The organism is Sphaerisporangium sp. NPDC005289 (assembly GCF_040607455.1).
In the GTDB taxonomy this organism is placed as follows: Bacteria; Actinomycetota; Actinomycetes; order Streptosporangiales; family Streptosporangiaceae; genus Sphaerisporangium; species Sphaerisporangium rhizosphaerae.
On the sequence record NZ_JBEXGS010000017.1, the window covers coordinates 55,527 to 113,197 of the forward strand.

General features: G+C 74.0%; 34 protein-coding genes (2 of these 34 cut by a window edge). 18 read left to right on the top strand and 16 right to left on the bottom strand.

The window, feature by feature from the left end; genetic code table 11:
• Positions 1-1,103 carry the 5' portion of an FAD-dependent monooxygenase gene (locus tag ABZT47_RS26965; RefSeq protein ID WP_354847683.1) on the bottom strand. The gene continues 544 nt to the left of window position 1, outside the view, so the window shows 1,103 of its 1,647 coding nt (coding positions 1-1,103); its start codon is at positions 1,101-1,103; its stop codon lies beyond the left edge, outside the window.
• 319 nt (positions 1,104-1,422) lie between these two features.
• Positions 1,423-2,088, bottom strand: a complete 666-nt coding sequence (locus ABZT47_RS26970) for a helix-turn-helix domain-containing protein (RefSeq protein WP_354847686.1) — start codon at positions 2,086-2,088, stop codon at positions 1,423-1,425.
• 241 nt (positions 2,089-2,329) lie between these two features.
• Here ABZT47_RS26970 and ABZT47_RS26975 point away from each other — a divergent pair, with 241 nt between their 5' ends.
• On the top strand, positions 2,330-3,418 hold the full coding sequence (locus tag ABZT47_RS26975; protein WP_354847689.1) for a siderophore-interacting protein: 1,089 nt from the start codon (positions 2,330-2,332) through the stop codon (positions 3,416-3,418).
• 77 nt (positions 3,419-3,495) lie between these two features.
• A complete protein-coding gene (locus ABZT47_RS26980; RefSeq protein WP_354847692.1) occupies positions 3,496-4,443 on the top strand; it encodes a methionyl-tRNA formyltransferase in 948 nt (315 codons plus the stop codon).
• Between the two features lie 9 nt (positions 4,444-4,452).
• Here the strand turns inward: ABZT47_RS26980 and ABZT47_RS26985 are convergent, their stop codons facing one another.
• The 3 genes from ABZT47_RS26985 to ABZT47_RS26995 are packed head-to-tail and all read right to left on the bottom strand — an operon-like array spanning position 4,453 to position 7,419.
• Positions 4,453-5,277, bottom strand: a complete 825-nt coding sequence (locus tag ABZT47_RS26985) for an ABC transporter ATP-binding protein (RefSeq protein WP_354847694.1) — start codon at positions 5,275-5,277, stop codon at positions 4,453-4,455.
• Between the two features lie 4 nt (positions 5,278-5,281).
• Positions 5,282-6,367: an iron chelate uptake ABC transporter family permease subunit gene (locus tag ABZT47_RS26990; RefSeq protein WP_354847697.1), complete on the bottom strand. Its 1,086-nt coding sequence runs from the start codon at positions 6,365-6,367 to the stop codon at positions 5,282-5,284.
• Between the two features lie 2 nt (positions 6,368-6,369).
• Positions 6,370-7,419 (bottom strand): iron ABC transporter permease, encoded by a 1,050-nt coding sequence (locus ABZT47_RS26995; protein WP_354847700.1) that lies wholly within the window; start codon positions 7,417-7,419, stop codon positions 6,370-6,372.
• A gap of 170 nt (positions 7,420-7,589) precedes the next feature.
• On the opposite strand from ABZT47_RS26995, the gene ABZT47_RS27000 reads away from it, so the two are divergent.
• Both ABZT47_RS27000 and ABZT47_RS27005 read left to right on the top strand, forming a co-directional pair.
• The gene (locus tag ABZT47_RS27000; RefSeq protein ID WP_354847703.1) at positions 7,590-32,054 is read left to right on the top strand and encodes a non-ribosomal peptide synthase/polyketide synthase; all 24,465 of its coding nucleotides are present in this window, start codon (positions 7,590-7,592) and stop codon (positions 32,052-32,054) included.
• Between the two features lie 56 nt (positions 32,055-32,110).
• Complete coding sequence (locus tag ABZT47_RS27005) at positions 32,111-32,317, top strand: MbtH family protein (RefSeq protein WP_354847706.1); 207 nt, start codon at positions 32,111-32,113, stop codon at positions 32,315-32,317.
• A gap of 389 nt (positions 32,318-32,706) precedes the next feature.
• On the opposite strand, the gene ABZT47_RS27010 is transcribed toward ABZT47_RS27005, so the two are convergent.
• The 4 genes from ABZT47_RS27010 to ABZT47_RS27025 are packed head-to-tail and all read right to left on the bottom strand — an operon-like array spanning position 32,707 to position 39,070.
• On the bottom strand, positions 32,707-33,783 hold the full coding sequence (locus ABZT47_RS27010; RefSeq protein ID WP_354847709.1) for an iron-siderophore ABC transporter substrate-binding protein: 1,077 nt from the start codon (positions 33,781-33,783) through the stop codon (positions 32,707-32,709).
• Between the two features lie 21 nt (positions 33,784-33,804).
• Complete coding sequence (locus ABZT47_RS27015; protein ID WP_354847712.1) at positions 33,805-36,045, bottom strand: ABC transporter ATP-binding protein; 2,241 nt, start codon at positions 36,043-36,045, stop codon at positions 33,805-33,807.
• Positions 36,042-37,763 carry an ABC transporter ATP-binding protein gene (locus tag ABZT47_RS27020; protein ID WP_354847714.1) on the bottom strand — a complete coding sequence of 574 codons (1,722 nt, stop codon included), beginning with the start codon at positions 37,761-37,763 and terminating at the stop codon, positions 36,042-36,044. The genes ABZT47_RS27015 and ABZT47_RS27020 overlap by 4 nt, the downstream gene beginning before the upstream one ends.
• Positions 37,760-39,070, bottom strand: a complete 1,311-nt coding sequence (locus ABZT47_RS27025; RefSeq protein WP_354847717.1) for a lysine N(6)-hydroxylase/L-ornithine N(5)-oxygenase family protein — start codon at positions 39,068-39,070, stop codon at positions 37,760-37,762. Before ABZT47_RS27025 ends, ABZT47_RS27020 begins: the two co-directional genes overlap by 4 nt.
• A gap of 427 nt (positions 39,071-39,497) precedes the next feature.
• Between ABZT47_RS27025 and ABZT47_RS27030 the strand changes: the two genes are divergently transcribed.
• The 5 genes from ABZT47_RS27030 (at position 39,498) to ABZT47_RS27050 (ending at position 43,828) form a co-directional block, all read left to right on the top strand.
• On the top strand, positions 39,498-39,923 hold the full coding sequence (locus ABZT47_RS27030; protein ID WP_354847720.1) for an SPW repeat protein: 426 nt from the start codon (positions 39,498-39,500) through the stop codon (positions 39,921-39,923).
• 124 nt (positions 39,924-40,047) lie between these two features.
• On the top strand, positions 40,048-41,046 hold the full coding sequence (locus ABZT47_RS27035; protein ID WP_354847722.1) for a DNA topoisomerase IB: 999 nt from the start codon (positions 40,048-40,050) through the stop codon (positions 41,044-41,046).
• Positions 41,047-41,100: 54 nt separating this feature from the next.
• Positions 41,101-41,556, top strand: coding sequence for a phage holin family protein (locus ABZT47_RS27040; protein WP_354847725.1), 456 nt, complete (start codon positions 41,101-41,103; stop codon positions 41,554-41,556).
• Positions 41,553-42,404 (top strand): DUF3618 domain-containing protein, encoded by an 852-nt coding sequence (locus ABZT47_RS27045; RefSeq protein ID WP_354847728.1) that lies wholly within the window; start codon positions 41,553-41,555, stop codon positions 42,402-42,404. The genes ABZT47_RS27040 and ABZT47_RS27045 overlap by 4 nt, the downstream gene beginning before the upstream one ends.
• Before the next feature lie 449 nt (positions 42,405-42,853).
• Positions 42,854-43,828 (top strand): alpha/beta hydrolase, encoded by a 975-nt coding sequence (locus ABZT47_RS27050; RefSeq protein WP_354847730.1) that lies wholly within the window; start codon positions 42,854-42,856, stop codon positions 43,826-43,828.
• A gap of 43 nt (positions 43,829-43,871) precedes the next feature.
• Here ABZT47_RS27050 and crcB read toward each other — a convergent pair whose 3' ends face one another.
• Genes crcB through ABZT47_RS27065 form a run of 3 tightly spaced genes read right to left on the bottom strand, consistent with a single transcriptional unit; the run spans position 43,872 to position 45,039 of the window.
• Positions 43,872-44,234: a fluoride efflux transporter CrcB gene (gene crcB, locus ABZT47_RS27055; protein ID WP_354847732.1), complete on the bottom strand. Its 363-nt coding sequence runs from the start codon at positions 44,232-44,234 to the stop codon at positions 43,872-43,874.
• A complete protein-coding gene (locus tag ABZT47_RS27060; RefSeq protein WP_354847735.1) occupies positions 44,231-44,623 on the bottom strand; it encodes a DUF190 domain-containing protein in 393 nt (130 codons plus the stop codon). Before ABZT47_RS27060 ends, crcB begins: the two co-directional genes overlap by 4 nt.
• Positions 44,620-45,039, bottom strand: coding sequence for a CrcB family protein (locus ABZT47_RS27065; protein ID WP_354847738.1), 420 nt, complete (start codon positions 45,037-45,039; stop codon positions 44,620-44,622). Before ABZT47_RS27065 ends, ABZT47_RS27060 begins: the two co-directional genes overlap by 4 nt.
• A 149-nt stretch (positions 45,040-45,188) precedes the next feature.
• Here ABZT47_RS27065 and ABZT47_RS27070 point away from each other — a divergent pair, with 149 nt between their 5' ends.
• Positions 45,189-46,499, top strand: a complete 1,311-nt coding sequence (locus ABZT47_RS27070) for an MFS transporter (protein ID WP_354847740.1) — start codon at positions 45,189-45,191, stop codon at positions 46,497-46,499.
• A gap of 15 nt (positions 46,500-46,514) precedes the next feature.
• On the opposite strand, the gene ABZT47_RS27075 is transcribed toward ABZT47_RS27070, so the two are convergent.
• Entirely contained in the window at positions 46,515-47,378 is an 864-nt protein-coding gene (locus ABZT47_RS27075) for an NAD(+)/NADH kinase (RefSeq protein WP_354847743.1), read from the bottom strand.
• Positions 47,379-47,816: 438 nt separating this feature from the next.
• Between ABZT47_RS27075 and ABZT47_RS27080 the strand changes: the two genes are divergently transcribed.
• From ABZT47_RS27080 to ABZT47_RS27105, 6 genes are all read left to right on the top strand, one after another.
• Positions 47,817-48,149: an Lsr2 family protein gene (locus ABZT47_RS27080; RefSeq protein WP_354847746.1), complete on the top strand. Its 333-nt coding sequence runs from the start codon at positions 47,817-47,819 to the stop codon at positions 48,147-48,149.
• Between the two features lie 1,135 nt (positions 48,150-49,284).
• Positions 49,285-49,758, top strand: a complete 474-nt coding sequence (locus ABZT47_RS27085) for a hypothetical protein (RefSeq protein ID WP_354847748.1) — start codon at positions 49,285-49,287, stop codon at positions 49,756-49,758.
• Positions 49,755-50,930, top strand: a complete 1,176-nt coding sequence (locus ABZT47_RS27090) for a zinc-dependent alcohol dehydrogenase (protein WP_354847751.1) — start codon at positions 49,755-49,757, stop codon at positions 50,928-50,930. Before ABZT47_RS27085 ends, ABZT47_RS27090 begins: the two co-directional genes overlap by 4 nt.
• 224 nt (positions 50,931-51,154) lie before the next feature.
• Positions 51,155-51,832, top strand: coding sequence for a CBS domain-containing protein (locus ABZT47_RS27095; protein WP_354847754.1), 678 nt, complete (start codon positions 51,155-51,157; stop codon positions 51,830-51,832).
• An 82-nt stretch (positions 51,833-51,914) separates the two neighbouring features.
• Positions 51,915-52,823 carry a universal stress protein gene (locus ABZT47_RS27100; protein ID WP_354847758.1) on the top strand — a complete coding sequence of 303 codons (909 nt, stop codon included), beginning with the start codon at positions 51,915-51,917 and terminating at the stop codon, positions 52,821-52,823.
• 68 nt (positions 52,824-52,891) lie between these two features.
• The gene (locus ABZT47_RS27105; protein WP_354847761.1) at positions 52,892-54,325 is read left to right on the top strand and encodes a GAF domain-containing protein; all 1,434 of its coding nucleotides are present in this window, start codon (positions 52,892-52,894) and stop codon (positions 54,323-54,325) included.
• Here the strand turns inward: ABZT47_RS27105 and ABZT47_RS27110 are convergent.
• The 3 genes from ABZT47_RS27110 to ABZT47_RS27120 all read right to left on the bottom strand — a co-directional run bounded on the left by ABZT47_RS27110 (position 54,303) and on the right by ABZT47_RS27120 (position 55,907).
• The gene (locus ABZT47_RS27110; RefSeq protein WP_354847764.1) at positions 54,303-54,944 is read right to left on the bottom strand and encodes a response regulator transcription factor; all 642 of its coding nucleotides are present in this window, start codon (positions 54,942-54,944) and stop codon (positions 54,303-54,305) included. The genes ABZT47_RS27105 and ABZT47_RS27110 overlap by 23 nt on opposite strands.
• A gap of 93 nt (positions 54,945-55,037) precedes the next feature.
• The gene (locus ABZT47_RS27115; protein WP_354847767.1) at positions 55,038-55,463 is read right to left on the bottom strand and encodes an Hsp20/alpha crystallin family protein; all 426 of its coding nucleotides are present in this window, start codon (positions 55,461-55,463) and stop codon (positions 55,038-55,040) included.
• 177 nt (positions 55,464-55,640) lie between these two features.
• Positions 55,641-55,907 (bottom strand): DUF1876 domain-containing protein, encoded by a 267-nt coding sequence (locus ABZT47_RS27120; protein WP_354847770.1) that lies wholly within the window; start codon positions 55,905-55,907, stop codon positions 55,641-55,643.
• A gap of 145 nt (positions 55,908-56,052) precedes the next feature.
• On the opposite strand from ABZT47_RS27120, the gene ABZT47_RS27125 reads away from it, so the two are divergent.
• Positions 56,053-56,670: a glycoside hydrolase family 25 protein gene (locus tag ABZT47_RS27125; protein ID WP_354847773.1), complete on the top strand. Its 618-nt coding sequence runs from the start codon at positions 56,053-56,055 to the stop codon at positions 56,668-56,670.
• Between the two features lie 86 nt (positions 56,671-56,756).
• Positions 56,757-57,671, top strand: partial view of a threonine--tRNA ligase gene (gene thrS, locus ABZT47_RS27130; RefSeq protein ID WP_354847775.1) — the 5' end (the start) only. 1,053 nt of this gene lie beyond the right edge of the window; only the first 915 of its 1,968 coding nucleotides appear in the window; the start codon lies at positions 56,757-56,759; its stop codon lies off the right edge, out of view.

Here is a 57,671-nt window from a genome sequence, read left to right on the forward strand (position 1 = left end):
ACCCGCTCGGCCGCCGGTCGCCGCTCGGCCTCGTAGCTGTCCAGCAGCCCAGGCGGTGCCCAGCCGTGGATCTCGGCGGCGAGTTTCCATCCCAGGTTGATCGTGTCCTGCAGGCCGAGGTTGAGGCCGGGGCCGCCGATCGCGCTGTGCACGTGGGCGGCGTCCCCGGCCAGCAGCACGCGGCGGTCGCGGAAGCGGTCGGCCAGGCGGGTGTTCCCGCCGGTCAGCCGGCGCAGCATGTGCGGTCCCTCGCCTCGCGGCGGGCCGAACGGCACATCCACGCCGAGCACGCGCCGCAGGCTCGCGCGCAGCTCCTCCAGGGTGAGCGGGGCGGTGGCGTCCTCCCGCGCCTCCGGCTCCCACTCGGCGGTCGTCATTATCGTCCCGGTCGGGAACGGGGCGTACGCGAACATCCCGCGCTCGGTGCGGTGGTGCATGAACGGCGGGATGACGGCCCCGTAGCCGGGAAGGTCCAGCCCGCCCGTGGCCCGGTCGATGATGGTCTCCGGGACGCTGACGTGCGCGGTGCGGGAGGTGGTGTCGTCCTTGGTGACACCGGGGAAGCCGATGCCCGACAGCTTGCGCACCGCGCTGCGCCCGCCGTCCGCCCCCACCAGGTACCGCGCGGTGAGGCGGTAGGCGCCGTCCGGTCCGGAGATCTCGACGGCGACCCCGTCGTCGTCCTGCGACACCCCGGTCAGCTCGTGGCCCCGGCGGATCTCGACGCCGAGTTCGGTGGCGCGCTCCTCCAGGACGCGCTCGGCCTCGCGTTGCGGCACCTGCAGGATGTACAGCGGGTTGTCGCGCTCGGCCAGCAGGTGCAGGTGCAGTGGCATCGCGCCGAACACGAAGCCCGGCAGCGGCTTCGGCGGGGGAGATCCGCCGAGCCGCTCGTACAGGCCGCGGCGGTCGAGCATGCGCACCACCTGGCCGACCAGGCCGTTGGCCTTGCCCTCCTGTGCGCGTTCGGCCAGCCGCTCCAGCACCAGCGGCCGCACCCCGGCGAGGCTCAGCTCGCAGGCCAGCATGAGCCCGTTGGGCCCGGCCCCGGCGATGACGACGTCGGCGGACACGGCCGCGGACCGGGACTCGGATTCGGACATGGGGGTTCTCCTCGCGTTCGGATGGCATGGCGAACAGGGCCGGCGGCGCCGGCCTGTCGATGGGCGTGCGGGCAGCGGTCGCGGCCCAAGGGGGCGTCGGCGACAGCCGTTGGACGGCCGGCCCGGGGGCGGCCGGCGGTGTGAGGCCGGTGAACCGGCCGGATCACCGGACAGCGGTGTGGAGCTCAGGCGGGTGTGGAGTTCTCGGATCAGGCGGGTGGAGCTCTTGGATCAGGCGAGTGGAGTTCTCGGATCAGGCGAGTGGAGTTCTCGGATCAGGCGAGTGGAGTTCTCGGATCAGGCGGGTGAAGCTGTTGGATCAGGCGGGTGGAGTTCTCGGATCGGGCAGGCCCGCGGAGATCCTGCCCAGAGCGTCGTGCAGCAGCGACATCAGCGGGGCCGAGCCGTTGGTGCGCACCCAGTGGTCCATGACCACGCCGAGCGCGGCACCGACCGCCGCCGCCACCAGGCGCGGGTAGAGATCGCGGACGACGTCGGTGCCGGTGCGCTCGGCGACCGCCGCGGCCAACTCGGCCTCGGCGATCGCGCCGGCCTTGAGGAACTCGCCGTGCATCGCCGGTTCGGCGAGCATGACGCGAAGCCCGGCGGCCCACTGGTCGTGGGACACGTCCGGTAGGGCGCCGGTGTCGTCCTTCGCCCTGTCGCCGTCCTCCCGCATGTCGAAGCGGGCGGTCACCGCGTTGACGACGGCCTCCCAGATGGGCTCGGACGCCGGCCGGGCGCGGAGCTCCTCCGCGATCAGCCGGGCGCGGTCGAGGTGCCGTGAGGCGATCGCCTCGGCCTTGCTGGAGAAGTAGTTGTTGAACGTGCGCGGAGAGACCCCGACTTCGGCGGCGATGTCCTCCACCCGGACGTTGTCCCAGCCGCGCTCGACGGTGAGCCGGATGGCCGCCCAGCTCAGGGCGATGCGGGTCTGCAGTTTCTTGCGTTCTCTCAGCCCCGCGCCGTCCTGTCCGATGTCCACGCCACCGACTCTAGCAATAACTGCGCGATCAGAAAAGATGCGGGATCAGCAATTTTTGCCCGCGTGCCGGGTCGTCGAGCGGCAGGTCGGCCGTCCCGCAATCGCGCGTCCCGGCGCCGGTCGGACGCCGCCACGGCGCCGGCGGAGAACCGTGCGCCGAAGCCGGGGTGGCTCCGGGTTGAGTTCTTAGGTTAGGCAAAGCTAAGTTAAAGCGGGAGTCACGACCTGAAGGAGGCAGCCCATGGCCGTCGGCACCGAGGAGACCGCGGGTCCGGAGGCCGGGGAGGTCTCCGCGTACCGGGTGTTCCGCGTGCGGGTGACCCGCGTGACCGGGCTCGGGCCGAGCTTCACGCGCGTCACCTTCACCGGCGACGACCTGGACCTGTTCGCCGGCCACGGGCTCGACCAGCGGATCAACCTGCTGTTCCCGATCCCGGGTCGCGGCTACCCGCACCTGCCGGAGGGCGGCGACTGGTACCGGCGGTGGCGGATGCTGCCGCCGGAGCACCGCAACCCCATCCGCACCTACACCGCGGGCGCCGTGCGCCCCGGCACCCGCGAGCTCGACATCGACTTCGTGCTGCACGGAGCCGCCGGCCCGGCCTCCCGGTGGGCCTGTTCGGCCCGGCCCGGCGACCCGCTGGTGGTGGTCGGCCCGGACGCGCGCCATCGCGGCCCGGCCACCGGCCGCGAATGGGCTCCGCCGCCGGACGCGACACGCCTGCTGATCGCGGGCGACGAGACCGCCGTCCCGGCCATCGCCGCCATCGCCGAGTCCCTGCCCGGCCACGTGCACGCCGAGGTCATCCTCGAGGTTCCCGACCCGGCGGACACCCGGGTCCTGCTCGTGCCGCCCGGCGTCCGCGTCACCTGGCTGCCCCGCTGCGGCGCGGAGGCGGGCGGGCACGGCCACGCCCACGGCGAGCGGCTGTCCGCCGCCGTCCGCGCGGCCGCGGCCCGCCTCGCGCCCGCCGCACCGCCCCCGGCCGGGGCCGTCGCCGGCGCGGCCGGCGGCCGGGAACAGGGATCCGCGCCGGCGGCGGCGCCGGAGCCGCAAGAGTCCGCGGCGGCGCCGGAGCCCCAAGAGTCCGCGGTGGCGCTGGAACGGCGGGCATCCGCGGCGGCGCCGCAGGAGCAGGAGGAGGACGACGACCTCTGGGAGGTCCCCGACCCCGGAGCCACCGTCCAGGGCGGCTTCTACGCCTGGCTGGCCGGCGAGGCCGGGGTGGTCACGGGACTGCGCCGCCACCTGGTCGGAGAGCTGGGCGTCGACCGCCGGACCGTCGCCTTCATGGGCTACTGGCGCCACGGCCGCCCCGGCGGCGAGTGAACCGCCCGCCCGGACGGCCGCCTCCCCTTGCCGGTGGGGACGGCCGATTCACCAGATCGCTGAGGAGAGGATCGTTCATGCGGGTCGTCATGTTCGGCTACCAGACGTGGGGCCATCGCACCCTGCAAGCCTTGCTGGACGCGGGTCACGAGGTCGCGCTGGTGGTCACCCACCCCAAGAGCGACCACGCCTACGAGAAGATCTGGGACGACTCGGTGGCGGAGCTGGCCGCCAAGCACGACGTCCCCGCGCTTTTGCGCAACCGCCCCGACGATCCCGCTCTGCTCCAGGCGCTGCGCCACGCGGCACCCGACATCATCGTCGCCAACAACTGGCGCACGTGGCTGCCGCCGGAGGTGTTCGACCTTCCCCCGCACGGCACGCTGAACGTCCACGACTCGTTGCTGCCGTCGTACGCGGGCTTCTCCCCGCTGATCTGGGCCCTCATCAACGGCGAGGAGCAGGTCGGCGTCACCGCCCACCGCATGAACGCCGAACTCGACGCGGGCGACATCGTGCTGCAACGGGCCGTGCCGGTGGGACCGCGCGACACCGCCACCGACCTGTTCCACAAGACGGTCGACCTGATCGGCCCCATCGTGCGCGACGCCCTCGAGCTCATCGCCTCGGGCCGGGCCACGTGGGTGCCCCAGGACCGCACCAAGGCCAGCTTCTTCCACAAGCGGTCCATCGAGGACGGCCGCATCGACTGGACCTGGCCGGCGCAGGACCTGGAGCGGCTGGTGCGAGCGCAGTCGGACCCCTATCCCAACGCCTTCACCTACTACCGCGGCGAGCGCGTCCGCGTCGTGTCGGCGGCCGTGTCGCAGGCGCGCTACGGCGGCACCCCCGGCCGCGTCTTCATCCGCGAGGGGGACGGGGTGGTCGTCGTCAGCGGCGCCGACGCGCGCGGTGGGCGGCGGCACGGCCTGGTCCTGCGGCGGGTGCGCACCGAGGACGGCGCCGAACACGCGGCCACCGACTATTTCCGCACCATGGGCGGCTATCTCACCGCCCGGCCCTGACCCGGCGCGCTAGTGGGCCGCCCCCGCGCGCCCGGTGTCGTGGTGGCGGCTCATCGGGATGATCAACGGGGTGCCGCTGACCGGGTCCGTCGTGACCTGGCAGCGCAGGTCGAAGATGTCCCGCACGGTCCGCGCGGTGATGACCTCGGCGGGCGCGCCCTCGGCGACGACACGGCCCGACTTCATGGCGATGACGTGGTCGGCGTACCGGCACGCCTGGTTGAGGTCGTGCAGGACCATCACGATCGTGCGGTTCTCGCGCCGGTTGAGGTCGGTGATCAGGTCGAGGACGTCGATCTGGTGCGCCAGGTCCAGGTAGGTCGTCGGCTCGTCGAGCAGGAGCACCTGGGTGCCCTGCGCGACGGCCATCGCGATCCACGCGCGCTGGCGCTGGCCGCCGGACAGCTCGTCGACCGCGCGCCCGGCCAGGTCGGTCATGCCGGTGGCGGCCAGCGCGCCGTGGACGGCCTGCTCGTCGGCCGCCGACCACTGCCGCCACCAGGTCTGGTGCGGCGAGCGGCCCCGCGTGACCAGGTCGATGACGGTCAGCCCCTCCGGCGCGACCGGTGACTGCGGCAGGATGCCCAGGCGCTGCGCCAGCTCCCTGGTCGGAATCGAGTGCAGCGCGCGGCCGTCCAGCTGGACGGCTCCCCGGCGCGGCGCCAGCAGCCGCGCCAGCGCCCGCAGCAGCGTGGACTTGCCGCAGGCGTTGGCGCCGACGATGGCGGTGACGCGCCCCGGCGGGACGACCAGGTCGAGGCCCTCGACGACCGGCCGGTCGTCGTAGGCCAGGTGCAGGTCGCTCGCCCGCAGGTCCGGGTGGATGGTCGACATGCGTTCAGCCTCCTGAGCCCGCGCGGTTGGCGCGGATGAGCAGCCAGAGCAGGATCGGCGCGCCCAGCACACCGGTGACGATTCCGACCGGCAGCTCCGTGGCGGGGAGCAGCTCGCGCGCGGCGAGGTCGGAGGAGAGCACGACCAGGGCCCCGGCCAGCCCCGAGGCCACCGGCGGCGGCCAGGCGGTGCCGGCGAGCCGCTGCGCGATCTGCGGCGCGGCCAGGGCCACGAAGGCGATCGGCCCGGCCGCCGCGGTGCCGAAGGCGACCAGCCCGACCCCCGTGAGCAGCAGCGTGAACCTGACCCGCTGCACCGGGGTGCCGAGGCCCGCGGCGACGTCGTCCCCGAGCTGGAGCGTCCGGTTCAGGCGGCCCAGCGTCAGCGCGAGCGGCACCAGCACCGCCATGGCCAGGGCGAGCGGGGTCACCTGGTCCCAGCCGCGGCCGTTGAGGTTGCCCACCAGCCAGCCGAGCGCGGCCTGCGCCTGGAACCGGCCGCCCTTGGCCACCAAGTAGTCGGTGGCGCTGGTGAAGATCCACGACAGCCCGATGCCGACCAGGATGATCCGGTAGCCGGTGGTGCCGCGGCTCCACGCCAGCAGGTAGACGAGCAGGCCGGTGACCAGCGCGCCGAGCAGCCCGAGCGCCTGCGGCCCGAGCCCGCCGTCCCACCCCAGCACGATGCCCGCGACGACGGCGGCGCCGGCGCCCTGGGTGAGCCCGATCATGTCCGGGCTGGCCAGCGGGTTGCGGGTCATGGTCTGGAAGATCGAGCCGGAGACGCCGAAGGCGATGCCGGTCAGCAGCCCGACCAGGGCGCGCGGCAGCCGCAGCTCGCGCACGACCAGCAGCGTCCCTGCGTCCCCCTGCCCGGCCAGCGCCCTGACGACCGAGGTGAGGCCGATCGGGTAGTCGCCGACCGAGACGCCCCAGCACAGGACCAGGAAGGTGGCGACGGCGAGCGCCACGCACACGGCGACCAGGCGAGGGCGCAGGAACCCGGAGACGGGCGGCACGGCCAGCCGGAACGGGCGGCGCGAGGTGACCGCGGCGGTGCCGGCCGGGGGAGCGGGGGTAGGGAAGGCCATGCTCAGACCTCCGCGAGCCGGCGCCGGCGGACCAGGGCGATGAAGAACGGGCCGCCGATGAAGGCGATGAGGACGCCGGCCTGGATCTCGGTGGGCCGCGCGGCGACCCGTCCGACGATGTCGGCCGCCAGCACCAGGCAGGACGCGAGCACCGCCGACAGCGGCAGCAGCAGGCGGTGGTCGGGGCCGAACCCCGTGTGCTGGGCGAGGATCCGGGCGGCGTGCGGCACCACGAGCCCGACGAAGACCACCGGGCCGATGACCGCCACCGCCGCGCCCGTGAGCAGCGTGACGGCGACCGCCCCCTGAAGCCGGACCAGCCCGAGCCGCCTGCCCAGTGAGGCCGCCACGTCGTCGCCGAGTGCCAGGCTGTTGAGCGCGGGCGCGCAGGCCAGCGCCAGCGCCGTGCCGAGGGCGATGAACGGCAGGATGCGCAGCACGGTGTCACCGTCCTGGTCGGCGAGCGAGCCGGCCGACCAGAAGCGGTAGCGGTTCAGCGCGTCCGGGTCGGTCAGGACGACGGCGTTGGTGAGCGAGAACAGCAGCGAGCTCACGGCGACTCCGGACAGGGCGAGCTTGACCGGGGTCAGGCCCGAGCGTCCCAGCCCGCCGAGCAGGTACACCACGACGCTCGCGGCGAGCGCGCCCGCGAAGGCGAACCAGATGTATCCGTACAGCGACCCGACGCCGAGCACCGCGACCGACACCACGATCGCGAACGCGGCGCCGGCGCTGACGCCGAGCAGGCCGGGGTCGGCGAGCGGGTTGCGCGTCAGGGCCTGCATGAGTGCGCCGGACAGCCCGAGGGCCGCGCCCGCCGCCAGGCCCAGCGCGGTGCGGGGGACGCGCACCGACCAGACGACGTTGCCGGCCGTCTGGTCGGGCGCGTGCCCGAGCAGCGTCCGGACGACCTGGTCGAGGGGGAGGGCGCGGGCGCCCAGCGCGATCGAGAGCAGGCAGAGCGCGACCAGGACCGCGCCGAGCAGCGCCACAAGGACGGTGGGACGCCACCGGCGCGTCACCGGGCCGCTCTCACGTTCCGTCTTCCCCAACTTAGGTAAGGCATGCCTTAACTGTAGCCCCAGAGTTGGGCGGTTTCCTCTGGCGCTGATCTATCAACTTAGGTAATGCTTACCTTAGTATGACGCTCGCTTGAGGTCGCTTTGGCAGTTTTCGTCCGGTTTTGGAGGCTCGGTCACCTGTGTCGGCTACTGACGAAGTGATGGCGTACTGGCACCGGCGGCTCGCCCTGCTTCCGCAGGAGACGGTCCTCCCGATCGACTTCCCGCACCCGCCGGCACCCGCCGCGGGCCGCGAGACGCGCGTCCGCACGCTGGCCGGTCCCGCCGTCGCGTTGGCGGGCGATCCGCGCGAAGACGCCGGTCCCGAGGACCGCCTGCTCGCCGCCTACGTCGCACTGCTGTACCGCTACGGCGGCACGGGCGATGTCTGCGTCGGGTACGACGGGTTGCCGCTGCGGGTCGGGGTCGACGGCGGCACGGGCTTCGGCGAGCTGGTCCGGCGGGTGGCCGCCGCCCGCGAGGAGGCCCGCGCGCACCGCGTCCCGCTCTCCCGCCTCGTGTCGGACCTGCGGCCCGAGCCGACGCGCGGCGGCGGCCTGTTCTTCACCACGGCCGTGGCGATCGGCGGCGTCCGGGCGGCGCCCGCCGCCGGGCCGCTGGACGCGTCACCGGAGGCCGCGGGACCGCTGGACATGTCACTTGAGGCGGCAGGACCGCTGGATGTGTCACTGGAGATCGTGACGGTGGCGAGCGCGGAACCGCGCGAAGCCGCCGCAACCTACGAGGCGCGCCTGACCTACCGCCCCGACCTGTTCCACGGCGCGACCGCCGACCGGATGCTCGGCCACTACGAGACGCTGCTCGCCGACGGGCTCGCCCGGCCGCAGGTCCCGGTCGCCGAGCTGGAACTGCTCACCGCCGAGGAGCGCCGCCGCGTCCTTGCCGAGTGGAACGACACCGCCCACGAGGTCCCGTCGCTCACCTGGCCCGAGATGTTCGCCGAGCAGGTTCGCCGCCGGCCGGACGCCGTCGCCCTCGTCTTCGAGGACCTCGCCCTCACCTACGCCGAACTGGACGAGCGCGCGAACCGGCTCGCCCACGCGCTGATCGCGCGCGGAGCCGGACCCGAGCGCGTCGTCGGCCTCGCCCTGCCCCGGTCGGCCGAGCTGATCGTCGCCGAGGTGGCCGTCCTGAAGGCCGGCGCCGCCTACCTGCCCCTGGACACCGACTACCCGGCCGGCCGCATCGCCTACATGCTGGCCGACGCCGTGCCCGTCTGCCTGGTCACCACCGCCGACTGCCTGGTCACCACCGGCGGCGCCCTGGACGGGATCCCGCCGTCCGACGGCGTCGGCGTGCTCCTCCTCGACGCGCCGGAGACCGCGCGCGAGCTGGCGGCCCGCCCGGTCCACGACCCCTCCGAGGCCGACAGGGGACGGCTGTCGGTGCTCAACGCGGCCTACGTCATCTACACCTCCGGCTCCACAGGACGTCCCAAAGGCGTGGTGCTGTCGCACGCGGGCGTTGCCAAGCTGGTCGCCACCCAGAGCGAGCGGTTCGGCGTCGGGCCGGACAGCCGGGTCCTGCAGTTCTCCTCGCCCAGCTTCGACGTGGCCTTCTGGGACCTGTGCCTCGGCCTGCTCTCCGGAGGCCGTCTGGTCGTCGTACCGTCCGAGCTGCGGGTGCCCGGCGCGCCGCTCGCCGACTACGCCGACGCCAACGGCATCACGTTCATGATCCTCCCCCCGGCCCTGCTCGCCGCCATGCCACAGGACGTACGGCTGCCGCCCGCCGCCACATTGCTGGCAGGCACCGAGCGGGTGTCGCCCGAGCTGGTCGGCCGCTACGCGCGCGGCCGGATGATGTTCAACGCCTACGGTCCCACCGAGGCGACCACCAACTCCACCCTCGGTCTGTGCGACCCCGACATCCCCTCCGGCGCCATCGTGCCCATCGGCGTCCCCGACCCCGGCGCCCGGGCCTACGTGCTGGACGCCCGCCTGCGCCCGGTGCCCGCCGGGGTCGCCGGCGAGCTGTACCTCGGCGGGGCCGGCCTGGCCCGCGGCTACCTCGGACGCGCGGACCTGACCGCCGAACGGTTCGTCGCCGACCCCTTCGGCCCGCCGGGCGAGCGGCTGTACCGCACGGGCGACCTGGTGCGGTGGAGGTCCGACGGACGGCTTGAGTTCCTCGGCCGTGCCGACTCGCAGGTGAAGATCCGCGGTTTCCGCGTCGAACCCGGTGAGATCGAGTCCGTGCTGCGGGGGCACCCGGCCGTGGACCAGGTCGCGGTGGTGGCCCGCGAGGACCGGCCGGGCGACCGGCGGCTGGCCGCCTACGTCGTCCCCTCCCTCACCGCCGGGCCGGGCCGCGAGGAGACCGAACAGGTCGAGAAGTGGAAGGACCTGCACGAACTGCTCTACTCGGCCGCGGGCTCGGAGGGCTTCGGGGAGAACTTCGCCGGCTGGAACAGCATGTACGACGGCCTGCCCATCCCGCTCGCCGAGATGCGGGAATGGCGGGACACCACGGTCGCCCGCATCAGGAAGCTGCGGCCCCGCCGGGTGCTGGAGATCGGCGTCGGCAGCGGGCTCATCCTCGCGAGCCTCGCCCCCGGCTGCGAGGTCTACTGGGGCACGGACCTCTCGCAGGAGGCCGTGCGGACGCTGCGCGCCCGGGTCGCCGCCGAGCCGGAGCTCACCGGCCGCGTCGAACTGCGCACCCAGCCCGCGCACGACGTCACCGGGCTGCCCGAGGGCCTGTTCGACACCGTGGTCGTCAACTCCGTCGCCCAGTACTTCCCGAGCGCGGAGTACCTGTCCGACGTGCTGCGCCAGGCCGGGACGCTTCTGGCCCCGGGCGGCAGCGTCTTCGTCGGCGACGTGCGCAACCTGCGGCTGCTGCGCTGCCTGCGAGCCGCGGTCGAGACCCGTCGCGGCGCGTACCCGCAGGACAAGAAGGCCCTGCTCTCCGTCGTCGACCGCTCGGCGAACTGGGAGGGTGAACTGCTGCTCGACCCGGACTTCTTCGCGGCCCTCCCCGGCTTCACCGCCGACATCCGCCTCAAGCGCGGCGCCGTTCACAACGAACTGACCCGCTACCGCTACGACGTCGTCCTGCGCAAGCACGAGCCCCAGCCGGCCGCCGCAAGGCCCGAGCAGGCCGAATCCGGATCCGGGACCGGAGAAACCCGGCCCGGCGCGGAGAAGTCCGACCGGGCCGAGCTTCACAAGGGGGAACCTGGGCGGGCCGAGCTTCGCGAGGAGAAGTCCGGACGGACCGAGCTTCGCAAAGGGGAGTCCCAGCGGGCCGAGCTTCGCGAGGAGGAGATCGGGTGGGCCGAGCTCGGAGGGATGCACGGGCTGGAGGCGCGCCTGGCCGCGGGCCCCGCCCGGCTCCGGGTCGGCGCGGTGCCCAATGCGCGGCTCGCCGAGGACCTCGCCGCACTGTCCGCCATCGAGGACGGCGGCCGTCCCGCCCCGCCGGTGGAGGCCGCCGACCCCGAGACCCTGCACGCGCTCGGGGCCCGCCACGGCTACCAGGTGGCCGTGACCTGGAACGGCCACGCCGACGACGGTGGCCTCGACGTGGTCTTCGCCGCCGGGGACGCGCCCCTCGGCGCCCTTTACCGTCCGGCCGCCGCCTTTCCGCACGCCAACCGTCCCGCGCCGTTCCGCGATGTCGCCGCCCTGATGAAGACCCTGCGCTGGTACGCGGCCGAACTGCTGCCCGAGTACATGATCCCGTCGGCCTTCGTCCCCCTGGACCGGCTCCCGGTCACTCCGAGCGGCAAGCTCGACGGCTCCGCGCTCCCTGCGCCCGAATACACCGCGCTCAGCTCCGGACGCGCCCCGCGCGGCGCCCGCGAGGAGCTGCTGTGCGCCCTGTACGCCGACGTGCTGGGCCTGGCGTCCGTCTCCGCCGACGACGACTTCTTCGCCTTCGGCGGCGACAGCATCGTCGCCATCCGGCTGCTCGTCCGCGCGCGCGAGGCGGGGCTGCGGCTCACCTCCCGCGACGTGTTCCGCCACCGCACCGCCGCCGCTCTCGCCGAGGTAGCGGTGGACCGCACGGCCGGCGGACCCACCGGACCGGGCGGCTCGGGCACATGCACGGGCACGGGCACGGGCACCGGCACGGGCTCGGGTTCGGGTTCGGGTTCGGGCACCAGTTCGGGTTCGGGCTCGGGCACGGGCACGGGCTCGGGCACAGCTACGGGCACCGGTACCGGTATGGGAACCGGTACAAGCGCCGGGACCGGGGCAGGCGCGGTAACCGGCACCGGTACGGGCGCCGCCATGGGTCAAGGCGCCGGCACGGGACCTGACATCGGTACGAGCGCCCTCATCCATATGGATGGCGGTGACGGCGGGACCGCCCTTGACGGGGCGGGCGCGGCCGGAGCGGTGCCGGGCGCGGCGGACGGGCCGCTTCTGCGGCTCGCGGAGGGCGAGCTCGCCGAGGTGCAGGGTGACCACCCGGTCGCCGTCGAGGAGGTGCTGCCGCTCAGCCCGCTCCAGGAGGGGTTCTACTTCCACTCCCTGCTGGACGGTACGGACGGCGACGCCTATGTGGTCCAGCAGATCATCGAACTGGCCGGTCCGGTCGACGGCGAGTCCCTGCGCCGAGCCGCCCAGGGGCTGTTGGACCGGCACGCTCCGCTGCGGGCCTGCTTCCGCCGGCGTCCGGACGGACGGCCGGTACAGATCATCGCCGACCGGCTGGAGCTGCCCTGGCGCGAGGTAGGCCCGTCCGGGGACGACGAGCAGCGCCGTGCCGTCGCGGACTCCGTCGCGGCCGAGGAACGCGAGCGCCGCTTCGACCTGGCCCGCCCGCCCCTGGTGCGGTGCGCGCTGGTCCGGCTCGGGCACGACCGGAGCGTCCTGGTACTGACCTTCCACCACATCGTGGCCGACGGGTGGTCGCTGCCGATCCTCCACCGCGAACTGATGGCCCTGTACTCCGCCGTCTCCGAAGAGGCTTCGTCGCAGGTACCGGACGCGGGGGCCGAGGTGGCCGGGTTGCCGCCGGTGGCTCCGTACCGCGAGTACCTGCGCCGCCTGGCCTCTGCGGACCGGGACGCCGCACTCGCCGCCTGGCGGGTCGCGCTCGCGGGGCTCGATGAGCCGACCCGCCTGGTGGCCGCCTCGGCGGGCGACGGGCGGCTGAGGCCAGGGCAGGTGCGCGTCGAGCTGCCCGAAAACGTCACCGCGCGGCTCGCGGCACGGGCGAGAGGGCACGGGGTGACCCTGGGCGCGGTCGTCCAGAGCGCGTGGGGTCTTCTCCTCGGACGCCTGACCGGCAGCCAGGACGTCGTCTTCGGCACCACCGTCTCCGGCCGGGACGCCGAGGTGGACGGCATCGAGTCCATGGTCGGCCTGTTCATCAACACCCTGCCGACCCGTTTCCGGTGGCGGCCCGCCGACAGCCTGGCCGAGCTGGCAGGGCGGCTCCAGGCCGAGCAGACCAGCCTGCTGGACCATCAGCACCTCGGGCTCGCGGAACTCCAGCGCGCCGCCGGGCTCGCCGGCCGTGGCGAGCTGTTCGACACCCTCGTGGTCTTCGAGAACTACCCCGCGGAGACCGGTGCGGCCGACCCCTCGGGAACGCTGAGGATCACCGGCCACGAGTTCCGCGACGCCGTCCACTACCCGCTCGCCCTGATCGTCAAGCCGGGGCGCCGGCTGGACCTGCGGCTGAAGTACCACGCCCAGCGCCTCGACGACGAGGCCGTTCTGCGGATCGTCGACCGGCTCACCCGCATCCTGCGCGCCGTGGCCGACGATCCCGCGCAGAACGCCGCCCGCGTCGGCCTGCTGTCGGACGGCGAGGCGGCGCGGGCCCGGCTCGCGGGCGAGGAACGGCAGGTCGCCGAGACGACTCTGGCCGCCGCCTTCGAGGCCCAGGTCGCCCGGACGCCGCAGGCCACGGCCGTGATCTGCGAGAGCGAGTCCCTCACCTACGCGGAGCTGGACGCGCGCGCCGAGATGCTCGCCCGCCGCCTGCGGGCGCGGGGCGCGGGCTCCGGACGGGTCGTCGCGGTCGCCGTCCCGCGCTCGGCGGAGCTGATGGTGGCCCTGCTCGGCGTGCTGAAGTCGGGCGCGGCCTACCTGCCGCTGGACACCGACTACCCGGCCGACCGCATCGCCCACATGCTGGCCGACTCGGGGACGGACACGGTGGTGACCACCGCCGCCGCCTCCCGCCGGCTCCCCGGAGCGAGTGCCGTCACCCATCTCCTCCTCGACCCCCCGGCAACCCCGGCCGACCCCCCGGCAACCCCGGCCGACCCCCCGGCAACCCCGGCCGACCCCCCGGCAACCCCGGCCGAGCCGCCGCGCTCGGCCGTGGCGCGGCCGGCCGGCGCGACGACCGGGGCGGCTGCGGGCCGGCCGGCCGGTGACGTCCACGGGGTGGGCTCTGTGGTGGGTGACATCCATGGGGTGGGCTCTGTGGTGGGAGAGGTCCATGGGGTGGGCTCTGTGGTGGGCGAGGTTCACGGGGTCGGCTCTGTGATGGGGGACGTTCACGGGGTTGGCTCGCTGGCCGGTGATGTCCAGGGGGCGGATTCCCGGCTCGGGAGCGCCGGGCCGGACGACCCGGCGTATCTGATCTACACGTCGGGATCGACCGGCCGCCCCAAGGGCGTCGCCGTGACCCACAGGGCGATCGTCAACCGGCTCGCCTGGATGCAGGGCGAGTACGGGCTGCACGCCGACGACCGTGTGCTGCAGAAGACGCCGTCCAGCTTCGACGTGAGCGTCTGGGAGTTCTTCTGGGCGCTGTGCGAGGGCGCCGCCGTGGTGCTCGCCAAGCCCGACGGGCACCGCGACCCCGTCTACCTGGCCGCGCTGATCGGCGAGCAGCGGGTCACGACGATGCACTTCGTGCCGTCGATGCTCGAAGCCTTCCTGAGCGCCGGCGAGGTCACCGCCGACCTGTCATGGGCGGCGAGCCTGCGACGGGTGTTCAGCAGCGGCGAGGCCCTGCCGGGCGCCGCCGCCGCGCGCTGGCACGCACTCACCGGAGTGCCGCTGCACAACCTGTACGGCCCGACCGAGGCGGCCGTCGACGTGACCTACCACGCCTACGACGGGTCGGACGGCACCACCGTCCCCATCGGCCGCCCGGTGTGGAACACCAGGCTGCGGGTGCTGGACTCCTGCCTGCGCGCGGTACCGGCCGGCGTGCCCGGCGAGCTGTACCTGACCGGCGTCCAGCTCGCCCGGGGATACCACGCCCGCCCAGGCCAGACCGCCGAGCGGTTCGTGGCCGACCCCTACGGCGCGGTCGGCGGCCGCATGTACCGCACCGGAGATCTGGTGCGCCGCCGCGAGGACGGCGTCGTCGAGTACCTGGGCCGCACCGACCGGCAGGTGAAGCTCCGGGGCAACCGCATCGAACTGGGCGAGGTCGAGGCCGCTCTCACCGCCCTGCCCGCCGTTGCCCGGGCGGCGGTGACCGTTCGCGGATCCACCCTGGTCGCCTACATCGTCCCGGCGAAGCCCCCCGGCCCTGCCGGAGACGGCACCGTTCCGGCAGGGAACGGAAAGCACGGGTCGGAGGCGGTCAGGGGCGGCGCCGCTGTGGAGGCAGGCGGGGAGCGTGGTCGGGATACGGCCGGAGATGGCGCCGCTGTGGTGCTAAGGGGAGAGGGCGGGGTCGACGTGGCCGCGCTGGGCGCCGCCCTGGCCGGGACGTTGCCCGCGTCCATGCTGCCCGGGGCGTACGTCGAGCTGGACGCCCTGCCGCTGACCCCCAGCGGCAAGCTCGACCGCGACGCCCTGCCCGCCCCGCGGGCGGTACGCGCGACGGCGCGTACCCCGCGCGACGAGCGCGAGCGCGTTCTTGCCGAGATCTTCGCGGCCGTGCTGAAGCTCGGCGAGGCCGGCGTCGACGACGACTTCTTCATGCTCGGCGGCGACAGCATCAGCTCGATCGGCGTCTCCAGCCGCGCCCGCCGGGCGGGCTTGACCCTGAGTCCGCGCGACGTCTTCGAACACCGCACCCCCGCCGCCCTGGCCGCCGCCCTCGGCGGCGCGGCCTCCGACGCTGCCGCCTCCGACGGCGCGGCCTCCGACGCTGCCGCCTACGCCATCGCCGTCACTCCTACCCGCGACGCCGCCGCTGATTACGTTGCCGCCGCCTTTGCTGCTGCCAGTGCCGGTGACGCTGCGGATACCGGCACCGGTGCGGGTGACGGTGACGGTAAGGGTGAGCGGGGCGCCGGGTTCGAGCTCACCGCTGACGAGTACGCGCGGGTGCGGCGGCTCGGCGGTGGTGACGTGACCGACGTCTGGCCGCTGGCGCCGCTCCAGGAAGGACTGTTCTTCCACTCGACCTACGACGACGGCGCCCTCGACGTCTACACCGTTCACGAGTCGTTCGACTTCGCCACCCGCCTGGACGCCGGCCGCCTGCGCCAGGCGACCAGGGTGCTGCTGGCCCGCAACCCCGGACTGCGCGCCGGCTTCACCAGCGCCGAGCTGCGCCGGCCTGTGCAGTTCATCGTCGCCGACCCCGGGATACCGCTCGAAGAGGCCGACCTGTCGGACCTGCCCGCCGCCGAGCAGGACGCGCGGCTGCGCGAGCTGATGGACGCCGAGCGCACCCGCCGGTTCGACCTGGCCCGGCCGCCGCTGTTCCGGATGCTGCTGATCCGGCTCGGCGAGGCCCGGGGTGACCGGCTGGTCATCGGCCGGCACCTGCTGCTGTGGGACGGCTGGTCGGCCTGGATCTTCCTCGCCCAGCTGTTCGCCCTCTACGAGACCGGCGGCGACGAGCGCGGGCTGCCGCGCCCTGGCTCCTACCGCGACTACCTGACCTGGCTGGAGTCACAGGACCCGGCGACCGCCGCCCGCGCCTGGCGGGCCGCGCTGGCGGGCCTGGACGAGCCCACGCTGCTCGCGCCCACCGCGGGCGGCGACATGGGGGCGGTCATCCCCGAGAGCCAGGAGATGCTCCTGCCCAAGGATCTCGGCGACCGGATGCGCGACGCCGTCCGCCGCCGGGGACTGACGCTCAACACGCTGCTCACCACCGCCTGGGGCCTGGTGCTGGCCGCCGCGACCGGCCGCTTCGACGTCGTCTTCGGCACGACGGTCGCCGGCCGTCCGAGCGAGGTGCCGGACGTCGAGAACGTCATCGGCATGTTCCTCAACACCGTTCCCGCCCGCATCGCCTTCGACCCGGCCGAGCCCGTGCTGGACCTGCTGCGGCGCGTCCAGGGCGAGCGCCTGGCCCTCATGCCGCACGAGTATCTGGGCCTCGGCGTCCTGCAGGCCGAGACCGGCCATCGGCGGCTGTTCGACACGCTCTTCGTGATGCGTGACAACGACACCGAGGAGCGGCTCGCGGAGCTCGCCGACCGGTACGGCGCCACCGCCGTGGCCAACGTGGACGCCACCCACTATCCCGTCAACCTCGTCGTGACGCCGGGGGAGCGCATCCGGGTCACCCTCGCGCACCGGCCCGACGTCATCGGCCCTCCGCGAGCCCAGGAACTGCTGGACCGCTTCGCCCTGCTGCTGGAGCGGCTGGTGGACGACCTGGACGCGCCCGTCGGCCGCCTGGGCCACACGCTGCCCGCCGAACGCGCCGAACTGGAACGGGAACGGGCCGCCGGCCGGGTGCCCGTCCCGGAGGAGACCATCGCCGACCTGCTCGCAGCCCAGGCCGCCCGCACTCCTGAGGCCACGGCCCTGGTCTTCGGCGGTCTGAGCGTCACCTACGCCGCCCTTGACGCCCGCGTCAACCGCATGGCGCGGCTGCTGCTGGCGCGGGGCGCGGCGCCCGAGAAGATCGTGGCGCTGGCCCTGCCCCGCTCCGTCGACATGGTGGCCGCGCTGTTCGCCGTGCTGCGCACGGGCGCGGCCTACCTGCCGCTCGAGCTGGACCACCCCGACGACCGGCTCACGATGACGCTGGAGGACGCCCGTCCGGCCCTGCTGCTGACCACCGGCGCCGTCGCGCCGCGGCTGGAGGGTGGCGTGCCCGGCGTCCCGCGCGTGCGGCTCGACGACCCGGTGGTGGCCGGGGAGCTGGCGGGGCTGTCCGGCGGCCCGGTCACCGAGGCCGACCGTCCCCGCTTCAGCCTGGAGCACCCGGCGTACGTCATCTACACCTCGGGCTCCACCGGCCGTCCCAAGGGCGTCGTCACCCCGTACCGCGGGCTGACGAACATGCACCTCAACCACCAGAAGGAGATCTTCGACCCGGCCGTCGCCTCCGCCGGAGGCCGACGGCTGCGCGTCGCCCACACGGTGTCCTTCGCCTTCGACATGTCGTGGGAGGAGCTCCTGTGGCTGGTCGAGGGGCACGAGGTGCACGTGTGCGACGAGGAGCTGAGGCGCGACGCCGAGGCCCTGGTCGCCTACTGCGAGCACCACCGCGTGGACGTCGTCAACCTCACCCCGACCTACGCGCACCTGCTGATCGAGCAGGGGCTGCTCGACGGGCACCGCCCGCCGCTGGTGCTGCTCGGCGGGGAGGCGGTGTCCGAGACGGTCTGGAACCGGCTTCGGGACACCGAGGGCACCTACGGTTACAACCTCTACGGGCCCACCGAGTACACGATCAACACCCTCGGCGGCGGCACGGGCGACAGCTCCACCCCCACCGTCGGGCGTCCCATCCGCGGCACCCGCGCCCACATCCTGGACGCCTGGCTGCGCCCGGTTCCCCCCGGCGTCCCCGGCGAGCTGTACATCGCGGGCATCGGCCTGGCCCGCGGCTACCTCGGCCGTCCCGGGCTGAGCGCCGAGCGGTTCGTCGCCGACCCTCACGGCGAGCCGGGGGAGCGCATGTACCGCACGGGCGACCTGGTGCGGCGCCGCGCCGACGGGAACATCGACTTCCTGGGCCGCACCGACGACCAGGTGAAGATCCGCGGTCACCGGGTCGAGCTGGGAGAGATCGAGACCGCCCTCGCCCGGCACCCGGAGGTGGCCCAGGCCGCCGTGGTCGCCGCCGACGACCCCTCCACCCCCGGCGCCAGGCGCCTGGTGGGGTACGTCGTGCCCGCCGAGCCCACCGGCGAACGGCGGGAGTCGGCGGAACGGGAGTGGATCGGCGAATGGCGGGAGATCTACTCCGAGGAGTACGAGCGCATCGGCACCGCCGTGTTCACCGAGGACTTCGCGGGCTGGGACGGCAGCTATGACGGGGAGCCCATCGCGCTGGAGCACATGCGCGAGTGGCGCGAGGAGACCGTCGCCCGCATCCGCGAGCTGCGCCCGCGCCGCGTCCTGGAGATCGGCGTCGGCTCGGGGCTGCTGCTGTCGCGCCTGGCGCCCGAGGCGGAGGCGTACTGGGCGACGGACTTCGCCGCGCCCGTGATCCGCAAGATCGGCGAGGACCTGCGCCGGGACTCCGCGCTGGCGGCCAAGGTCGAGCTGCGCTGCCAGGCCGCGCATGACACCGAAGGGCTACCCGCCGGCTACTTCGACACGATCATCATCAACTCCGTCATCCAGTACCTTCCGGACATCGACCACCTGACGGGGGTCATCCGCGGCGCCATGGGGCTGCTGGCGCCGGGCGGCGCCCTGTTCGTCGGCGACGTGCGCAACCTCCGGCTCGCCCGCGCCTTTCACACCGGCGTCCAGCTGGCCCGCTCGGCCGGCGACACCGGCGACACCGGCGACACCGGCGACACCGGCGGCCCGGACGGCCCGGACGGCCCGGACGGGCGCGAGGCCGCCGAGCGCCTCCACGCGGCCGTCGAACGGGGGATCGCGCTGGAGAAGGAACTGCTCGTCGATCCCGACTACTTCTCCACCCTGGGCTTCGGCGTCGACCTGCGCACCAAACGCGGGCACCACCACAACGAGCTGACCCGCTACCGCTACGACGCCGTCCTCTACAACGGCGAGCCCGACGTCCGCCTCGGCGACGAACCGGTGCTGCCCTGGACCGACGCGCTCACCGGCCGGCAGGACGACGCGCCCGCGACCGCCGGACCCGCCTCCGGCGAGGATCCGCCGAGAGAGGCAGGGGGGCTGGCCCGCCGCCTGCGGGAGACGCGGACCGGGCGGCTGCGGGTGACGGGCGTCCCCGACGCCCGCGCGGGCAGCGAGCACGGCGCCACGGTGGACGGGGGAGTCGAGCCCGAGGACCTGCACGCGCTCGGGGCACGGGAGGGCTACCGCGTCCTCACCACCTGGTCGCGCGAGCCGGGCGCCTACGACGCGGTCTTCGTGCGGGGGGACTTCCGCCTCACCGCGGGCCTCTACCTGCCGGGAGGCGGCACGCCCCCGTACGGCAACACCCCGGCCTCGGCGGCCGGCGCGAGCGGCCTGCCGCGCCGCCTCCGGGAGGATCTGCGGCGCCGGCTTCCCGACTACATGGTCCCGGCCGCGTTCGTCACCCTCGACCGGCTGCCCATGAACGACAACGGCAAGCTCGACGTGCGCGCGCTGCCCGCGGCCGAACCGGCGGCGCCGCTCGCCGGCGGGCGGGGGCCGGCGACACCGGAGGAAGAGGTGCTCTGCCGCCTGTTCGCCGAGGTGCTGGGCCTGCCGGCCGTGGGCGCCGAAGACGACTTCTTCGAACTCGGCGGCCACTCGCTGCTCGCCACCCGGCTCATCAGCCGGGCTCGCGCGGAGCTGGGCGCCGAACTGGCCATCCGCGACCTGTTCGAGGCCCCGGCGCCCGCCCTGCTGGCCGGTCGCGCGAGCGCCGGCCGCCCGGCCCGCCCAGCCGTCGAGCCCGTGGCCGACCGTCCCCGGCGCGTCCCGGTGTCGCCCGCTCAGCGGAGGCTGTGGCTGGCCGAACGGCTCAGCGGCGGCGACGCCTACCACTTCCCGCTGGTCTTCCGCGTGCGCGGCGCGCTGGACACCGGCGCGCTCCACCACGCCCTGCGCGACGTGGTCGCCCGCCACGAGGCCCTGCGCACCGTCTTCCCCGAGGCCGGCCCCCCGCCCACCACGCCCGCGCCCGACCAGGCCGGCCCGTACGGGGCGCCCTCGTCCGAGGAGGAGGCCGCGCAGTACAGGGTGCGCCCGTCCCTAGAGGAGTCCCGGCCAGGAGTACGCCTTCCTGCGGAGGAGGCCGGGCCGCACGGGGTGCGCCCGTTCATGGACGAGGCGGGGCCGTACCAGTTCATTCTGGATATCGATGAGATCGGGTCGTTCTTCCATGCCGAGGACTGCCCGCCGGAGCGGCTGGAGGACAGGATCGCGGCGGCGGTGGCCCGGCCGTTCGACCTCGCCGTCCAGATCCCGCTGCGGGCCGAGGTGCTCAGGGCCGGGCCGCTGGACCACGTGGTGGCGATCGTGCTGCACCACATCGCGACCGACGAGTGGTCCGACCGGCCATTCCTCACCGACCTCGACGCCGCCTACCGGGCCCGCCGCGAGGGCCGGGCGCCCGAATGGGCGCCGCTGCCGGTGCAGTACGCCGACTACACGCTCTGGCAGCGGCGGCTGCTCGGCGACCCGCCGGACCCGGCCCACCCGGCCCACCCGGCCCGCCAGGCCGACCCGTCCCACCCGGCCCGCCGGGCCGACTCGACGCAACCGGCCGACTCGACGGACTCGTCGGATCCGGCCGACTCGGGTGGCGAGGGCGCGCGGCAGCTCGCGTTCTGGACCGGGACGCTGGCCGGGCTGCCGGAGGAGATCCCCCTGCCGCTCGACCGGCCCCGCCCGGCAGAGCCGACCGGCCGCGGCGGCCAGGTGCGCGCGGAGCTGCCCGCGGCCACCGCCCGCGCCCTGCGCGCCCTGTGCGCCGAGACGGGCACCAGCATGTTCATGCTGCTCCAGGCCGCGATCGCCACCCTGCTGCACCGGATGGGCGCGGGCACCGACATCCCGCTGGGCGCCCCCATCGCCGGGCGCACGGACAGCGCCCTGGACGACCTCGTCGGCTTCTTCGTCAACACCTTGGTGCTGCGCGCCGACCTGTCCGGCGACCCGACGTTCAGGCACCTGCTGGCCCGGGTCAAGGACGCCGACCTGGCCGCCTTCGAGCACCAGGACCTGCCGTTCGAGCAGGTCGTCGAGGCGCTCAACCCGCCGCGCGTGCCGGGACGCAACCCGCTGTTCCAGGTGATGCTCGGCTACCACCACCGTCCCGGCGGCGATCCGCGGGTGCTGGACCTGCCCACCGAGTGGTGGCCGGCCCGCGTGCACACCGCTAAGTTCGACCTGGACTTCACCTTCGTCGACCACGCCGGCGAGGACGGCCTGACCCTGCTGCTGGAGTACGCCGAGGACCTGGCCGACCACGGTACGGCCCGTGCCATGGCCGGCCGCGCCGTCGCGCTGCTGGGCCTGCTCGCCGCCGGACCGGACGTGCCGGTCGGCCGGCTGTCCGTGCTGACCGAGGAGGAGCGCCACGCGTCGCTGGGCGCCTGGAACGACACCGCGCGGCCGGTGGAGCGGCGCGCGGTCCCTGAACTGTTCGCCGAGGCCGCCCGCGCGCACCGCGACCGCGTCGCCCTGGTCGCCGGCGGCCGGACGCTGACCTTCGGTGAGCTGGCCGCCGAGGCCGACCGCGTCGCCGGGCTGTTGCTGCGGCACGGGGTGAGGATGGGGGATGTGGTGGGGCTGGCCCTGCCCCGGGCCGAGATGGTGCCGGCCATTCTGGGCGTGCTCGGCGCGGGCGCCGTCTACCTTCCGCTCGACCCTGCCTACCCGGCCGAACGCCTCGCCTACATGCTGGACGACGCCGCGCCGGCCCGCGTGCTCACCACGGCGGCCATCGCGCCCGGCCTGCCCGCCGCGCGAGGCGGCGTCCTGCTGCTGGACGACGCCCGGCACGGCGCCGCCCGGCCGCACGGCCGTCCCCTCGGCGCGATGCCGGTGCCGGAGCCGCTGCCGGGGGGCGAGGTGCCGGGGTCGAGGGTCACGGTGCCGGGGGGCGAGGTGCCGGGGTCGAGGGTCACGGTGCCGGGGGGCGAGGTGCCGGGGTCGAGGGTCACGGTGCCGGGGGGCGAGGTCCCGGGGCCGAGGGTCACCGTGCCGCCGGGCGCGGTGGCGTATGTGATCTACACCTCCGGGTCCACCGGCCGGCCCAAGGGCGTGCTCGGCACCCACCGCGGTCTCGGCAACCTGTTCGGCTCGCACCGCGCGGACCTCATCGACCCGGCCGTGCGCGCCGCCGGAGGCCGCAGGCTGCGCGCGGCGCACGCCGCGTCGTTCAGCTTCGACGGCTCCTGGGAGCCGATGCTCTGGCTGCTCGCCGGGCACGAGCTGCACGTCGTCGGCGAGGACACCATGACCGATCCGGCCGCGCTGCTGGCCTACCTCGCCGACCAGCGCGTCGACTTCGCCGACCTCACCCCGACCTACCTGCGGGAGCTGATCCACCACGGCTTCCTGGACCCCGGCCGTCCCCGCCCGGGTGTCATCGCGGTCGGCGGCGAGGCCACACCGCCCCCGCTGTGGGACCGGCTGCGCGCGCTGCCGGGGACGGTGGTCCACGATCTGTACGGGCCGACCGAGTGCGCCGTCGACGCCTACGGGTGGCACGGACCGAGCCCGGAACGCCCTGAGCCGTGGGCCGCGCCGCTGGCCAACACCCGCGCCCACGTGCTGGACGCGATGCTGCGGCCGGTGCCCGCCGGGGTGCCGGGCGAGCTGTACCTGGCGGGTGAGGGACTGGCCCTGGGATACCTCGGCCGGCCCGGGCTGACCGCCGGGCGGTTCGTCGCCGACCCCTTCGGCGGGCCGGGCGAGCGCATGTACCGTACCGGCGACCTGGTGCGGCGCCGCGCCGACGGCACGCTCTCGTTCCTCGGCCGGGCCGACGACCAGGTGAAGCTGCGCGGGTTCCGCATCGAGCTCGGCGAGATCGAGGCCGTGCTCCGCGCCCATCCCGACGTGGCGCAGGCCGCGGTGACGGTCCGCGAGGACGTCCCCGGCGAGCGGCGGCTGGTCGCCTACGCGGTCCCCTCCTCCGGACGGGGCGCCGACCCCGTCGCGCTGCGGGCGCACCTCGCCGCGGCGCTGCCCGGCCACATGGTCCCCGCCGCTTTCATGGAACTGCCCGCCCTGCCCAGGTCGATCAGCGGCAAGCTGGACCGGCTCGCCCTGCCCGTCCCCGACGCGGCGGCGGCCCCCGCCTCCGGGCGGCGTCCTCGCGACGCCCGCGAGGAGATCCTGTGCGAGCTGTTCGCCGCCGTGCTGGGGGTCGGACGGGTCGGCGTGGACGACGACTTCTTCGCGCTCGGCGGCCACTCACTGCTGGCGATGCGGCTGGTCAGCCGGGTTCGCGCGTCGCTCGGCGCCGAGGTGAGCCTGCGCGCGGTCTTCGAGGCGCCCACCGTCGCCCGGCTCGCGGGACGGCTGCGCGAGGCGCCGGGAGGCGGGCCCGCTCTGGCCCACGCGCCCCGCCCCGAGTTCCTGCCGCTGTCCTTCGCACAGCAGCGCCTGTGGGTGCTGCACCGGCTGGAGGGCCCGAGCGCCACCTACACCCTCCCGGCGGCCTGGCGCCTGTCGGGCGAAATGGACCTCGGCGCCCTCCGCGACGCCGTGCGCGACCTGATGACCCGGCACGAGAGCCTTCGCACGGTGTTCCCCGAGCGGGACGGGCGCGCCCACCAGCGTGTCCTGCGCCCCGAAGAGGTCCCCGCCGTCGTCCGCTTCGAGCGGGTCGCGCCGGACGCGCTCGCCGGGCGGCTGGCCGGGGCCGCCGGGCACGGCTTCGACCTGGACCGCGAACCGCCGCTGCGTGCCTGGGTGTTCGAGGTGGCGCCGCGGGAGCACGTGCTGCTCCTGGTGGTCCACCACATCGCCGGCGACGAGTGGTCGGACCGGCCGCTGTGGCGCGACCTGTCCACCGCCTACCGTGCCCGCCGCGAGGGCACGGCGCCGCGGTGGGCGGCGCTGCCCGTCCAGTACGCCGACTACACCCTCTGGCACCGCGACGTGCTCGGGGACGGCGGCGACCCCGGCAGCCTGGAGGCACGCCAGCTCGGCTTCTGGCGCCGGGCGCTGGCCGGGCTGCCGGAGGAGCTGGCGCTCCCCGCGGACCGGCCGCGTCCCCTGGAGAGCGGCCACCGCGGCGGGGCGGTCGGCCTGTCCATCCCAGCCGAGCTGGAGCGCGGCCTTCGCGGGCTCGCCCGTGGCCACGGCGTCAGCATGTTCATGGTGGCCCAGGCGGCCGTCGCCGCGCTGCTGCACCGGCTCGGCGCCGGTGAGGACATCCCCCTCGGCGCGCCGATCTCAGGACGCACCGACGAGCGCCTGGAGGACCTGGTCGGCTTCTTCGTCAACACGCTCGTGCTGCGCACCGACCTGTCCGGCGCGCCGACCTTCGGCGAGCTGCTGAGGCGGGTGCGCGAGAGCGATCTGGCCGCCTACGAACACCAGGACCTGCCGTTCGAGCGGCTGGTCGAGGCGATCAACCCCGCCCGCTCCCTGGCCAGGCACCCACTGTTCCAGGTGATGGTCGTCTACCTGGCCGACCAGGGCGGCGCCCCCGATCTGGCGGGGCTCGACGCCGAGCCCGAGCCGCTCGGCCAGGAGACCGCGAAGTTCGACCTGAGCTTCGACTTCGCCGAACAGGGCGACGGCCAGGGCATCCAGGGCTGGATCGAGTACAGCGCCGACCTGTTCGACCACGAGACGGTCGAGCGCATCGCCCGGCGGCTGGTCCGGCTGCTGGAACAGGTCGTCGCCGACCCCGGCGTCCAGGTGCGGCACCTGGAGATCATGGACGAGGAGGAGCGCAGGCTCGTCGCCGGCGCGTGGAACGCCACCGCGCGAGAAGTGCCCGCCACCACCCTGCCCGAACTGTTCCGCGCACAGGTGGCGCGCACCCCCGGCGCGCTCGCCCTGGTCTGCGGCGAGGATCGCCTGACCTACGCCGAGCTGGACGCCCGGGTCGAGCGGACGGCGCGGACGCTGGCCGCGATGGGCGCCGGCCCCGAGCGCACGGTGGCGGTCGCGCTGCCGCGCTCGGCCGACCTGGTCGTCGCCCTGCTCGCGGTACACCGGGCGGGCGCGGCGTACCTGCCACTGGACGCGGACCACCCGCGCGAGCGCGTCGAGCTCATGATCGAGGAGGCTCGCCCGGTGTGCGTGCTCCGCGAAGGGCTGCCCGATGGTCCTCAGGGAGAGCTGCCCGCGTCCTACGACCCCCGGCACCCGGCGTACGTCATCTACACCTCCGGGTCCACCGGACGGCCGAAGGGCGTGGTGGTGCCGCACGAGGGCATCGTCAACCGGCTGCTGTGGATGCAGGACGAGTACGCGCTGACGGCGTCGGACCGCGTGCTGCAGAAGACGCCGTCCGGCTTCGACGTGTCGGTGTGGGAGTTCTTCTGGCCGCTGATCACCGGGGCGGTGCTGGTGGTGGCGCGGCCCGAGGGCCACAGGGACCCCGCCTACCTCGCCGGGCTGATCCAGGACGAGCACGTCACCACCGTGCATTTCGTGCCGTCGATGCTGCGGGCGTTCCTGGCAGACCCGGGCGCCGCGCGGTGCTCGGGACTGCGCCGGGTGATGTGCAGCGGCGAGGCGCTGCCCGCGGACCTCGCCGCCCGATGCAGGGCTGTGCTGCCCGCCGAGCTGCACAACCTGTACGGGCCCACCGAGGCGTCCGTCGACGTGACGGCCACCCGGGTTCCGCCCGGCGCCGACCCGGTGCCGATCGGCCGGCCGGTGTGGAACACGCGGGCTCACGTCCTCGACGCCGCGCTGCGCCCGGTGCCGCCGGGGGTGCCCGGCGAGCTGTACCTGGCGGGCGTCCAGCTCGCCCGGGGGTACCTCGGCCGTCCCGGCCTGACCGGCGAGCGCTTCGTGGCCGACCCCTGCGGGCCACCCGGAACGCGCATGTACCGGACGGGCGACCTGGCGCGCTGGAACCGTGCGGGGGAGCTGGAGTTCCTGGGCAGGGCAGACGACCAGGTCAAGATCCGCGGCCTCCGCGTCGAGCCGGGCGAGGTCGAGGCGGTGCTGGCCCGCCACCAGGGGGTGGCCCATGCCGTGGTGGCCGTCCAGGACCAGCGCCTCATCGCCTATGTGGTGCCGGCCCCCGGAGCGACGGTGCTGAGCGCTGCCGCGCTGCGGGACCACGCCGGGGCCGCCTTGCCCGACTACATGGTCCCGGCGGGGTTCGTCACGCTGGACGCCCTGCCGCTCACCCCGAACGGCAAGCTCGACCGAAGGGCGCTGCCCGCCTTCGACTTCGCGGCCGGGGTGACCGGCGCCCTGCCGCGCACCCCGCGCGAGGAACTGCTGTGCGAGCTGTTCGCCGGCGTGCTCGGCCTGCCGCGCGTCGGAGCCGGGGACGACTTCTTCACCCTCGGCGGCGACAGCATCGTCGCCATCCAGCTGGTCGGCCGGGCACGTGCCGCCGGGTTGGTGATCAGTCCCCGGGACGTCTTCCTGCACAGAACCGCGACGGCCCTGGCCGCCATCGCCGGCGTCCAGGACGACGCGACTCACCCGGACGGCACGGGCTGGTCGGCCGCCGTGGGCGGTCTGGACGGCGCGGAAGGCCTGACCGGGGCGGCCGACGTGAACGGGGCGGCCGACGTGAACGGGGCGAACGCCGTGAACGGGGCGAACGCCGTGAACAGCGCGGCCGACTTGACCAGGGCGTACGACTTGACCGAGGCGTACGGCAGGACCGGGGCGCACGGCATGGACGGCGCCGGGGCGTCCGCCGGGCTGGTCGCCCTCAGCGAGGCCGAGCGCGCCGAGCTGCCGGTCACCGGCGTCGCCGGCGTCCTGCCGCTCACCCCGCTCCAGGCGGGCCTGCTGTTCCACGCGTCCTTCGACTCCGGCGAGGACGGGCCGGACGTCTACACCGTCCAGGTGACCTACGAGGTGGACGGCCCGCTGGACGCCGCCCGGCTGCGCGCGGCCGGGCAGGCGCTGCTGGACCGGCACGACAACCTCCGCGTCGGCTTCCGGTACCTGTCCTCCGGCCGCCCGGTGGCCGTCGTGCCGCGCGCGGTCGCCCTGCCCTGGCGCGAGGTGGATCTTTCCGGGCCGGGCGAGCTCGGTGAGCCCGACCGGGAGGCCCGGTGGACCCGTCTGCTCGCGCAGGAGCGGCGCCGGTTCACCCCGGCGGACCCGCCGCTGCTGCGGATGGCACTGGTGCGCATCGGCCCGGGCCGCCACCGCTTGGTTCTGTCCCACCAGCACCTCCTGCTGGACGGATGGTCGATCCCCCGGCTCATGCGCGAACTCGCCGACCTGTACGCGCACGGGGTCGACGGGGTCGACCATCACGGCTCGCCGGCGGCCCCGCCGTACCGGGAGTACCTCCGGTGGCTGGCGCGCCAGGACGCCGCCGTCTCCGCCGGCGCCTGGGCGGAGGCGCTGGACGGTCTGGCCGAGCCCACCCGTCTCGCGCCCGCCGACCCGAACCGGGCGCCGATCGTGCCCGAGACGCACACCACGCGTCTCACCCGGGAGGCGACCGAGGCCCTGTCGGCCTTCGCCCGCTCACGCGGCCTGACGGTCAACACCCTGGTGCAGGGCGCCTGGGGCATCCTGCTCTCCCGGCTGACCGGCCGCGACGACGTGGTCTTCGGCGCGACCGTCTCCGGGCGGCCCCCGGAGCTCGACGGCGTCGAGTCGATGATCGGCCTGTTCATCAACACGATCCCCGTCCGCGTACGGGTCCGCGAGGGCGAGAGCCTGGCGGCGTTCCTCGGCCGCCTCCAGGACGAGCAGTCTCGGCTCATCGCCCACCAGCACGTCGGCCTGGCCGACATCCAGCGACGAGCCGGCCTCGGCGACCTGTTCGACACGCTGGTCGTCTTCGAGTCCTACCCCGACGCCGAGGAGCCCGCGTCCGGGACCGCGGACGGCCTGCGTCCCGCCGTGCTCGACCACCAGGACTCGACGCACTACCCCTTCACCTGGGCGGTCGAGCCGGGTGAACGCCTGGCCCTCACCGCCGAGTACCGGCCCGACCTGTTCGACCGTGCGACGGCCGCGCGGATGGCGGCCTCGATGGCGCACATCCTCCAGACCATGCCGGCCGGCGCCGACCGGCTCGTCGGCCGCGTCGACGTCCTCACCCCCGCCGACCGCCACACCATGCTCATGACCTGGAACGGCATCCCGGACGCCCTCCCCACCGCCGCACGAGATCCGCGGTCCCTGGCGGTCCCAGGACTGTTCGAGGCGCAGGCGGCCGCCACTCCCGAGGCCGTGGCCGTGGTCGCCGGGCCGGTCCGCTGGACCTTCCGCGAGCTCAACGAGCGCGCCAACCGGCTCGCGCGGCTGCTCGCCGAGCACGGCGCGGGACCCGAGCGCATCGTCGCCCTCGCGCTACCGCGCTCAGCGGACTTCATCCTGGCCGTCCTCGCTGTGCTGAAGTCCGGCGCGGCCTACCTGCCGGTGGACGCGGACCTGCCCGCCGAGCGGGTGCTCGGCATGCTCGACGACGCCCGGCCCGTCCTGCTGGTGACCGGCGAGGACCTCGCGGGCGTCCTGCCGGACGGAGGCGTCCCGCTCCTCCGGCTCGACGCTCCCGAGACCGCTCGCCGCCTCTCCGCGCGGCGCGGAGACGACCTCGCCACCACCCCCGACCCGCGCCACCCGGCCTATGTGATCTACACCTCCGGGTCCACCGGCCGGCCCAAGGGAGTGGTGGTCTGCCACGGCGGCCTCGTCGCCCTCTTCCACAGCCACCGCCGGACGCTGCACGAGCCGGCCAGGCGTGCCACCGGCCGCCGTCATCTGCGCGTCGGCCACGCCTGGTCGTTCTCCTTCGACGCCTCCTGGCAGCCGCAGCTGTGGCTGCTGGACGGGCACGCGCTGTACATCCTTTCCGACGAGACGCGCCGCGACCCCGAGCTGACCGCCGAGGCCATCCGCGAGCACGGCCTGGACTTCATCGAGGTCACGCCCTCTTTCCTCGCGCAGATGGCCGCGGCCGGTCTGATCAGGGACGGGGAGTGCCCGCTCGCCGTGGTCGGGGTCGGCGGCGAGGCGGTGCCGGACGCGCTCTGGGCCGACCTGGCCGCCCTGCGCTCCACGGAGGCGTTCAACCTCTACGGCCCCACCGAGTCCACCGTGGACGCCCTGGTCGCCCGCGTCGGGGACAGCGCGTCCCCGCTGGTCGGCCGCCCGGTGGACGGCACCCGTGCCTACGTGCTCGACGCCGCGCTGCGGCCCGTCCCGCCCGGCGTCACCGGCGAGCTGTACCTCGCGGGCGCGGGCCTGGCCCGGGGGTACCTCGGCCGCCCGGGCCTGTCGTCCGAGCGGTTCGTCGCCGACCCGTTCGCCGGGCTGTTCGACCAGGCCGGCGCCCGCATGTACCGCACCGGCGACCTGGCCCGCTGGACCGCCGACGGCCGGTTCGACTACGGCGGCAGGGCCGACGACCAGGTGAAGATCCGCGGCTTCCGCGTCGAGCCGGCCGAGATCGAGGCCGTGCTGGACCGGCACGAGTCCGTCGCCCAGGTCGTGGTCGTCGCCCGCGAGGACCGCCCCCGAGTCAGACAACTGGTCGCCTACGTGGTCCCGTCCACGCCCGCCGACCCGGCCAACCCTTCCGGGCCCGCCGATCTTGCCGACCGTTCCGTGCCTGCCGACCCTGTCGGCCCTTCCGTGCCCGCCGACCCTGTCGGCCCTTCCGTGCCCGCCGACCTTGCCGACCTTGCCGACCTTGCCGACCGTTCCGTGCCCACCGACTCCGCCGATCATTCCGGGCCGGTCAACCCAGCCGACTGCGCGGCCCCGGCCGACTCCGCCGGCTCGGCCGCCCCATCCGGGCCCGCCGAGCCGGCCGCGCTGCGTGCCTACGCCGCGGCCCGTCTGCCGGAGTACATGGTGCCGGCCGCGGTGGTCGTCGTTCCGGAGCTGCCGCTGCTGCCCAACGGCAAGCTCGACCGCAAGGCGCTCCCCGCGCCGGACTTCACCACGCGCACCGGGCGCGAGCCGGTAGGCGAACCGGAGCGCACCCTCGCGGCCGTCGTCGCCGAGGTGCTCGGAGTGCCGCGTGCCGGCGCCGACGACGACTTCTTCGCCCTCGGCGGCGACAGCATCGTCGCGATGCAACTGGTCGGCCGGGCGCGGGCGGCGGGCTTGAGGATCACCCCGCGCCAGGTGTTCCAGCACCGTACGGTCGCGGCGCTGGCCACCGTCGCCGTCACGCTCGGCCCGGATGCCGGCGGCGGCGCGCACGACGAAGGTGCCGGCATGGTGCCGCTCACTCCGATCATGCACGCCATGCGGGAGCGCGGCGGCCCGATCAAGGGATACCACCAGGCGGCGCTGCTGCGGACCCCGCCGGACCTGGACGAGCCCACGCTCGCGTCGGTGCTCCAAGCCGTCGTGGACCGGCACGGCATGCTCAAGGCCCGCCTGGTGCGGACCCGGCCCGCCGCCGGCCACGCGGGGGAGCAGGCGCCGGCCTCCGGTGCGGTGGACCCGTCGGGGACCGGGCAGTGGTCCTTGCACGTCCCCACCCCCGGCACGACCGAAGCCCCGGGCACAACCGGAGCCCTCGGTACGACCGGAGCCCTAGGTACGAATGGCATCCACGGTGTGGCGGGCGCGGACGGCGCGGCCGGTGTGGCGGCTTGGCTTGTTCGGGTCGACACGGCGGGGGCCGACGAGACGGCGCTCCGCGCGGCGATCGCCGAGCACGCCCACGCCGCACGCTCCCGCCTCGACCCGGACGCGGGCGCCATGGTGCAGGCGGTCTGGTTCGACGCCGGCCGGGGCACGCCCGGGCGGTTGCTGCTGCTGGTCCATCACCTGGTGGTGGACGGCGTGTCCTGGCGGATCCTGCTGCCCGACCTGGCCGCCGCTTGGCGGGAGGTCACCGCCGGGCGCCCCCCGGCGCTCGCGCCCGTCGACGTGTCGTTCCGCCGCTGGTCGCGAATGCTGGGCGCCCGCGCCGTCGACCCCGCCCGCGAGGACGAGCTCCCGCTGTGGACCTCGATTCTGTCGGGCGGCGGCACCATCGCCGTGGCCGCGCCGCTCGACCCCGGGCGTGATGTGGTCGCCACCACGCGTCACCTGTCACTCACCCTGCCCCCCGACCGGACCGCTCCGCTGCTCGGCCGGGTGCCCGCCGCCTTCAGCGCGACCGTCAACGACGTGCTGCTGACCGCCCTGGCGCTGGCCGTCGCCGACCGGCACCGCCGGACGGGCGGGCGCAGCCCCGGCAACGCGGTCCTGGTGGACCTGGAAGGCCACGGCCGCGATGAGCAACTGGCCCGCGGCGCGGACCTGTCGCGCACGGTCGGCTGGTTCACCAGCGTCGTCCCGGTCCGCCTTGATCCAGGACCTGTGGACCTGGACGAGGCGCTCGCCGGTGGGCCGGCGCTCGACGAGGCGGTGGGCCGGATCAGGGAGCACCTGTCCTCGCTCCCCGCCGCCGGCATCGGACACGGCCTGCTGCGGCACCTGAACCCGGCGACGCGGCCGGAACTCTCCCGTCTCGGCGAGCCGGGTATCGAGTTCAACTACATGGGCCGTTTCGGCCGGCCCGACGCCGCCGACTGGTCCTACGCGCCCGAGGACGACGCCGCCGACCTCGACGCCGACCCCGGTATGCCGATGTCGCACGCGCTCACGGTCAACGCCCTGACCGAGGACCACCCCGGCGGGCCGGAGCTGACCGCCCACTGGTCCTACGCCTCGCGGCTGCTGCCGGAGGAGGCGGTGCGGGACCTCGCCGAGACGTGGTTCCGCGTGCTGCGAGCCCTGGTCGACCGCGCTGAGGCGCTGGGCGGCGACCGCTGACCACCACGACGACCCCCGACAACCGTTCCGCCGATCCTGAGGAGAGAGAACCCGAGATGAGCAACCCCTTCGACAACCCCGACGGCGTCTACTCGGTGCTGGTCAACGCCGAGGGGCAGCACAGCCTGTGGCCGGACTTCGCCGAGGTCCCCGCCGGGTGGACCACCGTCCACGGGCCCGCCGCCCGTCAGGAGTGCCTCGCCTACATCGAGGCCAACTGGACCGACATGCGCCCGAAGAGCCTGGTGGACCAGGACGGCTGACCCCCCGGGGGGCGCACGGCGCATGCGAGAAGCTCGCGCCCCCCGCGAAAGGGCGGTCCTTGTACGGGAGGGCATGGCCTGAGGAAGGGACAAAGCGTCCTTGCGGGCGAGCGTGCCCCCGCGAGGGCGGCCCCTGCCGGAGGGCGTGCCCCCCCTTGGGAGGCCGAGTTCCCGCGTGGAAGGCGTGTCCCCGCAGGGGGAGGTAGGAGGGCGTGCCCCCCGCGAAAGAAGGGGTCTCCGGAGAGGGCGGGCCCCCGCGAAAGAAGGGGTCCCCGGAGAGGGCGGGCACGTACAGGAGAGGGGGGCCGCGTACGCAAGAAGGGCCGGGCCGCGATGGGAGTCGCGGGCCGGCCCTTCTCCGCGGGCAGTGCCCCGTGTGCCGGGGCGGGTCAGGAGGCCGGTTCGGTGACCTCGGTGGCGGGGGAGCCGTCGACGGCGGCCGCGAGCTGCGGCGCCAGCCGGTCGAGCGTGTACGGCAGGCTCAGCACCGAGACGAACGAGAAGGCGTTGCCGTAGTCGCCGGTCTCCTTGACGAAGACCTCGCGGCCCTGCCGGACGACCTTCAGGTCGCCGTACAGCTTGTCCTTGTGGAGCTTGGCCGCGTCCGCCGCGGGGTCGGCCACGATCCACACGATCGCGCCGGTGTCCAGCAGGTCGGTGCGCTCCTTGCTGATGTTGGCGCCGAACTGGTCGCCCACGGCCTGCTGCAGGCCGGAGGGCAGCGTGAAGCCCAGCGAGCTCAGGATGCGCGAGCGGTTGTCCTGCGGTCCGTACGCGAAGATCCCCTGGTACGGGGTGGCGATCACCGCGGTGGCGCCGTCGAACTCCGGGTGCGCCTGCTTGGCGGCGGTGAACTCGGCCTCGACGCCCGCGACGAGCCTCTTGGCCTCCGCCTCCTTGCCCAGCGCCCTGCCGATGATCTCGGTCTGCCGCTGCCACGGGACGCCGTAGTCGGCGTAGTCTTTGGGCTGGGCCACCACGGGGGCGATCTTCGACAGGGTCGCGTACTGCTCCTTGGTCAGCCCCGAGTACAGAGCGAAGATCAGGTCGGGGGCCAGTGAGGCGATCTTCTCCACCTGCGGTCCCGTGCCGGTGTCCTTGAGCACGACGGGCGCGGCGGCGGCGCCCAGCCGGTCGGTGGCCCAGGGGCCGATGGCGCCCTTGTAGCCGCCCAGCCATTCGGTGGTGCCGACCGGCACCGATCCGAGAGCCAGCACGGAGTCCTGGTCGGTCAGCCCGACCGTGACGATCCGCTTGGGCGCGGCGGCGATGGTGGTGCTGCCGTATTTGTGCTCGATGGTCACCGGGAAGGCGCCGCCGCCCGGGGCGCCGGAGGGCTCGGCGGCGCTGGGGGCGGAGCCGCCGCCGGATCCGGTGCCGGAGCCGCAGGCGGCGACGGTGCCGCAGAGCAGCAGGACGGAGGCGAGCACTGCGGCGAGCCGGGTGCCTCTGGTGGAACGGGACATCGAGATTTCCTTCGGCTTTCGTCAGATGATCGGTGCGTTGTGCGTGGGGGGAGCTTGGTGTTCGCCGGAACGGGCGTCCGACCAGGACTCCCAGAGCGCGGCGTAGGGTCCGCCGGCGGCGAGCAGTTCGTCGTGGAGGCCGCTCTCCACGACCCGGCCGCCGTCCATGACGACGACGCGGTCGGCGGTCGCGGCCTGGGTGAGGCGGTGCGCCACCACCAGGGCTGCACGGCCCTCGATCGCCCGCAGGGCGGCCTGCTCCAGGGCGCGGGCCCCGGTGCTGCCCGCCTCGGCCGTGGCCTCGTCGAGCACCGCCACCGGCGGGTCGGCCAGGACGAGCCGGGCGAGGGCCAGTTGCTGTGTCCGCATGGCGGTGAGGCGGTGACCGCCGTCGCCGACGACCGTCCAAAGGCCCTCCGGCAGCGCTTCCACCCAGGTCAGGGCCTCCACGCGGGCCAGGGCCTCGCGCAGGTCGCCTTCGGTCGCCTCCGGGCGGGCCAGCCGCAGGTCCTCGGCGAGCGGCCCGGCGAAGACGTGCGTCTCCTGGGTGATCAGTGCCACCGCGGGGCCCGGCCGGTCCCGCTCGGGGACGGCCAGCCGTACCGAGCCCTGCGTCGGGCGGTGGACGCCGGCGATGAGCTTGACGAGCGTCGTCTTGCCCGCCCCGCTGGCGCCGACCAGCGCGACACGCTCGCCGCGGCGGATGACGAGATCGACATCGTGCAGGACGAACCGCCCGGCCTCGTACGCGTGCCCGACCCCGCTGACCGTCACCACGGGGTCCCCCGCAAGCAGCGAGCCTCCGGCATCCTCCGCACGCTCCGCCCCCTCCGACGACGGCTCCTCGGACGACGGCTCCTCGGACGACGGCTCCTCGGACGACGGCTCCTCCGACGCCCCCTCGGATGACTGCCCATCCAATGCCGGCCGCTCGGGTGACGGCCGCTCGGGTGCCGGCAGGCCGGGCGCCGGTCGTTCGGACGGAGCCTGTTCGGGTGCGGGTAGCTCGGGTGCCCGGCCGGGTGCGGGGTCCTCGGGTGCCGGCTGGTCGGCGACGCCGACCAGCCGGGCGAGGCTCGCGGCGGCCGACTGAGCGTCGTCGGCCAGGACCAGCGCGGAGTTGATCGGCGCGAACAGGCTGTGGAAGTACAGCGCCGCGGCCGTCGCGGTGCCGATGGACACCGCGCCGCCGCGCACGAGGAGGAAACCGGCGACAAGGACCGCCGCCAGGCCGATGTACTCCGCCACGTGCAGGCGGCTGTAGAACCGCAGCACCAGCCGTACCCCGCGCATGGTCAGCTCCACCGCCGACCACGACCGCTGGGTCACCCGCTCTTCGTGCTCGGCCTCCAGCCGGAACGCCCGGACGGTGGAGGCGCCGCTGATGCTGTCCAGGAGTTGCTGCCGCTGCGCCCCGTCGGCGACGCGCTGCCGCGCGTACAACGGCACGGCGTTGCGCACGTACCAGCGCGCGGTGTGCGCCTGGATCGGCACCACCAGTAGCGCTGCGAGCAGGAACCGCCAGTCGAGCACGGCCAGCGCTCCAAAAGTGAGCACGATGGCCAGCAGTGAGCGGGCCAGTTCGGGAAGGGCGGTCCGCACGGCCTCGGCCACGCGCGAGACGTCACCGGTGACCCGGGCGGTCAGGTCGCCGGACCCGGCCTGCTCCACCTGCGCGAGGGGAAGCCGCAGGGCGCGTTCGACGAACCGCTCGCGCAGCCGGGCGAGCGCGGTCTCCCCGAGCCGCGATATCAGGGACAGCCCGAGCCCGGTGCCGGCCCCCTGGACGACGGCGACCAGCACCAGCAGCGCGGCGGGCGCGGTGAGGGCCTGCGCGGGCCGCCGTCCGGCGACCAGGTCGACGATGTGCCCCAGCAGTGGCTGGATGAGCAGGCCGGCGGCCGTGGCGGCGACCATCACCGCGAACCCTCCGAACGCCAGGCCCCGGTGCGGTCGCAGCAGTTCCCGCGCGGCGGCCCAGGTCCGTGCCGGGTTCGCCGTGGGCAGCAGCGCCCGTCCCCCCTCAGCGGAGACGGGCGCGGACGTGGCCGGCGTCAGCCGATCCCCGGCGACGCCCGTCCCCGCCGCACCTTCGCCCATGCCGGCACCGCCGCTCATGCCGGTATCGCGGCCCAAATCGGTAACGCCGCCCATGTCGGTACTGCCAGGCATGTCGGGGCGGTCGGGCGTGTCGGTGTCGCCTGTCATGCCGGTGTCGCCTGTCATGCCGGTGCCGTGGGGCGTGCCGGTGTCGCGTGTCATGCCAGTACCGCCGTGCGGTAGGCGGCGTGACGTCGCACCAGTTCGGCGTGCGGGGCGGTGTCGGTGACCTGGCCGTCGTCGAGCAGGATCACCCGGTCGGTGACCGCGAGCAGCGCGGGGCTGGTGGTGACCAGGATCGTCGTGCGGCCGCGGCGGAACTCGCGGACGCCCGCGGCGATGCGTGCCTCGGTGACCGCGTCCACCGCGGTGGTCGGGTCGTGGAGCACCAGCACGGGCCGCTCGGCGGCCAGCGCCCGAGCCAGGGCCACGCGCTGGCGCTGCCCGCCGGACAGCGAGCTTCCGCGCTCGCCCACCGCCGTGTCGCCGCCGAGCGGCAGGGCCCGGACGATCTCGTCGGCCCCGGCCGCCGCCAGCGCGCGGGCGATGCGGCCGGAGCCGGCGTCGCCGGGCGCCGCGGCCCCGACGTTGTCGTGCAAGGTGCCCTCGAACAGCTCCGCGTCATGGTCGGCGACCAGCACCGCCATGCGCAGGCCGGCAGGGTCCAACTCGTTCAGCGGTACGCCGTCCAGCTCGACCACCCCGGAGTCGGGGTCGGACCGGCGGCCGAGACAGCGCAGCAGCGCCGCGGCGTCCGCCGGATCGGTGGCGGCCACGCCGAGCACCTCGCCGGGGGCGACGTCGAGGTCCACCTGGCGGAGCCCGCCGTGGCTGACGCCGCGCAGCCGGACCGCGCCCCGCACGGGCCGCGCCGGCCGCGCGCCGCCGGAGGTCACGCGCGGCGGCGCGGACAGTACGTCGGCGATGCGCGCCGCGGAGGCCCGGCCCTGGGCGAGGTCGGCGTTGACGTAGGAGAACACCTCCAGCGGTCCCAGCAGGAACAGGGCGAGACCGACCGCCGAGACGAGCTGGCCCAGGCTGATGTCACCCTGGAGGGCGAGCCGGCCGCCGGTGAGCGCGACGACGGCGATGAGGCATCCCGTGAGGGTCAGCACCATGCCGTTCTGCAGTGCCTCCGCCCGGGCCGCCCGCAGCGTGGCCGCCAGCGAGTCGCGGCTGGTGCGCCGGTAGCGGGCGACGGCCGCCGACTCGGCGCCGATGCCCTTGAGCACGCGAAGCCCGGTCACCAGGTCGGTGGCGACACCGGAGGCGTGCGCGGCACGCTCCTGCTCGGCTTCGCTGCGGCGCTCCAGGGGCTTGCCGAGCAGATGCCCGAGCCAGAGCAGCACGGGTGTCCCGGCCAGCACCGTCAGGCCGAGCGGCACGGAGATCCGCAGCAGCACCACGGCGCCGACCAGGAGCCCCGTCAGCGCCGAGATGCCGATCATCACGGCCATGGCGACGGCGCCGACGCGCTTGGCGTCCTCGGTCGCGATGGTGGCCAGGGTGCCAGGCAGCCTGCCGTTCTCCGCCCCGCCGCGGGGATCCAGCACGCGGCGTACGAGTTCGACGCGCAGCGCGTGGGCGCTCCGTTCGGCGGCTCGCTCCCCGGCGCGAGCGCCGAAGCGGAAACCGAACGACAGCCCCACGTACACGACGGCGAGCACCGCGAGCCACCCCAGCAGCGCCCCGGCGTCGCCGCCGGCGACGGCCTGGTCGATCACGACGCCGATCAGGACGGGGACCAGGGCCTCGCCGGCCTGGTGACCGGCTCCGAGCACCGACCCGAGCGCGAGGTCGCGCCGCTGCCCCCGGACGGCGCGCAGCAGTACCGCCCGCCCCGGCGCACCCGTCCGCACCCGCGAGGAGCCACCGGTCACCCTGTGGCCCTGGGGGAGGAGGCGGAGGGCACGTGCGGGCGTCCGGCCGGGCCCAGGATGGAGCCGAGGATCTCTCCGGCCCGCACGGCGGTGGTCGACAGCAGCGTGGAGGCGATGCCGTGGGTGTGCTCGGTCGCGCCCTGCAGGTAGATGCCGCAGTCCATGCCGCCGGTGGTCTCCAGGCGGTGGTCGCGGCCCACCCGCAGGCCGCCGCGCTCGTCGCGCAGGCAGTACGCGCCGGCCGCGCCGAGCAGGTCCAGCGGGTCGACCGGCCGGTACCCGGTGGCGTAGACCACGGCGTCCGCCCGCAGCCTCTCCACCTCGCCGTCGGCCAGCGACCGCACGGTCACCTCCACATGCGTGCCCTCGTCGCTCAGCCCGGTCACCCGGGACATGTTCATGACGCGAAGGCGCTCGGTCCCGGCCGCCCGCTCCTCGTACACCCGCCGGTAGAGCTCCCGCAGCAGGTCGAGGTCGACGACGGCGTAGTTGGTGTTGGCGTGGTAGTCCAGCAGCATGCGCTTCACCGGTTCGGGGGAGGCGTAGAAGTCGTCCACGGCGGCCGGGTCGAAGATCCGGTTGGCGAAGGGGCTGTCGTCGGCGGGGCTGTACCCGTAGCGGGCGAACACGGCGCAGATCTCGGCGCCGGGAAACCTGCGGTGCAGGTGTTCGGTGACCTCGGCGCCGCTCTGCCCGGCGCCCACGACGACGAACCGGCGCGGCGGGGAGGTCAGACCGTCCAGTCGGGTGAGCAGCTCCTGGCTGTGCCACACCCGGCCGTCGGTCACCATCCCGTCCGGCAGCGTGGGCCGCAGGCCGGCCGCGACCACCAGATTGCGGGCGCGGTAGGTCGCGAGCTCGCCGTCCGGCCCGCCGCGCTGGACGACGACGTCGAGCAGCTCCACCCGCCCGTCCGCGTCCTCGACCGGCCGCACGGTGACGACCTCGGCGCCGTACCGCACCCGGTCGTCGAAGTCGGCGGCCACCCAGGACAGGTAGTCGTGGAACTCCAGCCGGGTCGGGTACATCGTCTTGAGGTTGATGAAGTCGGCCAGTCTGCCCTTGGCATGCAGGTAATTGACGAAGCTGTGGCGGCTGACCGGGTTGCGCATGGTGACCAGGTCCTTCAGGAAGGACACCTGCATCGTCGCGCCGTCGAGGAGCATGTCGCGGTGCCAGCCGAACGCCTCCTGCTTCTCCAGGAACACGGCGTCCAGAGGGGTGTCCCCGCGCTCGGCGAGGGCGACGGCGAGGGCGAGGTTGGACGGGCCGAAGCCGATGCCGACGAGATCATAGACGCGGGTCATGGCGTCCGCTCCTTCATACGGTCTGGTCCTTCATGCGATGGGGGCGATGCCGGGAAGGGCTGGACGAGGTAATGATTAGGTATGCCTAACCTAAATAAGGTAAGGCAGCCCTAAGTAACCATCCCGTGCGCAGGGCTGTCAAGCTCGGTGCGGGCCGAGCGGGGGCGAGGTGGGCCAGGTGGGGTCGGACGGGGCCGGTAGGGGTTTCGTCCGGGATCGTCCAGCCCCGGCGCCGGACGAACCGCGCGTACGCCGGGGTGTCTGGGACGCGCGCGGTCCGCGGCCGAAATGACATTCCATGGTGTTCAATCTCATGATCAGTCATGACGATTGGAATTATTTGCCCAGGTCACCGTGATCCCGGCCTCCATCTCGGGTATGGCGAAATTGATCCGTACCGAGAAGCAAAACGGGAGGCGGTGAGGTCATGACTAGACCGACCGGCCTGGAGGCGCACCCCGACATCGTGGCCATGAGAGCCAAGTACGAGCGGGCGAGTTCCAGCATGGCGGCGCAGGTGATAGACGGGCTGACGCTCCTGGCGGGGCTCTATCTCGCGATATCCCCGTGGGTGGTGGGGTTCAACGGCCTGTCGCGGCTGTCGGTGAGCAACATGGTCACCGGACTGGCCCTGGCCGCCCTCGCCCTGGGGTTCGCGTCGGCGTTCGGCCGGACGTACGGGCTGACGTGGATCGCGCCGATCCTCGGGGTCTGGACGATCCTGTCCCCGTGGATCATCCGGTCCCACACGACCGGGTCGATCTGGAACAACGTCATCACCGGCATCGTCATCCTGCTGCTCGGCCTCGGCGCCATGGCGGTGGGAAACCGCAAGATGCCGATGCGGCAGTAACGGAGTGCCCGGCCGGGTGTGGCGGGCGCGCCTCGCCACACCCGCTGCGCGCTCCCGCCGGCGGCCGGGCGGCATCCTGGACGGCCCGGCCGTTTGCCGCGCTCAGCACGGGTATGGGGTCCTCGTGGAGCTGCGACAGAGCAATCCCGCCGAACCGGGCATCCGCCGCAGGCGCCGGGGACGCGGGTTCAGCTATCACTGGCCGGACGGCCGGCCGGTGAAGAACCGGCGGACGCTGGAGAGGCTCAAAGCCCTCGCCATCCCGCCGGCGTGGCGCGAGGTATGGATCTGCCGGGACGCCGACGGCCATATCCAGGCCGTGGGAACCGACACCGCCGGCCGGCGGCAGTACCGCTACCACGACGTGTGGCGGGAGGAGCAAGATCGCGTCAAGTTCGACCGCGTATGCGAGATGGCGCGCAGGCTCCCCGCCTTCCGTGAACGCGTCGGCAAGGACCTGGAGCGGCGCGGCCTCAGCCGTGACCGCGTGCTGGCCGCCGCGGCCCGCATGCTCGACATCGGCTTCTTCCGCGTCGGCGGCGAGTCGTACGAGTCCTACGGGCTCGCCACCCTGCGAACCGAGCATGTGACCTGCGGAAATGGCGTGGTCGCCTGCTCCTACCCGGCCAAGGGCGGCAAGCCCAGGGAGGTCCGGCTCATCGACGCCGAGGTCTGCAAGGTCGTCACCGCGCTGCACCGCGACGGCCGCGACGGAGAGCTGCTGCGCTACCAGGAGGGCTCGGTCTGGGTGGACGTGCGCAGCGAGGACATCAACGCCTACCTGCGCGAGACCATGGACTTCGAGGTGACGGCCAAGGACTTCCGCACCTGGCACGCCACCGTGCTGGCGGCGGTCGGCCTGGCCGTCTCCGCCCGGGCCCGCAACAGGACCGGCAGGAAGCGCGCCGTCAGCCGCGTGATGAACGAGGTGGCCGACTACCTCGGCAACACCCCGGCCGTGGCGCGGGCCTCCTACGTCGACCCCCGGGTGATCGACGCCTTCGACAAGGGCCGCACGATCGAGCGGGCGCTGGTCGAGCTCGGCGCCGACGCCGGGTTCGGCCAGCTCGCGACGCACGGCGGCGTCGAACGGGCGGTGATCAGCCTGCTCCGCCGTTCATAGCCGCTCCCGGCCGGCGCCGCGCTGCCGGAGCCGGGGAAAGGAAGGGGAACAGCCATGACCGACCTGAAGGACGGCCGCGCGGCCGCCACGGACCTGGGAGACGGCCGGCCCGCCGCTAACCCGTACGCCTCCCTGTCGACCGCCGAGCTGGTCCGGCACCTGTCGGAGGACGTATCCCGGCTGGTCAAGGACGAGATCCGGCTGGCCGCCATCGAGCTCACCGGCAAGGGCCGCAAGGCCGGCCTCGGCGCCGGCCTGTTCGGCGGCGCCGGAGTGGTCGCCCTGTACGGCGGCGGGGCGCTGGTCGCCGCGCTGATCCTGCTGGTGGCCCAGGCGCTCGCGCCCTGGATCTCCGCCCTGATCGTGGGCGTGGTGCTGCTGATCGTCGCCGCCGTGCTCGCGCTCGTGGGCAAGCGGCAGGTCGCCAGGGCCACGCCGCCCCTGCCGCAGGAGGCCATCCGCAGCATCAAGGCCGATGTCGACGCCGTGAAGGAGAGTGCACACCGATGACCGAGAACGACCCGATCGGCGCGGACCACCGCCCCACCGCGGGCGAAGTGGGCCTGCGCAGACAGGAGCCGGGCACCGCGACGCCTGAGTCCGCCGGCCCCTCGCTCAACGTGCCCGAGGTCCACGCGCCGCCCAAGCCGTACGTGAAGCCCGTGGTCAGCCACGGCAGGGGCGACCCGCTCGCCGGGCTGTCCGAGACGCCCGTCCGCGCCGCAGAATCCACGCCGGCCGCCGAGCCCGGCCACGGTTCGCCCGACGGCCATGGTTCGCCCGACGGCGGGCACGGCGGCACGCGCGTCTCGGAGGCCGACCGGCTGCGCGACGACATCGTGCGCACCCGCGAGGAGCTCGGCCGCACGGTCGAGGCGCTCGCGCACAAGGTCGACGTGAAGTCCCGCGCCCAGCGCAAGGTGGCCGAGACCAAGGCCGCCGCCAAGGAGAAGGTGACCGAGACCACGGCCGCGGCCAGGGACAAGGTGACCGGCACCACCGCCGCCGCGAAGGAGAAGGCCGCTGAGATGGCCGACCGCCTGCGCGGCGTCACCCACACCCGGACCGGCGAGGGGGCCACCGGCATGGACACCGAGATGGACACCGGCCTGGGCCTCGGCCCGGTCACGGGGGAGACGGCCCGTGAGCCTGTTCCCGAGCGGCTCAGAAGTGTGGCGGAGCAGGTTTCCACCCAGGCGCGCCGCCGTCCTGGTGTGATCATCGCGGCGGGCGCCGCCACCGTGGCCGGGGCGGGGCTGCTCGCCTGGGCGCAGCGGCGCGCCCGTCCCAGCACCGCCCACGAGGCGTGGCACGCGGCCCGTCAAGCCCGCGACCGCATGCTGTCCCGCCGCACCTGACCATCCCGCCGCGCTCGACCCCGCCCCGCCGGCACCATGGGGGCGCCACGGCGAAGCGGCGCCCGGCGCCGGCACGGCGTGCGGCCCGTACGCGGCGCCCGGCGCCGTGTACGGCCCGCGGGGAACGGGCGCGCCGGAGGCGTGGGGTACGGCAGGGCGGAGGCGTGGCGTACGGTCCGCGGGGAATGGGCGCGGCCTGCTGCGGAGGCGCGGTGTGCGGGCGGGTGGTCTCTCGTCAGGTCGATCGGCTGGGAAACAGTGGGTCATGGGAGGCATGTCGCGGTTGTCGGCGCCGAAGCGGCGGCGGATGCTCATCAGGCGTCATCAGGCGCCGTCCGCGTAGCACCGTTGTCCGCTTCGCCGCCGACCGCCCGTTCGACGGCCCGTCCGCCATCCCCCCGTCGGCTCCGCCGCGCAGGGCGCGGCGCACTTCGCACGAGGGGAACCGCATGCCGCCGCATCCCAACATGGACCCCGAGCTGGCCGCAGGGCTGGAGCACGCCTTCATCCCGCCGATCGACTTCGCCCGGATGTCCCCCGAGGACCTGCCGGCCCTGCGACGGCGGATGGCCGGCGCGTTCGCGGCCATGCCGCCGATGACCGGTCCGGGCGTCACGGTCGAGGACCAGCGTGTGCCCGGCCCGGACGGCGCGCCCGACATCAGGCTCCGCGTCTACCGGCCCGCCGAGCGCCGCGGCCCGGCGCCGCTGCCGTGCCTGTACTGGATCCACGGCGGCGGGATGATCCTCGGCCTGGTGGAGATGGACGACGCCCGGGTGGCGACCTTCGTGCGCGACGTGGGGTGCGTGGCGGTCTCGGTGGAGTACCGCCTGGCCCCCGAGCACCCGTACCCCGCCCCGGTCGAGGACTGCTACGCCGGCCTGGTGTGGACGGCGAAGAACGCCGGCGACCTCGGCGTCGACCCCGCGCGCATCGCCGTCGGCGGAGGGAGCGCCGGCGGAGGGCTCGCCGCGGGCACCGTCCTGCTGGCCCGCGACCGCGGCACCCCCGCCGTCGCCTTCCAGTTGCTGCTGGCGCCCATGCTCGACGACCGGGGAACCACCCCCTCGTCCCTGCGGTCGGAGGATGCGGTGGCGTGGAACAGCGCCGCCAACGCCTTCGGCTGGCGGGCGCTGCTGGGCGAGGCGGCCGGGTCCGCCGGCGTGCCGCCGTACGCGGCGCCGGCCAGGGCCGGGGACCTGTCCGGGCTGCCGCCCGCCTACATCGACGTCGGCGAGCTGGAGGTCTTCCGCGACGAGTGCGCCGACTACGCCCGCCGGCTCGTCCAGGCGGAGGTGTCCACCGAGTTCCACATGTACCCGGGGGCCTTCCACGGGTTCGACGCGCTGGTGCCGGGCGCCGAGCTGAGCCGCAGAGCCGTCGCCGGACGCTCCGCCGCCCTGCGCCGCGCCCTCGCCCGTTGAGACGCGTGCCCGCCGCGCTCGCGGCGGGCGGGCGGCGCGGCGGTCAGCCGGCGATGAGGCGGGCCAGCAGCGCGCCGCAGCCGGCGGCGGCCAGCCCGGCCGCCACACTCAGGGCGACGTTCAGCGCCGACAGCAGCCGTGCGCCGTTCTGGACCAGGCGGAGCGTCTCGTAGCCGAAGGTCGAGTACGTGGTCAGCGCGCCGCAGAACCCGGTGCCCAGCAACGCCATCACCCCGTCGCCCGCGGGCAGCGCCACGAGGAAGCCGAGCAGCGCCGAGCCGGAGACGTTCACGGTGAAGGTGCCCCAGGGGAAGGCCGCGTCGTGCCGTGCCTGCACGAAGCGGTCGGTCAGGTAGCGCAGCGGGGCGCCCAGCGCCGCGCCGAGGATCACCAGCAGCACGCTCACGGCGCGGTCCCGCCGGGCCGGGCGGTGTAACGGATCACCTCGACCTGGTCCAGGACGACCAGCCCCTCGGTCACCAGCTCGTCCAGGCGGGGCAGGAAGGCGCGGACGCGCTCCTCGGCGTCCACGATGATGACCACGATGGGCAGGTCCTCCGACAGCGACAGGATGCGGGAGGTGTGGATGCGCGAGGTCGCGCCGAAGCCCTCGATGCCGCGCACGACGCTCGCCCCGGCGAGCCCCGCCTCGTGGGCGCGGCGGACGATCTCGTGGTACAGCGGCCGGTGGTGCCACTGGTCGGACTCGCCGACGAAGACCGACAGCCGGAGGGCGGGGCCCTGGAGCTTCGCCGTCTTCACCATGTCCGCCATGCCGGCCCCGTCTCTGGTCATGACCGCCCCGTGCGGAGCAGCCGCAGCGCCGCGCGGGTGAGCACGGCGCCCGCGTACACGGCGGGCACGGCGCACAGCACCGTCCCCGCCAGGTAGGCGAGCGCGACGCCGGGCGCTCCGGCGGCGGTCGCGCGGCCGATGTCCACGATGTACCCCGAGAAGGTGGTGAACCCGCCGAGGACGCCGACCCCGAGGAAGGGGCGCAGCAGGCGGTGCACCTGGCCCGCCTCGGCGATCGTGGTCATCAGCACGCCGATCAGCAGGCATCCGGCCACATTGATGGCGAAGATCGTCCACGGGAACCCGCCGGGCGGTCGCGGGAAGGCGGCGCCGAGCCCGAACCGGGCGAGCGCGCCGATCACCCCGCCCGCGGAGATCACGCCGAGGGTGTCCCAGGGAACCGGCGAGCCGTCCATGGCACCGACCCTATCGGCGGGAGCCGGACGGCCGGATCGCCAGGCCAGGTGAGCGGACCGGATGTGAACCACATCACAGGGGCCCTTGCGGACGGCGGCGGCGCGGAGTGAAGATCGCAGTCACCATCTCCGCTCCTGAGGAGGATCAGGTGCCCCTGGACAGCGATCTCCGCGCCGAGGACATGCGGTCACAGCGGCGCAAGGCCGCCTTCGCCGGCGTCGTCGGCACCGCCATCGAGTGGTACGACTTCTTCCTGTACGGGACGGCCGCCGCGGTGGTCTTCCCGCAGGTCTTCTTCCCACAGTCCAGCGAGTACGCCGGGACGCTCTCCTCCTTCGCGACCTACGCGGTGGGCTTCGCCGCCCGGCCCGTCGGAGCGGCGATCTTCGGGCACTGGGGCGACCGCATCGGCCGCAAGGCGACGCTCATCGTCACCCTCGTCCTGATGGGGGTGTCCAGCGCCCTGATCGGCGTGCTCCCCGGCACCGCGTCCATCGGCGTCGCGGCGCCGGTGCTGCTGGTGGTGCTGCGCGTCCTGCAGGGCATCGCGGTCGGCGGCGAGTGGAGCGGCTCGGTGCTGCTGTCCATGGAATGGGGCGACCAGAGGCGCCGCGGGCTGATGGCGAGCTGGCCGCAGACCGGCGTCCCGATCGGCCTCATCCTCGGAACGGGCATGATGTCCCTGCTGGCGACCACCGCCGGCGACGCCTTCGTCGAGTGGGGCTGGCGGGTGCCCTTCCTGGCCAGCGTCCTGTTGGTCGCCGTCGGCCTGTGGGTGCGGCTGCGCGTCATGGAGACGCCGCTGTTCGCCCAGGTGATCGAGCGGCGCCAGGTGGCGCGGCTGCCGATCGCCGAGGTGCTGACCCGGCACCCCAAGGAGGTCGTGCTGAGCGCGCTCGCCCGGGCCTCCGAGCAGTTGCCGTTCTACATCTTCACCACCTTCGCGCTCACCTACGTCGTCAAGGAGGTCGGCCTGTCCAGCGGGTTCGCGCTGGCGGCGGTGACCTGCGCGGCGGCGCTGGAGCTGGCGGCCATCCCCGCCTTCGGCCACCTGAGCGACCGGGTCGGCCGGCGCAAGGTGTACGCGACGGGAGCGGTGGTGCTGGCGGTCGTGGCGTTCCCGTACTTCATGGCGCTCAACACGGCCATCCCGGTCGTGGTGTTCCTGACCATCATGATCGTGCAGATCCAGCACTCCATGGAGTACGGCCCGCAGGCGGCGATGATCGCCGAGAGCTTCCCGACCGGCCTGCGGTACGGCGGCGCCGGGCTGGGGTACCAGCTCTCCTCGCTCATCGCGGGAGGCCCGGCGCCGCTGGTGGCGACCTGGCTGCTGCACGACTTCGGCTGGCAGGCGATCGCGCTGTTCATGATCGCGGGGGCGGTCGTCGGATTCACCGCGACTCTGCTGCTGCCCGACCGCTCGAAGGTCGACATCGCCGACCAGGCCGCCTACTGACGGCCCGCCGGTGCGTCAGTCGACCTCGGCGCTGCCGCTGACCCGCAGCTTGCGGCGGGCCCGCTCGTAGAAGGTGGTGGTGCCGAGGCGGACCACGCGGCCCGCGCAGCGCACCGCCGTCACGGTGAGGCGGTCGCCGGGCGACAGCCGCGCGCCGACCGAGCCGTCCACCTCGACGGCGAGCTGCCCGCTGGAGGGCAGCAGCTCCAGGGTGACCTCCTCGTCGGCCGACAGCACCAGGGCCCGGTTGAAGGAGGAGTGGGCCGCGGCCGGGACCACGAGGAACCCCTCGACCAGCGGCGAGACCAGCGGGCCGCCGGCGGAGAAGTTGTAGGCCGTCGAACCGGTCGAGGTGGCCACGATGACGGCGTCGGAGGCGTACCGGACGAAGGGCTGGCCCCCCACCGAGATCGACACCGCCGACAGTCCTTCGCCGGGGATGCGCACCAGGGCGATGTCGTTGAACGCGGTGACCGTCTCGCCGTCGGGCATGGACGCCCGGACGGCCATGCGCGGCTCGACGGTGAAGCGGTGGTTGTCGATGGCCGACAGCGCCGGCGGCAGCTCCTCGACGTCGATCTCGGCGAGGAAGCCCAGCTTGCCCAGGTTGACGCCGAGGACCGGGGTGATGCGCTCGGAGGCCAGCCGCATGGTGCGCAGCATCGTGCCGTCGCCGCCCAGGCTCACCAGCAGGTCGGCGCGCTCGACGAGCGTGGCGGCGTCGACCCGCACGGCACTGCAGTCGATGCGGCCCACCTCGTCGGGCAGGCCGAGCACGGTGACGCTCCTGGTGCGGGCCCACTCGATGATGGTGTCGATGGCCTCTTTGGAGTCCCGCTGCGGGTGCAGCACCAGCCCTACGGTCTTGACCATGCCCATGCAGGCAACTGTACGGCCGCCCGCCTCCTGCGGACGCCGGTGTCCCCGCCACGGTGGCCCCCACGGTGGCCCGCCGGCCGCGGCCTTCGCGGCCGCGTGGCGACCGGGACGACGCACGACGACGCACGACGACGCACGACGACGCACGACGACGCGGGACGACGCGAGATGGCACCGCGCCGGGCGCGGGAGATTGTGTAGTCGACACTATCCACCATCGCCTAATTAAGTGGTGCTGACACCAGTTTGGTGGCCGATGTGGCGTCGTTCCGGGCCGATGACGCGCTGATCGACGTGGTAAACCGAGGGCGAGCCGGAAACCGCGCTAACTTAGCCCCAAGAGCCGGCCAATGCGCCGCCCTGTTCCACACGTGGGAGGCGGCGGAAATCGGGTATATTCTTGAGGGGTCAAACTATGCCCTGTGAAAGGAGTGGAAGATGGCGACACAGATCCAGACGCTTCTCATCGACGACCTGGAAGGTGGCGAAGCAAAAGAGACGGTGTCCTTCGCGATTGACGGCACCAGCTACGAGATCGATCTGAACGACAAAAACGCCAGGAATCTCCGCGAGGCTCTTTCGCCTTTCGTGTCCAGCGCGCGCCGGGCTGAGAGCGCTCCCGCCCGGGGGCGCAAGCGTGGCGGCTCTCAGCGTCCCTCTCGCGACAAAAGCTCCGAGATCCGCGCTTGGGCCAAGGCGCATGGCCTGAACGTCAGCGAGCGTGGCCGCATCGCCTCGCACATCGTGGCACAGTACGAACAGGCTCAGTGATTGATTAAGCCGTCCCGCCCGGTTTAGTCGCCCGGCGAGCATGTGATCCGCCGCGCGGGTCGCCGCACGCGGACCGCGTTTGCGGCCGCCGTGCTCGCAGCGGGCAGAGGCCGTCCCAGTGGGGAGGACGGCCCCGCCCGGCCTCCGCCGTCCTCGTGGACGACGGGGTTGACCTGCGGATCCGCGGCGCTGGTCGGTGCGCGTCCAGGGGCGGCCCCGCCGAGCGTGCTCGGGTCGCCATTCGCGGAAGGGTAGTGCTGACTTCAGTCACTTTGTCACAATGAGCACTATTCCTTACCGTCGTTACGTGTTAGCCGTGCCGCCGCCCGGCTCTGGAGGAGTCCCCGGAAATCATGGGCAGGCAGCACGCCGCCGGCAAGGCGGCTTTCCACCCGTAACCGATGCTTAACAGGTGCGAGAGGTCGCGGGATCGCCGCGCGACAACCGCCGTGTGCGCCTTGCCGCGCCCGGGCGCCGGGTATGCCGGCCCTCGGCCATGTCAATCCGAACCGATCCGGCCGGGACATGACGACTTGACGCATCCGCCTTACCGACGTCACCATCTTGCGATAGCGTCTGCCGTCACGACGCTCTCACCCGCCTACTCCGCGGCCGGCCCGAACCCGCCGGGAGGGTCCTGTCCGACCGCATGCCGTCTCACCGGCCGTAATGGGAATGCCCGCCGCGGCCGGGGCGATTGCCCGGGCATTTTCCGGCGCGGAGCCTATCGCGGCGGCCCGGCGGGCGTCCGCTGTCCGCTTCCGGACATTCGCCGCCGTCCCGCGCCCAATCCGCCGCGTTACATGCGATCGCGATATGCAATGCCCTCCGGCGAGCCTATTGACCGGTCGTCGTGCCGGTGAATGCCCGTGGATGCTTAGCGGCTCCGCGTACCCGCGTATGGCGGTTTGTCGTACCTTTCCGCTCCTATAAGTCATAGGAGCATGGCCTCCGCGCCCCTGGACCGCCCGCCGGACGCGCTGAACAGGGCATGGTGACCGAGGGCCGCCCGCACGCGGGGCCACGACGCGATCAGCGGGTCGTCAACTCCTCCTCAAGTGCCGCCGGCGCCGAGATAGCGCCCGGTGCGAGCGGGTAGCCATGGGAGCAGTTGTCCATCAAGGGGGAGAGGGCAATGAAACGTGCGGTTCTGGGGGCGGTGTCGCTCGGCGGCATCGGTCTGGGCGTGATGCGATGGCGCTCCTCGCGCCGGAGCAGGGCCAGGACGCGGCGGGAGGCCGCCCGCTGGCTGATGGTCACCATCAACCGCCGGCCGGAGGAGGTGCTGGCGGAGGGCCGGCTCCCCGAGCCGCTGGCGAGGCTGGGCGACACCGTGGAGGTGCGGGTGCGCGAGGCGCCCGGAGGCCGCGGCACCGAACTCGGCGCCCGCCCGCTCGCGGGGGTGCCCACCGGCGCCACGCAGGTGCTCGCCCGGCTCGGCGGCGAGGATCCGCGCCAGGCGGTGCGAAAGGCGCTGCGGGAGTCCAAGTGCCTGATGGAGACGGGGGAGGTGCTGCTGCCGGACGCGCCGCCGAGCACGCGGCCCACTCCCGCAGGGAAGATTCTGGATCTCGCCGTGCAGCGCGCGGGCGGGGAGGGGCGGCTGTGAAGGCACTGTGCTGGCAGGGCGTGAACGAGCTGTCGGTGGAGCGCGTCCCCGACCCCAGGATCCTCAACGCCCAGGACGCCATCGTCAAGGTCGGCCTCACCACGACCTGCGGTTCCGACCTGCACCTGCTGGGCGGCTACATCCCGGCCATGCGCGCGGGCGACGTGATCGGGCACGAGTTCCTCGGCGAGGTCGTCGAGGTCGGCACCGAAGTGCGCCGGCACAAGGCCGGCGACCGGGTCGTGGTGTGTTCGATCATCGGCTGTGGCCGCTGCTGGAACTGCGAGAACGGCCTGTGGTCGGCCTGCGACAACTCCAACCCCGATCCCGGCCTGACCGACATGCTGTGGGGGCAGCCGTCCGCGGGCATCTACGGCTACTCCCACGCCACCGGCGGGTTCAAGGGCAGCCACGCCCAGTACGTCCGCGTCCCCTTCGCCGACCACGGCGCCTTCGCCGTGCCCGACGGCGTGAGCGACATGGACGCCCTGTTCTGCTCGGACGCGGCGCCCACGGGCTGGATGGGCGCCGACCTCGGCGGGGTCAAGCCCGGCGACGTGGTCGCGGTGTGGGGCTGCGGCGCCGTCGGCCAGATGGCGGCCCGCGCGGCGATGCTCCTGGGCGCCGAGCGGGTGATCGCCATCGACCGCCACCCCGAGCGCATGACCATGACCGAGCGCCACGTGGGCGCCGAGACCCTGGACTACACCCGCACCGACGTGATCGCCGAGCTGAAGGAGCGCTCCGGTGGCAGGGGCCCGGACGTCTGCATCGAGGCCGTCGGGCTGGAGGCCGACAGCGCCGGGCCGAAACGCCTGTACGACCGGGTGAAGCAGCGGGCGGGCCTCACGCTGGACCGTCCGGCCGCGGTGCGCGAGGCCATCTACGCCTGCCGCAAGGGCGGCTCGGTGTTCGTGCTCGGCGTCTTCGCGGGCCTGGTCGACAAGTTCCCGCTCGGCGCGATGATGAACAAGGGCCTGACCGTCAGGGGCGCTCAGCAGCACGGGCAGCGCTACATCCCGAGACTGCTCGACATGGTGAGCAACGGCGAGCTGCGCACGGCCCACATGGCGACCCACACCATGCCGCTGGAGCACGGGCCGCACGGCTACGACCTGTTCAAGAACAAGAAGGACGGGTGCGTGCGCGCGGTCTTCCGCCCCTGGGCCTAGTGCGGTGACCGCATGCCTTCACGGCCGCCGCCCGGGTGTCCGGACCGCCCCCCGCCGGAGGGGGACGTCTCTGGGGGCCCGCTGAGGCCGTGCTCGACGGGTGCCCTGCCTGCGGCGTGCGCGGGCGAGCCGAAGGTCCCGTTGAGCTGGGGACCTTCGCCGCTGACAGCTCTTCCCGGCCGGCGGGACGATCGATATCAGGGCGCTGGACAGGGGAGGCAGCCATGGTCGTGAATGTCGGCGACGTCATGGGCAGGGTCGCCATCGCGGTGAGGCCGGACACCTGCTTCGCCGACCTGGTGGAGACGATGCGTCGCTTCAAGGTCGGCGCCGTGGCCGTCGTCGACTCCGGCCGCCGGCCGGTCGGAGTTGTGTCGGCGGACGACCTGCTGCTGCGGGAGATCGGCGCCGAGCGCGTCGAAGCGGTCATCGAGGGCCGCGGGCCGGTCCGCGGGAACACGAAGGTCGCGGGGGACAAGGGGGGCACGGCCGCCCAGGTGATGAGCAGTCCCGCGATCACCGTGACCGAGGTGACGCCGGTCCGGGAGGCGGCCCGCCTCATGCACGAGCACCGGATCAGGCAGCTTCCCGTCGTGGACCGCGTCACCGGCAAGATCGTCGGCACCGTGCACCAGGCCGACCTGCTCAAGATCTTCGTCCGGCCGCCCGCGGAGGTGCTCGACGACGTCGAGGAGGCCGTGCGCGGGGCCGGCGTCGAGCCGCGGACCCTGTCGATCCTCGTCGAGCACGGGCTGGTCGCGCTCACCGGGACGGTCCCGAGGCGCTCGCAGATCCCGCTGGTGGTGGAGTCCGTGCACGCGGTGGACGGCGTGATCGAGGTCGACGACCGGCTCGGCTTCGCCACCGACGACCTGATCACCGTGCCGCCGCTGTACCTGTGAGCCCACTCCGCCGCCCCGGGGAGGGCGCGCGCCGGTCCGGTGGCGCCTCGTGTGAGGGTGGTAGGCGAGGGGGAGGTGCGCCATGGCGGGACAGATCGTGGTCGGCGTCGACGGTTCCCACTCCGCGGCGGCCGCGGTGGAATGGGCGGCGGACGACGCGGTGCGCAGAGGAGCCCGGCTGCGCGTCGTGCACGTGCGCGAGCCCTGGTCGATGGACTACCCCTACCGGTCCGCGCCGTGGCTGCCCGACGCGCTGACGGCGTACTGGCGGGCCGTGCTGGCGGCCACCGTCGACTGGGTGCGCGGCTACGCGCCCGGCCTGCAGGTGAGCGCGACCCTGCTCACCGGCGCCGCCGCCGAGCGGCTGTGCACCGAGGCCGAGGACGCCGACGAGCTGATCCTGGGCGGCGGCGGGCCCGGCGGCTTCGTGGGGGCGGTGCTCGGCTCGGTGGGCCGCGATGTCGCCTGGCACGCCATGGCGCCGGTGGTCGTGGTCAACCGCTCGCCCGGGCGGCGTCATGGCGAGATCGTCGTCGGCTACGACGGGTCCCCGGTGTCGGAGGCCGCCATGGAGTACGCGCTCGGCGAGGCGGCCCGGCGGTGCGCGCGCGTGTGCGTGCTCTACGCCTGGAGCGCGCCGCCGTTCTCCCCGTACGCGACCGCCTGCGCCGGCGGCCTGGCCGAGGCGATGGGCGAGGTGACGCGGGAGGTGCGGCTGCGCCTGGCGATGTGGCGGGAGCGGTGCCCGGGGGTCACCGCCCGGTTGCGCCCCATGCGCGGGCATCCGGTCACGGCACTCTCGGACGCCTCCCGGCGGGCCGATCTGGTGGTCGTGGGCTCCGGCGCGCACGGTGACGCGACGGGCGCGGGCTTCGGCGGCTCGGCCGGCTACTCGGTCGGCTACGAGGTGCTGCGGCACGCCCGCTGCCCGGTCGCCGTGGTCCATCCCCGGGAGACGGCCGGATCACGGCCGGGCGGAGGCGGCCATTAATAGGTAAATATGTCGAATATCCCTTTTATCCGGATTCGCGGAGCGGTCGCGATGGGGACACTCCTGGTATGGCGGACGTCCCACCGCGCTCCCTCATGCCGCACACGCGGCTGGACGAGGTGCTGTCGGAGCTGCGGGCCCGGCTGGAGACCGTGCTCGCCACCCGTGACCGGGTCCACGCGCTGCTGGACGCGGTCGTCTCCGTGGGCGGCGACCTGGACCTGCAGACCGTCCTGCGTCGCATCGTCGAGACGGCCACGACCCTGGTGGACGCCACCTACGGCGCCCTCGGCGTGATCGGCGAGGAGAACACCCTGGTGCAGTTCATCCCGGTCGGGCTGAGCGAGGAGGAGATCGCCCGCGTCGAGCACTGGCCGCACGGGCTGGGCCTGCTCGGCCTGCTGATCAAGGAGCCGCGCACGCTCCGGCTGCACCGCATCGCCGAGCACCCGGAGTCCTCCGGCTTCCCGCCCGGCCACCCGCCCATGGGCGGTTTCCTCGGCGTGCCGATCAGGGTGCGCGAGAAGGTCTTCGGCAACCTCTACCTGACCGAGAAGCGCGGGGGAGGCGACTTCGGGGAGGACGACGAGACGGTCGTGGTCGCCCTCGCCGCCGCGGCGGGCGTCGCCATCGAGAACGCCCGCCTGTACGAGGAGACCCGCGGCCGCGAGATCTGGCTCCAGGCGTCCTCGGAGGTCACCACCCGCCTGCTGTCGGGGGCCGGCTCGGCCGAGGTGCTCGCGCTGGTGGCCCGGCGGGCGCGCGAGATGTCCGGCGCCGACGTCGCGGTGGTGCTGCTGCCCTGCGCCGGCGGGGAACGGCTGCGCGTCACCGTCGCCGACGGCGTGCCGGCCGGGCGGGTCAGCCCCGCGGAGGTCGCGGTCGCAGACTCGCTGCCGGGCCGCGCCTACACCTCCGGCGAGCCGGTCGTCGTCGCCGACCTGGCGGAGACGGCGATCCCCGCCCTGGTGTGCGAGCGCTCGCGCGCGGGGCCGGCCGTCGCCGTGCCGCTGGGCGCCGCCGGCGCGGTGCGCGGGGTGCTGTCGCTCGGCAGGCGCCCCGGCCGGCCGCCCTTCGGTGGGCCCCACGTGCGCATGCTGCACTCCTTCGCCGGGCAGGCGTCGCTCGCCCTGGAACTGGCCGAGGCCCGCGCGGACGCCGAGCGGCTGCTGCTGCTGGAGGACCGCGACCGCATCGCCAAGGACCTGCACGACGTCGTCATCCAGCGGCTGTTCGGGGTGGCCATGACGCTGATGGGCGCGATGCGCCTGCTCGACCGGCCCGAGGCCCGCACGAGGGTGCGGCACGCCATCGACGAGTTGGACGGCACCATCCGGCGCATCCGCTCGGCCATCTTCGCCCTCCAGAGCCCTCCCGCCCCCGGCGCCTCCCCGCCGGGCGCGCGCATGGCCTGGCGCCACGCCACCCCGTCAAAGGCGGCCCCGGCCGCCCGTGATCTGCCGGACGGCGGGGGCGGGGTCAGTCGCGGCGGCCTGCCTTGAGCTGCGCCGCGAGCGCCGCGGCCTGCGTGCGCCGCTGCATGTCCAGCTTGGCCAGCAGGTTGGAGACGTAGTTCTTGACCGTCTTCTCGGCCAGGAACAGCCGCTCGCCGATCTGCCGGTTGGTCAGCCCCTCCCCGATGAGCTCCAGGATGTGACGCTCCTGGCCGGTGAGCGCCGCCAGCGGGCTCTTCCTGGCGGCCTGCTCGCGCAGGCGGCGCAGCATCGACGCGGTGCTCTCCGGATCCAGCAGCGACTGGCCGGCCGCGACCGTCCGCACCGCGCCGACCAGGTCGGACCCGTGGATCTGCTTGAGCACGTAACCGGCCGCGCCCGCCATGACGGCGTCGAACAGGGCGTCGTCGTCGGCGAAGGAGGTCAGCATCAGGCAGGCCAGCCCGGGCGTCCTCGCGCGCACCTCGCGGCAGACCTCCACGCCGTTGCCGTCGGGCAGCCGCACATCCAGCACCGCCACGTCCGGCCTGAGCGCCGGGATGCGCGCCACGGCCTGCTCGGCCGTGCCGGCCTCTCCGACGATCTCCATGTCGCCCTCGGCCGACAGCAGGGCGGCGACCCCCCGGCGGACCACTTCATGATCGTCCAGCAGGAACACGCGAATCATAAGGCGACCCCAGTGACCTCTCCCGCGCGCGGCCCGGAGTACCGCTCCGGGCCCGGCCCGTGTCCCCGCGGGCCGGGTCCGGAGCGTCCGGCGCTAGTCGGCCTTCTCCACCGGCACGCGCTTGCTCTGCTGCCTCTCCTCCGCCAGCGGGATGTCCACCTCCAGGATGCCGTCGTGGTAGACGGCCTTGACGTCCTGCTCCCCGGCGTTGGCCGGCAGCGGGACCGACCGGCTGAACTCCCCGTACCGGAACTCCGTGCGGTGCGGCTCGGACCGCTCCTCCTTGCGCTCGCCGTGGATGGTCAGCATCCCGTTGGACACCACCACCTCGACGTCCTGCTCGGGGTCGATGCCGGGCAGCTCGGCGCGCACGATGTAGTGGCCGTCCCGCACGGTGTCCTCGAACCGGACCATCTGGCCCGCGGTGTAGGGGCGGCCGCCTCCGGTGAAGGGCGCCTCCAGCCAGTCCAGCAGGTCGGGTACCAGGCCTCTGGACGTGCTTCGCGTCTGTATGGACATGAGAACCTCCCTGGATAGTTCGCGGGACCGTCAGTTCCATCCGACTCCCCGAAGCGCGCCGGGGTCACGGTCGTAGGTCCCGAATGCGCGTGACGTTCGCCTCGCGCGGGGCGGACGGCCGACGCGCCGCCCCTTCGCCCCGCGTCACGGACCGTCACGCTCCACCCGTGGTGGCGCTCACACGCGCCGGGACTGCCCCGCCATCTGGGCGACGTCCTCGGCGGCGTCCTCGGTCAGCTTGGCCGACAGGTCCGCCAGAGCGCGCCCCACGGCCAGCTCGTCGCCGATCTCCGGGACGGGCCGGTCGACCGGGTTGCGCCGGGCGTACCCGACTCCCTCGCGCCGCATACCGGCGCGGTTCATCAGGACGGCCCGCGCGACGGTGCGGTCGTCGTTGTCGTCCTCGGTTATGTAGATCTCCACTGCCCACTGCTTGACCTGCATGGGGGCCTCCTTCCAGTGTCCTACCTCCACCATCTCTCACCCGCCCGCGCGCCGGGACGCCGCCCCGGGCGTGTCCGGCCGCCTCCGCGGGGGTGTCCTCACTACAATCCCCCGGGGGCGAGTTCGGGGGATGTGGGAAGGCTTCATGCTGCACGGCATCGATGTGTCCAACTGGCAGGGCGCCGTCAACTGGGCGGGGCACGCCGGCGACGGCGTCGACTTCGGATTCGCCAAGGCGACCGAGGGCACCGGCTTCACCGACAAGTGGTTCGCCCGCAACTGGGCGGCCATGCGGGAGAACTGGCTGGTCTGCGGCGCCTACCACTTCGCCCACCCGAAGGGCGACGCCGAGGACCAGGTGCGCCACTTCCTGGACGTGGTCGACGCGGCGGGCGGCCTGCGGCGCGGCGACCTGATCGCCCTGGACCTGGAGCACTCCGGGCACCTGCCGCCCCAGCGGGTGGCCGCCTTCGCCCGGCGCTGGTGCCACGTGGTGAACATCGTCACCGGGGTGCGGCCGCTCATCTACACCTTCCTGTCCTTCGCCAAGAAGGGCTACTGCGCGGGTCTTGAGGACTACCCGCTGTGGATCGCCGCGCCCAGTCATCCCAAGGGCCACCCCGTCGTGCCGCCGCCGTGGGACCGCTGGGCGATCCACCAGTACGCGCACGGCCCGATCGACCGCAACGTCTTCCGCGGCACCCGCGCGCAGCTCACCGCGCTCGGCCTGCAACCGGCCGAGGACCGCCGCAGCAAGGCGTAGGGAGCGCGATAACGCCGACCGGTTTCCCGGTAGCATCGGGCACGACAAGCGGAGTGCCCGCGCCCACCCATCTCCTTGGAGCAACCGTGTCTGCCGCCCTCGAAATACGCATCACCCTCGCCGGAGCCGAGCGTGTGGTGGCGGGCGGCACGACGGCCGGAGAGGCGCTCGCGGCCGACGGCCGGTCGGTCGTCGCCGCCAAGATCAACGGCGAGCCGCGCGACCTCGCCGCCGAGGTCGCCGACGGCGACGTCGTCGAGCCCATCGCCATCGACAGCGAGGAGGGCCGGGCGATCGTGCGCCACTCCACCGCGCACGTCATGGCCCAGGCCGTCCAGGAGATCTTCCCCGGCGCCCGGCTCGGCATCGGCCCGCCCGTCGAGAACGGCTTCTACTACGACTTCGACGTCGAGCAGCCCTTCACCCCCGACGACCTCAAGCGCGTCGAGAAGCGCATGCGCGAGATCGTCAAGCAGGGCCAGACCTTCGCCAGGCGCGCCGTCAGCGACGAGGCCGCGCGCGAGGAGCTCGCCGCCGAGCCCTACAAGCTCGAGCTCATCGGCCTCAAGGGCGGCGCCGGCGAGGAGGAGAGCGTCGAGGTGGGCGGCGGCCAGCTCACCATCTACGACAACCTCGACCCCAAGTCCGGCGAGCTCTGCTGGAAGGACCTGTGCCGCGGGCCGCACGTGCCCTCCACCCGATCCATCCCGGCGTTCAAGCTGATGCGCTCCGGCGGCGCCTACTGGCGGGGCAGCGAGAAGAACCCGCAGCTCCAGCGCATCTACGGCACCGCCTGGGAGTCGCGTGACCGGCAGGACGAGTACCTCCGCCTGCTGGAGGAGGCCGAGAAGCGCGACCACCGCAAGCTCGGCGCCGAGCTCGACCTGTTCTCCTTCCCGCCCGAGCTCGGCTCGGGCCTGCCGGTGTTCCACCCCAAGGGCGGGGTGATCCGCAAGCTCATGGAGGACTACTCCCGCAAGCGGCACGAGGAGGCCGGGTAC

Coding starts and splice junctions, on each gene's coding strand:
- ABZT47_RS27105 (WP_354847761.1), top strand. CDS start 52,892: ATGGCGGACGTCCCACCGCGCTCCCTCATGCCGCACACGCGGCTGGAC.
- ABZT47_RS26985 (WP_354847694.1), bottom strand. CDS start 5,277: ATGTCGACCATCCACCCGGACCTGCGGGCGAGCGACCTGCACCTGGCC.
- ABZT47_RS26990 (WP_354847697.1), bottom strand. CDS start 6,367: ATGGCCTTCCCTACCCCCGCTCCCCCGGCCGGCACCGCCGCGGTCACC.
- ABZT47_RS27110 (WP_354847764.1), bottom strand. CDS start 54,944: ATGATTCGCGTGTTCCTGCTGGACGATCATGAAGTGGTCCGCCGGGGG.
- ABZT47_RS27120 (WP_354847770.1), bottom strand. CDS start 55,907: ATGCAGGTCAAGCAGTGGGCAGTGGAGATCTACATAACCGAGGACGAC.
- ABZT47_RS27065 (WP_354847738.1), bottom strand. CDS start 45,039: ATGGACGGCTCGCCGGTTCCCTGGGACACCCTCGGCGTGATCTCCGCG.
- ABZT47_RS27095 (WP_354847754.1), top strand. CDS start 51,155: ATGGTCGTGAATGTCGGCGACGTCATGGGCAGGGTCGCCATCGCGGTG.
- ABZT47_RS27085 (WP_354847748.1), top strand. CDS start 49,285: ATGAAACGTGCGGTTCTGGGGGCGGTGTCGCTCGGCGGCATCGGTCTG.
- ABZT47_RS27010 (WP_354847709.1), bottom strand. CDS start 33,783: ATGTCCCGTTCCACCAGAGGCACCCGGCTCGCCGCAGTGCTCGCCTCC.
- ABZT47_RS27045 (WP_354847728.1), top strand. CDS start 41,553: ATGACCGAGAACGACCCGATCGGCGCGGACCACCGCCCCACCGCGGGC.
- ABZT47_RS27080 (WP_354847746.1), top strand. CDS start 47,817: ATGGCGACACAGATCCAGACGCTTCTCATCGACGACCTGGAAGGTGGC.
- ABZT47_RS27125 (WP_354847773.1), top strand. CDS start 56,053: ATGCTGCACGGCATCGATGTGTCCAACTGGCAGGGCGCCGTCAACTGG.
- ABZT47_RS27005 (WP_354847706.1), top strand. CDS start 32,111: ATGAGCAACCCCTTCGACAACCCCGACGGCGTCTACTCGGTGCTGGTC.
- ABZT47_RS26975 (WP_354847689.1), top strand. CDS start 2,330: ATGGCCGTCGGCACCGAGGAGACCGCGGGTCCGGAGGCCGGGGAGGTC.
- ABZT47_RS26980 (WP_354847692.1), top strand. CDS start 3,496: ATGCGGGTCGTCATGTTCGGCTACCAGACGTGGGGCCATCGCACCCTG.
- ABZT47_RS27015 (WP_354847712.1), bottom strand. CDS start 36,045: ATGACACGCGACACCGGCACGCCCCACGGCACCGGCATGACAGGCGAC.
- ABZT47_RS27025 (WP_354847717.1), bottom strand. CDS start 39,070: ATGACCCGCGTCTATGATCTCGTCGGCATCGGCTTCGGCCCGTCCAAC.
- ABZT47_RS27115 (WP_354847767.1), bottom strand. CDS start 55,463: ATGTCCATACAGACGCGAAGCACGTCCAGAGGCCTGGTACCCGACCTG.
- ABZT47_RS27030 (WP_354847720.1), top strand. CDS start 39,498: ATGACTAGACCGACCGGCCTGGAGGCGCACCCCGACATCGTGGCCATG.
- ABZT47_RS27000 (WP_354847703.1), top strand. CDS start 7,590: ATGGCGTACTGGCACCGGCGGCTCGCCCTGCTTCCGCAGGAGACGGTC.
- ABZT47_RS27040 (WP_354847725.1), top strand. CDS start 41,101: ATGACCGACCTGAAGGACGGCCGCGCGGCCGCCACGGACCTGGGAGAC.
- ABZT47_RS27050 (WP_354847730.1), top strand. CDS start 42,854: ATGCCGCCGCATCCCAACATGGACCCCGAGCTGGCCGCAGGGCTGGAG.
- ABZT47_RS27060 (WP_354847735.1), bottom strand. CDS start 44,623: ATGACCAGAGACGGGGCCGGCATGGCGGACATGGTGAAGACGGCGAAG.
- ABZT47_RS27075 (WP_354847743.1), bottom strand. CDS start 47,378: ATGGGCATGGTCAAGACCGTAGGGCTGGTGCTGCACCCGCAGCGGGAC.
- ABZT47_RS27100 (WP_354847758.1), top strand. CDS start 51,915: ATGGCGGGACAGATCGTGGTCGGCGTCGACGGTTCCCACTCCGCGGCG.